This is a genomic window from Stenotrophomonas sp. (assembly GCF_032056425.1).
In the GTDB taxonomy this organism is placed as follows: Bacteria; Pseudomonadota; Gammaproteobacteria; order Xanthomonadales; family Xanthomonadaceae; genus Stenotrophomonas.
This window is the reverse complement of sequence record NZ_DAMBCN010000007.1, coordinates 74038-130825: the sequence shown is the minus strand read 5'-3', so window position 1 is coordinate 130825 and position 56788 is coordinate 74038. Positions and strand designations below refer to the sequence as shown.

General features: G+C 67.2%; 51 protein-coding genes and 1 pseudogene (1 of these 52 cut by a window edge). 32 read left to right on the top strand and 20 right to left on the bottom strand.

The window, feature by feature from the left end; all coding sequences use genetic code 11:
- Both RTY46_RS07525 and RTY46_RS07520 read right to left on the bottom strand, forming a co-directional pair.
- A protein-coding gene (locus tag RTY46_RS07525; protein WP_312707538.1) for a M28 family metallopeptidase crosses the window boundary here: on the bottom strand, positions 1 to 701 show its start. The gene continues 1012 nt to the left of window position 1, outside the view; the window shows 701 of its 1713 coding nt (coding positions 1–701); the start codon lies at positions 699 to 701; the stop codon falls past the left edge of the window.
- A gap of 79 nt (positions 702 to 780) precedes the next feature.
- Positions 781 to 1443 carry a hypothetical protein gene (locus tag RTY46_RS07520; protein WP_312707537.1) on the bottom strand — a complete coding sequence of 221 codons (663 nt, stop codon included), beginning with the start codon at positions 1441 to 1443 and terminating at the stop codon, positions 781 to 783.
- Positions 1444 to 1537: 94 nt separating this feature from the next.
- On the opposite strand from RTY46_RS07520, the gene RTY46_RS07515 reads away from it, so the two are divergent.
- From RTY46_RS07515 to RTY46_RS07505, 3 genes are all read left to right on the top strand, one after another.
- The gene (locus RTY46_RS07515) at positions 1538 to 2839 is read left to right on the top strand and encodes a peptidoglycan DD-metalloendopeptidase family protein (protein WP_312707536.1); all 1302 of its coding nucleotides are present in this window, start codon (positions 1538 to 1540) and stop codon (positions 2837 to 2839) included.
- 107 nt (positions 2840 to 2946) lie between these two features.
- A complete protein-coding gene (locus RTY46_RS07510) occupies positions 2947 to 4383 on the top strand; it encodes a S41 family peptidase (RefSeq protein WP_312707534.1) in 1437 nt (478 codons plus the stop codon).
- 41 nt (positions 4384 to 4424) lie between these two features.
- Positions 4425 to 4862, top strand: coding sequence for a hypothetical protein (locus RTY46_RS07505; RefSeq protein ID WP_312707533.1), 438 nt, complete (start codon positions 4425 to 4427; stop codon positions 4860 to 4862).
- A gap of 80 nt (positions 4863 to 4942) precedes the next feature.
- Here RTY46_RS07505 and RTY46_RS07500 read toward each other — a convergent pair whose 3' ends face one another.
- Positions 4943 to 5635 (bottom strand): rhomboid family intramembrane serine protease, encoded by a 693-nt coding sequence (locus RTY46_RS07500; protein ID WP_108748229.1) that lies wholly within the window; start codon positions 5633 to 5635, stop codon positions 4943 to 4945.
- Between the two features lie 225 nt (positions 5636 to 5860).
- Here RTY46_RS07500 and RTY46_RS07495 point away from each other — a divergent pair, with 225 nt between their 5' ends.
- The 3 genes from RTY46_RS07495 (at position 5861) to RTY46_RS07485 (ending at position 9085) form a co-directional block, all read left to right on the top strand.
- Complete coding sequence (locus RTY46_RS07495; RefSeq protein ID WP_312707531.1) at positions 5861 to 7213, top strand: outer membrane protein transport protein; 1353 nt, start codon at positions 5861 to 5863, stop codon at positions 7211 to 7213.
- Between the two features lie 206 nt (positions 7214 to 7419).
- Positions 7420 to 8028, top strand: a complete 609-nt coding sequence (pnuC, locus tag RTY46_RS07490) for a nicotinamide riboside transporter PnuC (protein ID WP_312707541.1) — start codon at positions 7420 to 7422, stop codon at positions 8026 to 8028.
- A complete protein-coding gene (locus RTY46_RS07485; RefSeq protein WP_312707530.1) occupies positions 8015 to 9085 on the top strand; it encodes an AAA family ATPase in 1071 nt (356 codons plus the stop codon). The genes pnuC and RTY46_RS07485 overlap by 14 nt, the downstream gene beginning before the upstream one ends.
- A gap of 101 nt (positions 9086 to 9186) precedes the next feature.
- Here the strand turns inward: RTY46_RS07485 and putA are convergent, their stop codons facing one another.
- Positions 9187 to 12405: a bifunctional proline dehydrogenase/L-glutamate gamma-semialdehyde dehydrogenase PutA gene (putA, locus tag RTY46_RS07480; RefSeq protein WP_312707529.1), complete on the bottom strand. Its 3219-nt coding sequence runs from the start codon at positions 12403 to 12405 to the stop codon at positions 9187 to 9189.
- Positions 12406 to 12678: 273 nt separating this feature from the next.
- Between putA and RTY46_RS07475 the strand changes: the two genes are divergently transcribed.
- The 6 genes from RTY46_RS07475 to RTY46_RS07450 all read left to right on the top strand — a co-directional run bounded on the left by RTY46_RS07475 (position 12679) and on the right by RTY46_RS07450 (position 17496).
- Positions 12679 to 13155: a DUF2244 domain-containing protein gene (locus RTY46_RS07475; protein ID WP_108748234.1), complete on the top strand. Its 477-nt coding sequence runs from the start codon at positions 12679 to 12681 to the stop codon at positions 13153 to 13155.
- 11 nt (positions 13156 to 13166) lie between these two features.
- A complete protein-coding gene (gene coxB / locus RTY46_RS07470) occupies positions 13167 to 14099 on the top strand; it encodes a cytochrome c oxidase subunit II (protein WP_108751935.1) in 933 nt (310 codons plus the stop codon).
- A 59-nt stretch (positions 14100 to 14158) separates the two neighbouring features.
- Entirely contained in the window at positions 14159 to 15766 is a 1608-nt protein-coding gene (gene ctaD / locus RTY46_RS07465; RefSeq protein ID WP_108751936.1) for a cytochrome c oxidase subunit I, read from the top strand.
- A gap of 98 nt (positions 15767 to 15864) precedes the next feature.
- Positions 15865 to 16020: a hypothetical protein gene (locus RTY46_RS07460; RefSeq protein ID WP_312707527.1), complete on the top strand. Its 156-nt coding sequence runs from the start codon at positions 15865 to 15867 to the stop codon at positions 16018 to 16020.
- A complete protein-coding gene (locus tag RTY46_RS07455) occupies positions 16017 to 16607 on the top strand; it encodes a cytochrome c oxidase assembly protein (RefSeq protein ID WP_312707526.1) in 591 nt (196 codons plus the stop codon). The genes RTY46_RS07460 and RTY46_RS07455 overlap by 4 nt, the downstream gene beginning before the upstream one ends.
- A gap of 13 nt (positions 16608 to 16620) precedes the next feature.
- Positions 16621 to 17496, top strand: a complete 876-nt coding sequence (locus tag RTY46_RS07450) for a cytochrome c oxidase subunit 3 (protein WP_312707525.1) — start codon at positions 16621 to 16623, stop codon at positions 17494 to 17496.
- A 20-nt stretch (positions 17497 to 17516) separates the two neighbouring features.
- Here the strand turns inward: RTY46_RS07450 and RTY46_RS07445 are convergent, their stop codons facing one another.
- A complete protein-coding gene (locus tag RTY46_RS07445; protein WP_108748240.1) occupies positions 17517 to 17735 on the bottom strand; it encodes a twin transmembrane helix small protein in 219 nt (72 codons plus the stop codon).
- Positions 17736 to 17792: 57 nt separating this feature from the next.
- Here RTY46_RS07445 and RTY46_RS07440 point away from each other — a divergent pair, with 57 nt between their 5' ends.
- From RTY46_RS07440 to RTY46_RS07420, 5 genes are all read left to right on the top strand, one after another.
- Positions 17793 to 18500, top strand: a complete 708-nt coding sequence (locus tag RTY46_RS07440) for an SURF1 family protein (protein WP_312707524.1) — start codon at positions 17793 to 17795, stop codon at positions 18498 to 18500.
- A 143-nt stretch (positions 18501 to 18643) separates the two neighbouring features.
- Complete coding sequence (locus RTY46_RS07435; protein ID WP_108751940.1) at positions 18644 to 19213, top strand: hypothetical protein; 570 nt, start codon at positions 18644 to 18646, stop codon at positions 19211 to 19213.
- 10 nt (positions 19214 to 19223) lie between these two features.
- Positions 19224 to 20387, top strand: coding sequence for a COX15/CtaA family protein (locus RTY46_RS07430; protein WP_312707523.1), 1164 nt, complete (start codon positions 19224 to 19226; stop codon positions 20385 to 20387).
- Positions 20388 to 20391: 4 nt separating this feature from the next.
- Positions 20392 to 21285, top strand: coding sequence for a heme o synthase (gene cyoE / locus RTY46_RS07425; protein ID WP_312707521.1), 894 nt, complete (start codon positions 20392 to 20394; stop codon positions 21283 to 21285).
- 138 nt (positions 21286 to 21423) lie between these two features.
- Positions 21424 to 22233: a calcium-binding protein gene (locus RTY46_RS07420; RefSeq protein WP_312707520.1), complete on the top strand. Its 810-nt coding sequence runs from the start codon at positions 21424 to 21426 to the stop codon at positions 22231 to 22233.
- A gap of 73 nt (positions 22234 to 22306) precedes the next feature.
- On the opposite strand, the gene RTY46_RS07415 is transcribed toward RTY46_RS07420, so the two are convergent.
- From RTY46_RS07415 to rpsU, 6 genes are all read right to left on the bottom strand, one after another.
- Positions 22307 to 23278 carry a bile acid:sodium symporter family protein gene (locus tag RTY46_RS07415; RefSeq protein WP_312707519.1) on the bottom strand — a complete coding sequence of 324 codons (972 nt, stop codon included), beginning with the start codon at positions 23276 to 23278 and terminating at the stop codon, positions 22307 to 22309.
- A gap of 28 nt (positions 23279 to 23306) precedes the next feature.
- Entirely contained in the window at positions 23307 to 23807 is a 501-nt protein-coding gene (locus RTY46_RS07410; protein WP_312707518.1) for a sulfur transferase domain-containing protein, read from the bottom strand.
- A 25-nt stretch (positions 23808 to 23832) separates the two neighbouring features.
- Positions 23833 to 25575 carry a DNA primase gene (gene dnaG, locus RTY46_RS07405; protein WP_312707517.1) on the bottom strand — a complete coding sequence of 581 codons (1743 nt, stop codon included), beginning with the start codon at positions 25573 to 25575 and terminating at the stop codon, positions 23833 to 23835.
- Positions 25576 to 25633: 58 nt separating this feature from the next.
- Positions 25634 to 26560, bottom strand: coding sequence for a YihY/virulence factor BrkB family protein (locus RTY46_RS07400; protein WP_312707515.1), 927 nt, complete (start codon positions 26558 to 26560; stop codon positions 25634 to 25636).
- A 115-nt stretch (positions 26561 to 26675) separates the two neighbouring features.
- On the bottom strand, positions 26676 to 27119 hold the full coding sequence (locus tag RTY46_RS07395; RefSeq protein ID WP_312707514.1) for a GatB/YqeY domain-containing protein: 444 nt from the start codon (positions 27117 to 27119) through the stop codon (positions 26676 to 26678).
- Between the two features lie 133 nt (positions 27120 to 27252).
- A complete protein-coding gene (rpsU, locus tag RTY46_RS07390) occupies positions 27253 to 27468 on the bottom strand; it encodes a 30S ribosomal protein S21 (protein WP_002808376.1) in 216 nt (71 codons plus the stop codon).
- Positions 27469 to 27634: 166 nt separating this feature from the next.
- Here rpsU and tsaD point away from each other — a divergent pair, with 166 nt between their 5' ends.
- Positions 27635 to 28660, top strand: a complete 1026-nt coding sequence (gene tsaD / locus RTY46_RS07385; protein WP_312707513.1) for a tRNA (adenosine(37)-N6)-threonylcarbamoyltransferase complex transferase subunit TsaD — start codon at positions 27635 to 27637, stop codon at positions 28658 to 28660.
- A 63-nt stretch (positions 28661 to 28723) separates the two neighbouring features.
- Here the strand turns inward: tsaD and RTY46_RS07380 are convergent, their stop codons facing one another.
- Positions 28724 to 29383: a hypothetical protein gene (locus RTY46_RS07380; protein ID WP_312707512.1), complete on the bottom strand. Its 660-nt coding sequence runs from the start codon at positions 29381 to 29383 to the stop codon at positions 28724 to 28726.
- Between the two features lie 354 nt (positions 29384 to 29737).
- Between RTY46_RS07380 and folB the strand changes: the two genes are divergently transcribed.
- From folB to RTY46_RS07360, 4 genes are all read left to right on the top strand, one after another.
- The gene (folB, locus tag RTY46_RS07375) at positions 29738 to 30091 is read left to right on the top strand and encodes a dihydroneopterin aldolase (protein WP_312707511.1); all 354 of its coding nucleotides are present in this window, start codon (positions 29738 to 29740) and stop codon (positions 30089 to 30091) included.
- A gap of 64 nt (positions 30092 to 30155) precedes the next feature.
- Entirely contained in the window at positions 30156 to 31427 is a 1272-nt protein-coding gene (locus tag RTY46_RS07370; RefSeq protein WP_312707510.1) for a mechanosensitive ion channel domain-containing protein, read from the top strand.
- 138 nt (positions 31428 to 31565) lie between these two features.
- Positions 31566 to 33740: a glycoside hydrolase family 3 N-terminal domain-containing protein gene (locus tag RTY46_RS07365; protein ID WP_312707509.1), complete on the top strand. Its 2175-nt coding sequence runs from the start codon at positions 31566 to 31568 to the stop codon at positions 33738 to 33740.
- Between the two features lie 143 nt (positions 33741 to 33883).
- Positions 33884 to 34432, top strand: coding sequence for a hypothetical protein (locus tag RTY46_RS07360; RefSeq protein ID WP_312707508.1), 549 nt, complete (start codon positions 33884 to 33886; stop codon positions 34430 to 34432).
- A gap of 49 nt (positions 34433 to 34481) precedes the next feature.
- On the opposite strand, the gene RTY46_RS07355 is transcribed toward RTY46_RS07360, so the two are convergent.
- From RTY46_RS07355 to RTY46_RS07325, 7 genes are all read right to left on the bottom strand, one after another.
- A complete protein-coding gene (locus RTY46_RS07355) occupies positions 34482 to 35660 on the bottom strand; it encodes a PQQ-dependent sugar dehydrogenase (RefSeq protein ID WP_312707507.1) in 1179 nt (392 codons plus the stop codon).
- 195 nt (positions 35661 to 35855) lie between these two features.
- On the bottom strand, positions 35856 to 36200 hold the full coding sequence (locus tag RTY46_RS07350; RefSeq protein WP_312707506.1) for a hypothetical protein: 345 nt from the start codon (positions 36198 to 36200) through the stop codon (positions 35856 to 35858).
- 76 nt (positions 36201 to 36276) lie between these two features.
- Entirely contained in the window at positions 36277 to 37575 is a 1299-nt protein-coding gene (locus tag RTY46_RS07345; protein ID WP_312707505.1) for an amino acid permease, read from the bottom strand.
- Positions 37572 to 38351 carry a L,D-transpeptidase family protein gene (locus tag RTY46_RS07340; RefSeq protein WP_312707504.1) on the bottom strand — a complete coding sequence of 260 codons (780 nt, stop codon included), beginning with the start codon at positions 38349 to 38351 and terminating at the stop codon, positions 37572 to 37574. Before RTY46_RS07340 ends, RTY46_RS07345 begins: the two co-directional genes overlap by 4 nt.
- Before the next feature lie 13 nt (positions 38352 to 38364).
- A complete protein-coding gene (locus tag RTY46_RS07335) occupies positions 38365 to 39213 on the bottom strand; it encodes a MurR/RpiR family transcriptional regulator (RefSeq protein WP_312707503.1) in 849 nt (282 codons plus the stop codon).
- A gap of 424 nt (positions 39214 to 39637) precedes the next feature.
- On the bottom strand, positions 39638 to 40732 hold the full coding sequence (locus tag RTY46_RS07330) for a dipeptide epimerase (protein ID WP_312707502.1): 1095 nt from the start codon (positions 40730 to 40732) through the stop codon (positions 39638 to 39640).
- The gene (locus tag RTY46_RS07325; RefSeq protein WP_312707501.1) at positions 40729 to 42168 is read right to left on the bottom strand and encodes an SH3 domain-containing protein; all 1440 of its coding nucleotides are present in this window, start codon (positions 42166 to 42168) and stop codon (positions 40729 to 40731) included. Before RTY46_RS07325 ends, RTY46_RS07330 begins: the two co-directional genes overlap by 4 nt.
- 132 nt (positions 42169 to 42300) lie before the next feature.
- On the opposite strand from RTY46_RS07325, the gene RTY46_RS07320 reads away from it, so the two are divergent.
- From RTY46_RS07320 to RTY46_RS07280, 9 genes are all read left to right on the top strand, one after another.
- On the top strand, positions 42301 to 43776 hold the full coding sequence (locus tag RTY46_RS07320) for a transglutaminase-like domain-containing protein (protein WP_312707500.1): 1476 nt from the start codon (positions 42301 to 42303) through the stop codon (positions 43774 to 43776).
- 42 nt (positions 43777 to 43818) lie between these two features.
- Positions 43819 to 46842, top strand: a complete 3024-nt coding sequence (locus RTY46_RS07315) for a TonB-dependent receptor (RefSeq protein WP_312707499.1) — start codon at positions 43819 to 43821, stop codon at positions 46840 to 46842.
- A 47-nt stretch (positions 46843 to 46889) separates the two neighbouring features.
- A complete protein-coding gene (locus RTY46_RS07310) occupies positions 46890 to 48434 on the top strand; it encodes a serine hydrolase domain-containing protein (protein ID WP_312707539.1) in 1545 nt (514 codons plus the stop codon).
- On the top strand, positions 48364 to 49080 hold the full coding sequence (locus tag RTY46_RS07305; protein ID WP_312707498.1) for a M15 family metallopeptidase: 717 nt from the start codon (positions 48364 to 48366) through the stop codon (positions 49078 to 49080). Before RTY46_RS07310 ends, RTY46_RS07305 begins: the two co-directional genes overlap by 71 nt.
- Before the next feature lie 540 nt (positions 49081 to 49620).
- A complete protein-coding gene (locus RTY46_RS07300) occupies positions 49621 to 49992 on the top strand; it encodes a hypothetical protein (protein WP_312707496.1) in 372 nt (123 codons plus the stop codon).
- Positions 49993 to 50219: 227 nt separating this feature from the next.
- Positions 50220 to 50636, top strand: a complete 417-nt coding sequence (locus RTY46_RS07295) for an EF-hand domain-containing protein (RefSeq protein ID WP_312707494.1) — start codon at positions 50220 to 50222, stop codon at positions 50634 to 50636.
- A gap of 93 nt (positions 50637 to 50729) precedes the next feature.
- The gene (locus RTY46_RS07290; protein WP_312707492.1) at positions 50730 to 51479 is read left to right on the top strand and encodes an HAD family hydrolase; all 750 of its coding nucleotides are present in this window, start codon (positions 50730 to 50732) and stop codon (positions 51477 to 51479) included.
- Positions 51480 to 51510: 31 nt separating this feature from the next.
- A complete protein-coding gene (locus RTY46_RS07285; RefSeq protein ID WP_312707491.1) occupies positions 51511 to 51999 on the top strand; it encodes a hypothetical protein in 489 nt (162 codons plus the stop codon).
- A 162-nt stretch (positions 52000 to 52161) separates the two neighbouring features.
- Positions 52162 to 53523 carry a VOC family protein gene (locus RTY46_RS07280; RefSeq protein WP_312707489.1) on the top strand — a complete coding sequence of 454 codons (1362 nt, stop codon included), beginning with the start codon at positions 52162 to 52164 and terminating at the stop codon, positions 53521 to 53523.
- 68 nt (positions 53524 to 53591) lie between these two features.
- On the opposite strand, the gene RTY46_RS07275 is transcribed toward RTY46_RS07280, so the two are convergent.
- Entirely contained in the window at positions 53592 to 55106 is a 1515-nt protein-coding gene (locus RTY46_RS07275; protein WP_312707488.1) for an acetyl-CoA hydrolase/transferase family protein, read from the bottom strand.
- 411 nt (positions 55107 to 55517) lie between these two features.
- Here RTY46_RS07275 and RTY46_RS07270 point away from each other — a divergent pair.
- Positions 55518 to 56788 (top strand): annotated as a pseudogene (locus RTY46_RS07270) (glutamine-synthetase adenylyltransferase); the annotation flags it as partial.

Here is a 56788-nt window from a genome sequence, read left to right as displayed (position 1 = left end):
TCCCAGCCATAGGAGGCGCCGGCGGTGTCATGCACGATCAGCGCGCCGGCAGCACCCTTGCGCGCGGCCTCTTCGAACTTGTACGTCCAACGGCCGTAGTAAGTCATGCGCTTGCCGTCGAACAGGGTCTGGTCGTCGACGTGGAAGCCCGGGTCATTGACGAACATGACCACCGTCTTGCCCTTCCAGTCCTGGCCCTGGTAGTCATTCCACTTCTGTTCCGGCGCATCCACGCCGTAGCCGACGAACACCAGGTTGCTGGCATCCAGCTTCACCTCGGTCTGGCCGGTACGGGTGCCGACCACCATGTCGGTGCCGAACTTCAGTTCGGTGGTCTTGCCGCCCTGGTCGATCTTCAGCACGGTCGATTCGTCGGCCGTGGTTTCGGTCATCGGCACGTCCTGGAACCAGCTGTCGCCGTTGCCCGGCTGCAGGCCGATGCGCTGCATCTGGTCGCGGATGTAGTTCACCGTCAGTTCTTCGCCCTTGCTGCCGGGGGCGCGGCCTTCGAATTCGTCCGAGGCCAGCGTCTTCACCATCTCGCTGAAGTCTGCGGCGTTGATCTCCGGCGAGAACGCGTGGCTGGCCGGCGTGGCGGCAGCGGCGGTGTCGGCGGCCGGCGCGGCGGCTGGCGTGTCTTCGCCCTTGCAGGCGCTGAGCGCGGCCGCAGCGGCCAGGCACAGGAGGAGTTTACGGGGCATCGTCGGTATCCTGGATACAGAAGGGGGCCGCGCCAGGCACGGCCAAGTAGCGGGGAACAAGCCCCGGTGTGGCACGACGTCAATCCGCCGGAGCGGTATCGGTGTCGAAGGGGATGGCTTCGGCGCCGGTGACCGGGCCGATGCGGGCGCTGCGGTGCACGTACAGCACCACCTCGCGTTCGAACTCCAGCGGGCCGCTGACGACCGCATTGGGGCCGATGATGATGCGCGGCTTGCGGCTGGTGGTCAGCGAGACACTGAAATTCGGCTTGCGCACGTGCACGCCACCGGACACTTGGGAACCGATGCCGACGGTGATATCGCCGTTCACGGTCTCCACGTCCTTGCGCACCTGGCTGCTGACCAGGCCGATGCCGCCGTTGACGGTCTCCACGCCGCCTTCGATCTGGCTGCCGTGGTCGCTGAAGATGCTGCCGTTGACCGTGCTGACATCGCCGTGGGCGATCACCTCGCGACCCAGGCGAACGCCACCGTTCACCGTCTCGATGCTGCCGGTGCGTGCGCGGTCGGCCACGGTCACCCCGCCGTTGACGGTGTCGATGCTGCCGGTTTCCACGCCTTCACCCACGCGGATGCTGCCATTGACGGTGTCCAGCTTGCCGTAGCGCTGGCCCGGATCGGCGCTGATGCTGCCGTTGACCTTGCTGATGTTTTCCTGCGCGGCCAGCGGCGCGGCGGCCAGCAGCAGGCCCAACAGCAGCGGAATGGAGTGGGTTTTCATGGGGACCTCGTTGTTGTGCGGCTGGCAGGCCGCGTGCGGAGATGTCACCATTCCCCGGCACCCCCTGCAACTGCCTGAAGTCACTGGAAAGCCCTTGCGCCACAACGTCTTCCCCTCACGCCAGCATCACACCGCCGCCCGCGGCGCGCGTTGTCTGTTGCTGGGGCTGGCCTTGGCGCTGGCACTGCCGGTCCCCGGCGGCGCGCAGACCGCGTCGACCCGCGAGGCCGAGCGCAAGCTGCAGAAGCTGCGCAGCGAGCTGAAGGACGTGGCGCAGGAGCGCCGGCAGATCGAGGGCCAGCGCGGCCAAGCCTCACGGCAGCTGCGCGAGGCAGACGAGAAAGTGGCCCGCACCAGCCGCACCCTGGCCCAGACCGAATCGGCATTGCGCGAGCAGGCCCAGGCCCTGGCCCAGGCCGAGCAGCGCCGCAATGCACTGCAGGCCACCCTGGCCCAGCAGCATCGCGAGCTTGCCGGTCTGTTGCGCGCGGCCTACCAGCTGGGCAGTCACGCACCGCTGAAGCTGCTGCTGTCGCAGGACACCGTAGCCGATGCGAATCGCGCCCTGGCCTACCACCGCTACCTGCAACGCGAGCGGGCCCAGCGCATGGCCACACTGACGGCCGACCTGAAGGAACTGGAGACGCTGCAGGCCCAGATTGCCGATCGCCACCAGCAGCTGCAGGGGGCCCAGCGCGACCAGAAGCAGCAGGCCGCGACGCTGGCTGCCGACCGCCGCGAACGCGCGCAGACGGTGGCCTCGCTGGAAGAACGCTTCAAGGACCAGCGTGAGAAGGAACAAGCGCTGGGCCAGGATGCCAAGGCGCTGGAAACCCTGCTGGCCAACCTGCGCGCTGCCGCCGCACGCGCCGAGGCCGAGCGTCGCGCCGCCGCGCGCAAGGCCGCAGCGGAAAAGGCAGCTGCCGAAAAGGCCGCACGCCAGGCCAAGGCCGAAGGCCGCCCGGCACCGCCCGCCAAAGTGCCGCCGGCGGTTGCCTCGGCGCCCGCGCCGAAGGTTGGCGGCCTGGGCTGGCCGCTGTCGGGCAATCTGCTGGCCCGCTATGGCGGCAAGCTGCCCGACGGCCGTACCAGCAGCGGCGTGCTGATCGGTGCACCCGCCGGCAGCACCGTAACAGCCGTGGCCGATGGCACCGTGGTGTTCTCCGACTGGATGACCGGTTACGGCATGATCCTGATCGTCGACCATGGCAATGGCTACATGAGTCTCTACGCGCACAACGACACCCTGCTGAAGGATGCCGGCGCGCGCGTCAGCCGCGGTGATGCGGTGGCCAAGGTGGGCAATTCCGGTGGCCAGGGTGTGACCGCGCTTTACTTTGAACTGCGCCGCGGTGGCCAGCCGGTCAATCCGGACAGCTGGCTGCAGCGTCGCTGAATCCTGGCGGCTGCAGGGCCGCGGGATTCAACGGGAATTTAGCCACGCTTCGCGCATAATCGGTGCATGTGCCTTGGGCACGATGCCACCGTCGACAGGAGTGATCCATGCGCGCAGCCCGTACCGCCACCCTCTTGCTGGCTTTGTTGCCAGCGTTGTCCTGGGCGCAGCAGACCGCGCCTGCGGCCGCCGCCGAAACCCCGGGGCAGGCCGCCAGCGCTGAGGAGGCGGTGACATCGAAGGTGCCGCTGGAAGACATCCGGCGCTTCGTAGCGGTCTACAACGCGGTGCGCGCGGCCTACGTGGACCCGGTGGACGACAACAAGCTGATGCAGTCGGCCGTGCGCGGCCTGCTGCTGGATCTGGATCCGCACAGCACCTACTTCAACAAGGAAGATGCCGAGGCCTTCGACGAGCAGGCCAACGGCGCCTATGAAGGCATCGGCGTGGAGCTGCAGCAGCAGCCGGACAACGCCTCGATGAAGGTGATTTCGCCGATTGACGATACACCGGCGGCCAAGGCCGGCATTCTGGCCGGCGACCTGATCATTGCCATCGACGGCAAGCCGATCAGTGCCATCGATGCCAGCGAACCGCTGCGTGGCCCGGCTGGCAGCAAGGTGGTGCTGACCATCGTGCGCGAGGGCAAGCCCAAGCCGTTCGATGTGCCGCTGACCCGGCAGACCATCCGCGTGACCAGCGTGCGCAGCCGCCTGCTGGAGCCCGGCTACGGCTACATCCGCCTGGCCACGTTCCAGGCCGACACCGGTGCCGATTTCCAGAAGCATGTGCAGCAGCTGCAGAAGCAGTCCGGTGGCAGCCTGAAGGGCCTGGTGCTGGATCTGCGCAGCAACCCCGGTGGCCTGCTGACGGCCGCGGTGCAGGTGGCCGATGATCTGCTTGAGAAGGGCAACATCGTCAGCACGCGCGGCCGCATCCGCATCAGCGACGCCCGCTTCGACGCCACCCCGGGCGACCTGCTGAAGGGGGCGCCGGTGGTCGTGCTGGTGGATGCAGGCTCGGCCAGTGCGTCCGAAGTGCTGGCCGGTGCGCTGCGTGACAACCAGCGCGCACGCGTGGTGGGCAGCCGTACCTTCGGCAAGGGCTCGGTGCAGACCGTGCTGCCGCTGGACAATGGCGATTCGGTGAAGCTGACCACGGCGCGGTACTACACGCCCAGCGGCAGATCGATCCAGGCCACCGGCATCGTGCCGGAGGTGGAACTGAAGCCGGCCCCGACGCCGGAGGAAGAAGCACTGCCGGCCAGCCTGAGCGACTACAGCGAAGCGACCCTGCCGGGTCACCTGCGCGGCGACGACGAAGGTACCGAGGGCTATCACGCCGGTGCCGTGCTGCCGGGCGATGGCCCGATTGACGATGCCCTGGCCGAGCTGAAGCACCCCGGTTCGGTGGCTGCACGCTTGAAGGCCGAAGCAGCGAAGGCGGATGCGGCCAAGGCGGCGAAGGCCGCTGCGGCCAAGCCGGAAGCCAAGGCCGAACCGAAGCCGGAACCGAAGCCTGCCCCGGCCCCGGCAAAACCCTGACGGTAGCGCCGGGCCCTGCCCGGCGTGGTTCCACCCCGCCCATGGATGACACTGCGCTCAGCACCCGTATCGGCGAACTGCTGGCCCGCGCGCCCTGGCCGCCCGGCGCCGCCGGCCCGTGGCTCGACGCGCTGGCGCATCGGCACGGCATCGACCCCGATCGGATTCTGTGGTGGGACGGTGCCCCCGCAGCACAGGTACATGCACGCTACGACGATGGCACGCAGGGGCTTGCCCGCCTGGCGGAACTTCTGGGGCCTGCGCAGGGTGAGATCCAGTTGATCGTTTCCGACGAACGCGCGACACCTTGGCCGGTATGGTCCCTGCAGGCGGCCGAGCTGGTGCCTCTGCTGGGCGAGCTGCACTTCTTCGAATATGCAGTGGTGCTGGAGGGGGGCGCCGCGCTGGTGTTCGACACCCACCACAACACGTTGCTGGTCAGCCGCGCGCCGTCGGTAGAGTCGAGCTTGCTCGACTGATTCATGGAAAGGCAGTCGAGCAAGCTCGACTCTACGGAGAAGCCAAGGCAGTCGAGCAAGCTCGACGCTACGATGCGCGGCTAGAAGCCGTGGCGCTTGCGCAGCTTGCGGGCGATCGCGGCGCGCACGTATACGCCGTACAGCAGGCCGAACAGGAAGCCGCCGATGTGTGCCCACCAGGCCACCATGCCGAAGGTCGGGCCGATGTAGGCGAACACCACCTGCAACGCGGCCCACACGCCGATCAGCAGATACGCGGGGGCGCGCACGAACTCCAGGAACAGGCCCAGCGGAATGACCACGCCCAGCCGTGCACCGGGGAACAGGGCCAGATAGGCGCCGATCAGCGCCGACACCGCGCCGCTGGCGCCGATGATGATCTGGTCGGGGCTGCCCATGGTGTAGATCGCCACCAGGTTCGATACGGCACCGCCCAGCAGGAACAGCAGCAGCAGCCGCCACGGGCCCAGCACGCGCTCGGCCGGCAGGCCGAAGATCAGCAGGAACACCAGGTTGCCCAGCAGGTGCGACCAGTCGGCGTGCAGGAACAGCGCGGTGAACAGGCGCAGCACGCTGCCGTCCTGCAGGGTGGCCCAGTAGTCCAGCGGGTGGGTCAGGCCGGTGGACAGGGCACCCCAGTCCAGCCACAGGCTGCGCCGGGCATCATCCGGGCGCGAGATCGACCACAGGAACGCCAGCCACACTGACGCAAACAGCACGGGGGTGGCCCAGCGCAGGGCCGCCTTTTTGCGTGAGGGGAGCGAGACGAACATGGGCGCTAGCCTAGCGTGCGCAGGCATTCTGCGGTGAGGTGCCTGTTCATGTTTTACGCGGCTAAAACCCTTGCTGCTGTTATTGTTTCATTAACGGCTCTGAGTGATACTCGCATACGGCGTCGTATGTCGGGAGGGGAATCCGGCGCGTTCTGGCGGGCCTTCGGGTCCGGTAGGCGCAGGCGCACTCAGAGCACCATCACCGCTTACCGGAGAGAGAACACGATGCAAACTGCTTCCACCATTGCCCGACTGACGCTGCTGGCCGTCGGCGTTGCCGGTGCGCTGGCCGCCGCCGATGCCAATGCCGCCGCCTTCCAGCTGAAGGAAAACAGCGCCAAGGGCCTCGGCCGCGCGTTCGCCGGTTCTGGCAGCGCCGAGGGCGACGCCTCCATCATCGCCGTCAACCCGGCCGGCATGCGCCAGCTGGACGGCACCATGGTCCAGGGTGACCTCAGCGCGATCAGCTTCAAGGCCGAGTTCAAGGGCCAGGGTCGTAAGCCGACCGGCGCCGCACAGACCGGCAGCGACGGTGGCGATGCCGGCATGATCGCTCCGGTGCCGGCCGCGTACTTCCATATGCCGATCGGCGAGAAGGCGCACTTCGGTGTCTCGCTGACCGCTCCGTTCGGCTTCAAGACCGAATACGACAACGGCTGGGTGGGTCGCTACAGCGGCCTGAAGACTGACCTGAAGGCGATCGACCTCGGCTTTGCTGCGTCCTATGACGTGAATCCGTATGTGTCGTTCGGTGCGTCGGTGTTCGTCGAACACCTGACCATCGAGCTCAGCAACAACATCGACTTCGGCACTGCGCTGGCCCAGGCGCGCGTTCCGGGCTACGCCCCGGGCAACGCCGACGGCAAGCTGACCGTAGAAGGCGACAACAACGCCGTGGGTTGGACCGTCGGTGGTCTGTTCAGCATCGATGAAAACACCCACATCGGCATCAGCTACCGGTCCAAGGTCGAGCACAAGATCACCGGCGGCGACGCTACCTTCGACATGCCCAACGACAACGGTCGTACCGCGACCGTGCTGGCTGCAGCCCAGCCGGGCCGCTTTGTCACCACCAGCGGCAAGGCTACGGTGACCCTGCCGGCGTCGGCCACCCTGAGCGTGACCCACAAGGTCAACGACCGCTGGACGGTGATGGGTGACGTCACCCGTACCGCCTGGTCGACCGCCTTCGACCAGGTCACCATCGACTACGCCTCGGCGCAGCCGGACTCGGTGCTGGAATTTGGCTACCGCGATACCACCTTCGTCTCGCTGGGTACCGACTTCAAGCTGAGCGACACCGTCACCCTGCGTGGCGGCGTTGCGCTGGACCAGACCCCGACCACCGATGCCCACCGCGACGTGCGCGTGCCGGATACCAGCCGCAAGTGGCTGTCGCTGGGCGTGGGCTGGACGCCGTCGGCCAACACCGAATACAACTTCGGTTACACCCACCTGTTCACCAGCGACCCGAACGTGAACGTGCCGGCGACCACCAACAACCAAGGCAACTCGCTGTCGGGCAAGTACAAGGTCCGTGGCGACGTGCTGGCTGCGTCGTTCCAGTACAAGTTCTGATCCAGGCCACGGCCTGAAGCAGTGCGAAGGAGGCCCCGCGCAAGCGGGGCTTTCTTTTTGCGGAGCCATCCACGCATGGCGTGGATCTACTGAGGGGCGGCCATCCACGCATGGCGTGGATCTACCGTGGTGTGACGGGGTCGGATCCCTCTCCACAGGAAAGGGCTCTGACTCCAGTGCGTATGCAGATCAACGACAATGGCGGCATGAACCTGTCCGATCCGAATTTCCAGCTGGAGCTGGCCGCCAACATCGCCGTCGCGGGCTCGATCCTGTTGGCTGGGCGCAACAACGTGCACACCTGGTGGCTGGGCATCGTCGGCTGCGCGCTGTTTGCCGCAGTGTTCGAGCGTTCCCACCTGTACGCCGACATGGTGCTGCAGGGCTTCTTCATCGTCATCAGCGTGCTGGGCTGGTGGCAGTGGCTGCGGGGTGACCACGGCGCGCCGTTGCCGATCACCTCCCTGCGCCCACGCGCCTGGGCGTGGCTGCTGCCGTTGGCGGTGGTGGGCACGCTGGGCTACGGCTGGATGCTGACCCGGCTGACCCAGGCGTACGCGCCCTACATCGATTCAGCCGTGCTGGTGTTCAGCGTGATCGCGCAGATCCTGATGATGCGGCGCAAGCTGGAATCGTGGTGGGTGTGGCTGCTGGTCAACACCATTGCGGTGCCGCTGTACTACAGCCGCGGCCTGCACCTGACCTCGATCCTGTACATCGGTTTCTGGATCAATGCGCTGGTGGCGCTGCGCCACTGGCGCACGCTGATGCGCGCCGACCGCGCGGCGGCGGGCGCGGCCGATGCCGCTGCCTGACCCGGTGCCGCGTGGCCTGGTGGTGGGCAAGTTCTGCCCGCTGCACCGTGGCCACGAGCGGCTGATCGAATTCGCGGCCGCGCGCTGCCAGCAGCTGCTGGTGATCGGCTGGTCGCAGCCGGGCTTCGCCGGCTACAGCGCCGAGAGGCGCGAGCGCTGGCTGCGGGCGCGGTTCCCGCAGGCGTCCGTCGCGGTGCTGGACGATGCGCGCCTGGCCACGCTGTGCCGCACGCATGGTGTGGCGGTGCGCGCGCTGCCGCAGGACAGCGAAAGCGAGCAGGTGCAGCGCGACTTCACCGCATGGCTGTGCCTGGCGCTGTTCGGTGGTCCGGTGCAGGCGGTGTTCACCGGCGAAGACTACGGCGATGGTTTTGCTGCAGCCCTGGCCCAGCACTTCGCTGCACCGGTGCAGCATCATCGGCTGGAACGTTCGACCGACATCGGCCAGGCCAGTGGGACTGAGCTGCGTGCCGATCCCCATACACACCGCAGCAGCCTTTCAGCGGAGGTGTACGCCGACTACGTGCAGCGCGTGGCCTTCATCGGTGGCGAATCCACGGGCAAGAGCACGCTGGCGCGGATGCTGGCCGAACGCCTGGGCAGCCGCTGGGTGCCCGAGTATGGGCGCACCTTGTGGGAACAGCAGGGCGGGACGTTGCAGGCCGAGGACCTGCTGCGTATCGCGGCCACCCAGGCCCGGCATGAAGATGACGCGGCTGCCGACGCGGTGCGCTGGCTGTTCTGCGATACCACGCCGCTGGTGACCCTGGGCTACAGCGGCTGGATGTTCGGGACGGCGCCACCAGCGCTGCAGCAGGCGGCGATGCGGCCCTACGATCTGCTGTTCCTGTGCGCGCCGGATATTCCGTTCGTGCAGGACGGCACGCGCGTGGGCGTGGAATTCCGCGCGCGGCAGCACGCGTGGTACCTGCAGCAACTGCAGGCGCGTGGGGTGCCGTATGTGCTGCTGGAAGGCGATCTGGAAACGCGTATTGCGACGGTGCAGGGCGAGCTGGGCAAACGCGCGGACAAACGCTTCAGCGTGGCGGCTGGGTAAGCGCGGCCGGGCATCGCCTGGCGCCACCGGAAGCACACAAAAAACCCCGCTTTCGCGGGGTTTTCCGTGCATCCATCACACCCGTGGAAGGGAGGGGTGTCTTAGTCGCCCAGGGTCAGCAGCGAGGCATTGCCACCGGCGGCGGTGGTGTTCACGGTCACCGTCTTTTCGGTGGCGAAGCGCAGCAGGTAGTGCGGGCCGCCGGCCTTGGGGCCGGTGCCGGACAGGCCCTGGCCGCCGAACGGCTGCACGCCCACCACTGCACCGATCTGGTTGCGGTTGACGTAGACGTTGCCGACGTGGACGCCGTTGCTGATGCGGTCCACGGTTTCGTCGATGCGCGAATGCACGCCCAGGGTCAGGCCGTAGCCGGTGGCGTTGATCTGGTCGATCACCGCATCCAGCTGCTCGCCCTTCCAGCGGATCACGTGCAGCACCGGGCCGAACACTTCCTTCTGCAGCTGGCCCAGATCCTTCAGTTCGTACGCACGCGGCGCGAAGAAGGTGCCGTGGGCGGCCTCGGCGGACAGTTCGGCTGCGGCGATCAGGCGCGCTTCGCGGTCCATGCGCGCGGCGTGGTCCTGCAGGATCTTCAGTGCGTCGGCGTCGATCACCGGACCGACGTCGGTGGACAGCAGGCCGGGGTTGCCGACCTTCAGTTCCTTCATTGCGCCGGCCAGCATGGTCATCACCTTGTCGGCGATGTCGTCCTGCACGAACAGCACGCGCGCAGCCGAGCAGCGCTGGCCGGCGGAGGTGAAGGCCGAACCGATGGCGTCCTTGACCAGCTGTTCCGGCAGCGCCGAAGAGTCGGCGATGAAGGCGTTCTGGCCGCCGGTTTCGGCAATCAGCACACCGATGGCAGCATCACGCGCAGCCATGGCGCGGTTGATCGCGCGGGCGGTTTCGGTGGAGCCGGTGAAGGCCACGCCCGCTACACGCGGATCGGCGGTCAGCGCGGCGCCGACGGTGGCACCGTCGCCCGGCAGGAACTGCACCACCTCGGCCGGTACGCCGGCGTCGTGCAGCAGCTTCACCGCGTAGTAGCCGATCAGGTTGGTCTGCTCGGCCGGCTTGGCGATCACGCTGTTGCCGGCGGCCAGGGCAGCGGCCACCTGGCCCAGGAAGATCGCCAGCGGGAAGTTCCACGGGCTGATGCAGACGAACACGCCGCGGCCGTGCAGCTGCAGCTCGTTGGATTCACCGGTCGGGCTGGGCAGCTTTTCGGCGTGGCTGAACTGTTCGCGGGCCTGCTTGGCGTAGTAGCGCAGGAAATCCACCGCTTCGCGCACTTCGGCGATGCCATCGGGCAGGCTCTTGCCGGCTTCCTTCACGCACAGCGCCATGAACTCGGGCATGCGCGCTTCCAGCTGGTCGGCGGCATGTTCCAGGATGGCGGCGCGGCTGGCGGCCGGGGTGCGGTTCCAGGCCGGCTGCGCGGCCACGGCATTGGCCAGCGCCTTCTGCACGGTGGCGGCGTCGGCGGCCTGCCACTGGCCCACCACGTCACGGCTGTCGGCCGGGTTGGTGACCGGCAGCGAGGCACCGGTGGTGACCGCGCCCGGCACCAGCGGCGCAGCCTGCCAAGGCTTCACAGCCGCGTTGATCTGCTCGGCCAGGGCGCGCAGTTCGTTGTCGTTGGCGAGGTTGGCGCCCATGGAGTTCTTCCTGTCGTGGTTCTGGCTGCGCAGCAGGTCAACCGGCAGCGGGATCTTGGGGTGCGGAATCGATTCGAACGAGGCGACCATCTCGACCGGGTCACGGATCAGGTCGGCAATCGGCACGCGCTCGTCGGTGATGCGGTTGACGAAGCTGGAGTTGGCGCCGTTTTCCAGCAGGCGGCGCACCAGGTACGGCAGCAGGTCTTCGTGCGAACCGACCGGGGCATACACGCGGCAGGGCAGGCCCAGGCGATCGGCCGGCACCACTTCGGCGTACAGGTCGTCGCCCATGCCGTGCAGCTTCTGGTGCTCGTACACGCCACCGTTGGCGATGCTGCGCACCGCGGCGATGGTGTGCGCATTGTGCGTGGCGAACATCGGGTAGATCGCGTCGGCATGGGTGAACAGACGCTTGGCGCACGCCAGGTAGGACACGTCGGTGTTCTGCTTGCGGGTGAACACCGGGTAGCCCGGATAGCCTTCGATCTGCGCGCGCTTGATCTCGGCATCCCAGTAGGCGCCCTTCACCAGGCGCACCTGCAGGCGGCGACCGGCGCGGCGCGCCATGTCGGCCAGGTGGTCGATGGTGTACGGGGTACGCTTCTGGTAGGCCTGCACGACCACGCCGAAGCCATCCCAGCCAGCCAGCGATGCGTCGCAGAACACCTGTTCGATGATGTCCAGCGACAGTTCCAGGCGGTCGGATTCTTCGGCATCGACCGTGCAGCCAATGCCGTAGCTCTTGGCCAGCTGCGCCAGTTCCAGCACGCCCGGCACCAGGTCGGTCAGCACGCGCTCGCGCTTGGCATGCTCGTAGCGCGGATACAGCGCGGACAGCTTGATCGAGATGCCCGGTGCGTTGTTGACGTCGCCATCCGGGCGGCCGCCGCGCGCCTTGTGATCACCGCCGATGGCGTGGATCGCACGACGGTAGTCTTCCAGGTAGCGCAGCGCATCCTTCATGGTCAGCGCGCCTTCGCCCAGCATGTCGAACGAATAGCGGTAGCTGGCGTTGTCGCCCTTGTGCGAGCGCGCCAGCGCTTCGCTGATGGTGCGGCCCATCACGAACTGGTGGCCCATGATCTTCATCGCCTGGCGCACGGCCAGGCGCACCACCGGTTCACCCACGCGACCGACCAGGCGCTTGAACGCGCTGGGCGCATCGGCGCGGGTGGCGTCGTTCATCTGCACCAGCTTGCCGGTCAGCATCAGGCCCCAGGTGGAGGCGTTGACCAGCACCGAATCGCTGCCGCCCAGATGCTTTTCCCAGTCGGCATCGGCCAGCTTGTCGCGGATCAGCTTGTCGGCGGTGTCCTGGTCGGGAATGCGCAGCAGCGCCTCGGCCACGCACATCAGCAACACGCCTTCCTCGCTGCCCAGATCGTACTGGCGCATGAAGGCTTCGATGGCGCCCTGGTCCTTGGCGCGCACGCGCACCCGGCCCACCAGGTCGGCGGCCAGCGCCTGCACCTTGGCCCGTTCCTCGGCCGGCAGGCGCGCCTGCGCCAGCAGGTCACGCACGTGGCTGGCCTCGTCCTTCAACCAGGCATCGGTGATGGCCTGGCGGAACGGGGAGGGGGGCGCCGGCAGTTCCGGCGACAGCAGCGCGCCCGGACGCGGGGCGTCGCTGGCGGCAGGGGAGGAGGAGGGTGCGTTCATGCCGGTCCGGCCAGTGGAAAACTTGGCGATTTTAATCATTTTTTGGCCGCCGGGAAGTGCCCATCTGCGTCCTTGATGAACGCCGATAGCCCCTGATGGCGGTGGATTCAGCCTGTTCAGCACGTGCGTGCAGATTTATGCCGAATTCGTCATTCGCGCTGCCGGGGTCATGCTGTATTGCAACATCGGAAAAAGTGTGAATGCACCCTTGCTACCGGCGAGAGGGCAGGGCTACCATCGAGACGTTTCCCGCGGCAGGAACGCGGTTGCGACATGATCGAGGTGCTTCCAGCTCCGGATGGGTCAGGTACGCAGCTGCGGCTGCGTCCCCCACGGGCGCTCGATGCCCGGCAGTTCATCCTGTTGTTCACCGTGTTGGGCGGGGCCATGTGGCTGGTTTCGGCCGTGGGTTGGCTGGCTGGCAATGTGTTCGCCCCCCTGTTCGCGCTGCTGTACAGCCTGTTGCTGGCAGCCGCCCTGCGTGCCCTGTGGCGCAGCGGTGAACGGCAGGAGGAGATCCGGGTAGTACCGGCGTGTGTGGAAGTCATCCCCACGCCCGGTGGTTCGCCGGTGTTCCGGGCACACCCGCATTGGGTACGCCTGGTGACCGGTGATGAGAGGGTCCGGCTGGCATCCAGCGGACGGCAGGTGGAGGTAGGCAGTTTCCTCGCACCGGCCGAACGCCAGACGCTTGCTGAAATGCTTGAAGGCTTGCTCGCCGCCAGCGATGGCGGCAACCGACGACGCTAAGGGTCTAGGCAATGAAGCAAAGCAGCAGGTGGGGCACGAAGTGCGTTGCAGCGGCCGCCGCGGTGGTGGCCGGGGGACTGGTACCGGCGCTGGCCTGGGCACAGGCGGCCGATCCCAAGCCGTGGCAGCTGAACATGGGCAAGGGGGTTACCCAGACCTCGCGCTTGGCCTGGGAGTCGAACAATCTGTCGCTGATCATCTGCACGGTGATCGGGGTCATCGTGTTCGGCGCGATGGGCTATGCGATGTTCAAGTTCCGCAAGTCCAAGGGCGCGGTGGCGGCCACCTTCAGCCACAACACCAAGGCCGAGATCATCTGGACCGTCATTCCGGTGATCATCCTGGTGGTGATGGCCTGGCCGGCCACGGCCAACCTGATCAAGATGTACGACACCCGCGATGCCGAGATGACGGTGAAGATCACCGGCTACCAGTGGATGTGGAAGTACGAATACCTGGGCGAGAACGTGACCTTCACCAGCCGCCTGGACCGCGAATCGGACCGGGTACGGCAGAGCGGCATCGTGCCCGACCGTGAAAGCCACCCGCATTACCTGCTGGACGTGGACAACCGGCTGGTGCTGCCGGTCGATACCAAGGTGCGCTTCGTCATCACCTCCGACGATGTGATCCACGCCTGGTGGGTGCCGGCGCTGGGCTGGAAGCAGGACGCCATTCCCGGCTTCATCAATGAAGCGTGGACCAGCATCGAGCAGCCCGGCGTCTACCGTGGCCAGTGCGCCGAACTGTGCGGCAAGGACCACGGTTTCATGCCGATCGTGGTCGAGGCGGTGTCCAAGGAAGACTTCAGGCAGTGGCTGGCCCAGCGCAAGCCGGCGCCGCCTGCCGAGCCGGCGGCACCGGCCACACCTGCAGCAGCGGAAGCCGCACCTGATGCCGCCGCGCCCGCTGCGGCGCCGGCAGCGCCGGCCGACGGGGCCTGATCCAACACCCGTGGCCGCCTGCGGCCGCGGTGACAACCGATTCTGAGAGGTGTTTTGCAATGGCGCACTCGGCAGTTGGGCACGACGATCACCATCACCACCAGAGCTTCTTCGAGCGTTGGTTCTTCTCGACCAACCACAAGGACATCGGCACGCTGTACCTGGGTTTCAGCTTCATCATGTTCATCATCGGCGCGGCGATGAGCGTGGTGATCCGTGCCGAACTGGCGCAGCCGGGCCTGCAGTTCGTCAAACCCGAATTCTTCAACCAGATGACCACCGTGCACGCACTGGTGATGATCTTCGGTGGCGTGATGCCGGCCTTCGTGGGCCTGGCCAACTGGATGATTCCGCTGCAGATCGGCGCGCCGGACATGGCTCTCCCGCGCATGAACAACTGGTCGTTCTGGCTGTTGCCGGTGGCCTTCAGCCTGCTGCTGCTGACCCTGTTCCTGCCCGGCGGCGCACCGGCCGGTGGCTGGACGCTGTACCCGCCGCTGTCGCTGCAGGGCGGCTACAACGTGGCCTTCAGCGTGTTCGCCATCCACGTGGCCGGCATCAGCTCCATCATGGGCGCGATCAACATCATCGCCACCGTGCTGAACATGCGTGCGCCGGGCATCGACCTGCTGAAGATGCCGATCTTCTGCTGGGCCTGGCTGATCACCGCGTTCCTGCTGATTGCGGTGATGCCGGTGCTGGCCGGCGCGGTGACCATGCTGCTGACCGACAAGTTCTTCGGTACCAGCTTCTTCAATGCCGCCGGTGGCGGTGACCCGGTGATGTACCAGCACATCTTCTGGTTCTTCGGGCACCCGGAGGTCTACATCATGATCCTGCCCGCCTTCGGCGTGGTCAGCGAGATCATCCCGACCTTCAGCCGCAAGCCGCTGTTCGGCTACCAGGCCATGGTCTACGCCACCGCGGCGATCGCCTTCCTGTCGTTCATCGTCTGGGCCCACCACATGTTCACCGTGGGCATGCCGCTGGGGGGCGAGATCTACTTCATGTTCGCCACCATGCTGATTTCGATCCCGACCGGGGTGAAGGTGTTCAACTGGGTCAGCACCATGTGGCGCGGCTCGCTTACCTTCGAAGCGCCGATGCTGTGGTCGGTGGCCTTCGTCATCCTGTTCACCATCGGCGGGTTCTCCGGCCTGATGCTGGCCATCGTGGCCGCCGACTTCCAGTACCACGACACCTACTTCGTGGTGGCCCACTTCCACTACGTGCTGGTGACCGGTGCGGTGTTCGCGCTGATCGCCGCGGTGTATTACTGGTGGCCGAAGTGGACCGGACGCATGTACAGCGAAAAGTGGGCCAAGGTGCACTTCTGGTGGTCGATCGTGTTCGTGAACCTGCTGTTCTTCCCGCAGCACTTCCTGGGCCTGGCCGGCATGCCGCGTCGCATTCCCGATTACAGCGTGGCCTTCGCCGACTGGAACCTGATCAGCTCGATCGGTGCGTTCGGCATGTTCGCCACGCCGTTCATGATGGCGGCGATCCTGCTGTCGTCGCTGCGCAATGGCGAAAAGGCCGCCGACCGTTCCTGGGAAGGCGCACGCGGGCTGGAGTGGACCTTGCCCTCACCGGCACCGGCGCACACCTTCACCACGCCGCCGACCCTGCGCCCGGGCGACCTGGCCCACGATGACATCACGCATTGAGGTGGGCCATGCATAACGAGAACCCGTTTCCGATTGGTAGAGTCGAGCCATGCTCGACTGACGCCTTGGGTAGAGTCGACGGTCAGTCGACTCGCGAAATGCAGCCGACCAACGGTCGGCTCTACCAAAGCCAAAGCCAAAGCCACAGCATCGACCTGCAACGCCAGCGCGCCCGCCGCACCGCGCTGTGGGTGGGTGCCATTGCCGTGCTGGTCTACGTGGGCTTCATCCTGAGCGGGGTGGTCGGCCGATGAGCGAGGCACCGGCCACCGCGACCTCGCGCAGCGCCGGCCTGCCGCGCCTGATCGGCGTGGCGGTGGCGGTGTTCCTGCTGACGTTCTCGCTGGTGCCGCTGTACCGCATCGCCTGCGAGAAAGTGTTCGGCGTGCGCCTGGAACGCGGCCCCGGCAGTGAAGCCAGCACCGGTGCGGCCACCGGCAAGCGCACCGTGCGCGTGGAGTTCGACGGTGGGGTGAATTCGCGCCTGCCGTGGTCGTTCCACCCCGAGCAGCTGACCATGGACGTGGTGCCGGGCGAACTCAACGAGGCCCTGTACTTCGCCCGCAACGACAGTGCCGGGGCCGTGGTCGGCAGCGCCGTGCCTTCGGTGGCGCCGGCACGCGCGTCGGGGTTCTTCAGCAAGACCGAATGCTTCTGCTTCACCGCCCAGACCCTGCAGGCCGGTGAGAAGCGCGATATGCCGGTGCGTTTCATCGTCGACCCGGACCTGCCCCCGGAAATCAAGACGATCACCCTCTCCTACACCTTCTATCGCAACGATGCGCTGTCCGACCGGCTGGCTGCGGCCGCCACATCGGAAGGCGCGCACGCCGCTCCCTGACCCGGAAACCGACATGGCCCAGACCCCGCACGACGCCAATGTGTATTTCGTCCCGGCCCAGAGCCGCTGGCCGTTCGTGGGCTCCATCGCGATGATGGTGACCATGGTGGGCGTGGCCAGCTGGTTGAACGATGCCGGTTGGGGCCGCTGGACCTTCTATGCCGGCCTGGCCATGCTGGTGCTGACCCTGTTCTGGTGGTTCAGCGATGTGGTGCGCGAATCGCAGGCCGGGCACTACAACCGCCAGGTCGATGGCTCATTCCGCATGGGCATGGTCTGGTTCATCTTCTCCGAAGTGATGTTCTTCGGTGCCTTCTTCGGCGCGCTGTTCTACACCCGCAACCTGGGCCTGCCGTGGCTGAGCGGCGAAGGCGATGGGGTGATGACCAACGAGCTGCTGTGGCAGGGCTATTCGGCTGGCTGGCCGACCAATGGACCGGCGGCGATCGGTGGCGCGTTCCAGACCATTCCCGCCTGGGGCCTGCCGCTGATCAACACGCTGATCCTGCTCACCTCCGGTGTGACCCTGACCATCGCCCACCACGCACTGAAGGGCGGCCACCGCCGCCAGCTGCTGGTGTGGCTGGGCCTGACCGTGCTGCTGGGTGCGTTCTTCCTGACCCTGCAGGCCGAGGAGTACATCCACGCCTACAAGGAACTGAACCTGACCCTGGGCTCGGGCATCTACGGCTCGACGTTCTTCATGCTGACCGGCTTCCACGGTGCGCATGTGCTGCTGGGCACGATCATGCTGATCGTGATGTGGCTGCGCTCGGCCAAGGGCCACTTCACCCGCGACAACCACTTCGGTTTCGAAGCCGCCGCGTGGTACTGGCACTTCGTGGACGTGGTGTGGCTGATGCTGTTCCTGTTCGTCTACGTCCTTTGAGTGCGCAGCGGCGGGTACCGTCAGCCGCCGACGCCGTGTGGCTTGATCCAGCCCATGTAGATGCTGACGATCACCAGCGCGATCAGGGCCACCGACACGGCGATGCGGCGGGTGAGCGCATTGACCGTGCGCTTGGTCTGGCCGCGGTCGACCAGCAGGTAGTACAGGCCGGCGCCCAGATTCCAGACGATGACGATCAGGAACGCGATCACCAGCAGGGTCTTCAGCGAATCACTCATGCGCGGCTCGGGGGCAGGGTGGATGCGCCTATCTGACCGCGTTTGCGTGGACTTGTCATGATGCGCCAGCACACGCGCTGGATCGGCTGGCTGTTGGCACTGCTGGCGACGGCCGGCTTCACCGCCTTGGGCCTGTGGCAGTTGCAGCGCATGCACGCCAAGCAGGCACTGCTGGATGCACAGGGGCCGGCCGTGGCGCAGGCCCTGCCACTGGCGCAGGCGCTGGCGGCGCCCGGCGCGCTGCATGGGGTGGCCGACCATGGCCGCTTCCTGCCGGGCGTGGTGCTGCTGGACAACCAGATGCGCCATGGTCGCGCCGGCGTGAAGGTGTACCGGCCGTTGCGCAGTGACAGTGGCAGCGTGGTGCTGGTCGACCTGGGCTGGCGCGCGCTGCCGCCGGATCGCACCTTGCCGGTGCTGGACACGCTGCCGGCGCCGCTGGCCGTGCGCGGGTTGCTGGCGCCGCCGCCGTCGGCCGGCCTGGCGCTGGGCCCGGCGTTCAGTGAAACCGGCCAGCCCGGGCGCTGGCTGGCCAGCCGCCTGCCCGCCGACGGCCTGGCCCGCGCGCTGGGCCTGGCCGCGCTGCCCGACCGCGTACTGCGGCTGGACCCGGCGCTGCCGATCGGCGACGAGCGCGATCTGGACCTGCTGCCCAACACCCTGCCGCCGCAGCGCCACCTGGGCTACGCCGTGCAGTGGTTCGGCCTGGCGCTGACCGTGCTGGTGGTGGCGCTGGTGCTGGAATGGCGCCGGCGGCGGCGTTGATCGGCGCCGGTGGGTGCCGACCTTGGCCGGCACTCTTTCCCCCGACCAAGGCCGGGGGCTACCAGAGCGCCGACCGCTTCCTTTCCCCCCGACCACCAGAGCGCCGGCCGTTTCCTTCCACCCAACCATGAGAAAATGCCCGCATGAACACCGCCACCACCCCGCAGGCACGCGGTTCCGGCCGCCGCACCCTGCTGCTGCTGTTCGCCGTGTTCTTCGGGGCGATGGCGCTGGCCGCCGTGCTGCGCTTCACCGGCTGGCAGCCCACCGGGCACCGCAATGCCGGGCAACTGCTGCAGCCGCCGGTGGACCTGCGTCAGCAGCCGCCAACCCTGGCCAACGGCCAGCCCTACCCGTGGAACCCCGAGGCGCGCACTTGGCGGTTGCTGGTAGCGCCGGCCGGTGCCTGCGACGCGCAGTGCGTCACTTTGTCGCAGGGACTGGGCAAGGTGTGGCAGCTGTTCGGCCATAACGCCGATAATGTGGAGATTCTGTGGCTGGGCACGCCACCGGCGCCGATCGCCGCACTGCCCGCGCTGCGGCCACTGGCGCCGTCGCCCGCCCTGCGCGCGGCGTTGCCCGGTGCCGACGATCCGGCCGGATTGCCGGTCTATGTGATCGATCCGAACGGCTTCGTGATCATGCGCCATGCCCCCGGCAGTGATCTGGGCGGCCTGCGCAAGGACATGGCCACGTTGCTGAAACTGAAGTGAGTCCCGTTTGATGAGCCTTTCCGCGCGTCCGGCGCTGCACCGTAATTTCCACCGCCTGGCGTGGTTTGCCATGATCATGACCGCCAGCACGATCATGTTCGGCGCCTTCGTGCGCCTGTCCGATGCTGGCCTGAGCTGCCCGGACTGGCCGACCTGCTATGGCCAGGCCACCTGGCCGCAGCACGTGGAAGAAACCATCGGCCATCCGGCTGCCGAGATCCGCCCGCTGGAAACGCACAAGGCCTGGCGCGAGCAGGTGCACCGTTTCCTGGCCGGCGCGCTGGGCATCGAGATCCTGACCCTGGCCCTGCTGGCCACCCGCAAGCGGCGCTTCGGCAGCACGGCGGTGGTGACCGCCTGCGTGCTGGTGGCCGCCGGCATACCCCTGTACATGATGGGCTGGCATGGCACGGCCAGTGCCCTGGCCCTGACAGGTGAGGCGATCCTGCTGATCGCCGCGCTGCGTTGGGGCAACATCGACCTGGCGCGGGCGGCCCTGCTGACCCTGGCGGTGGTGATCTTCCAGGCCCTGCTGGGCATGTGGACCGTCACCCTGCTGCTGAAGCCGATCGTGGTGATGGGCCACCTGCTGGGCGGCATGCTGATGTTCGGCCTGCTGGTGTGGATGGCCTGGCGGGCAACGCACCTGCCGATCACTCTGGCCGAAGCACCGAAGCTGAAGTGGCTGCTGCGCATCGGCGTGGCGGTGCTGGTCACCCAGATCGCCCTGGGCGGCTGGGTCAGCGCCAACTACGCTGCGCTGGCCTGCGGTGGCGGCAGCGCGTCGCTGGACAATTTCCCGCGCTGTGCCAACCAGTGGTGGCCGCAGCACAACTTCGTGGAAGGTTTCACCCTGTGGCGCGGCATCGGCGTGGATTACGAAGGGGGCGTGCTGGATGGCGCTTCTCGCATCGCCATCCAGATGGCGCACCGCCTGTTCGCCCTGGTGGTGGCCGGCTACCTGCTGTGGCTCGGCCTGCGCCTGTTCCGCCTGCCCAGCATGCGCGGCTGGGCCAGTGCACTGGTCGCGCTGCTGGTGCTGCAGGTCACCCTGGGCATCCTGAACGTGAAGCTGGCCCTGCCGCTGGCGGTGGCCGTGGCCCACAACGGCGTGGCCGTTGCCCTGTTGTTCGTGCTGGTGAGCCTGCTGGCCCGCCTGCGCGCGCCGGACTGATCGCATGTTTTCCAACTATCGCCAGTACTGGGACCTGACCAAGCCCAAGGTCGTGGCCCTGATCGTCTTCACCGCCCTGGTCGGCATGGTCCTGGCCATTCCGGGCGTGCCCAGCTGGGAGCAGGTACGCGCCGGTGCGCTGGGCTTCCTGGGCATCTGGCTGGCCGCTTCGGCCGCCGCCGCCATCAACCAGCTGCTGGATGCGCATATCGACGCGCAGATGGCGCGCACCTCGTGGCGCCCGCTGGTGGTGGGCAAGGTCAAGCCGTGGCAGGTGCTGGTGTTCGCCGGCGTGCTGATCGTGCTGTCGATGGCGATCCTGCTGCTGTGGGTGAACTGGATCACCGCGGTGCTGACCTTCGCCTCGCTGATCGGTTATGCGGTGATCTACACCGTGTACCTGAAGCGGGCGACCTCGCAGAACATCGTCATCGGCGGCCTGGCCGGCGCGATGCCGCCGATGCTGGGCTGGGCGGCGATCACCGGCATGCAGGGTTCGTCGGACTGGGCGTATTCGTCGCTGCTGGTACTGATCATCTTCATCTGGACCCCGCCGCACTTCTGGGCGCTGGCGATCTTCCGCCGCGAGGACTACGCCAAGGCGAAGATCCCGATGCTGCCGGTCACCCACGGCGTGGTGCACACGCGCAAGCAGATCCTGGCCTACTCGGTGGTGCTGGCGCTGGTGTGCGTGGTGCCCTACCTGGCGGGCATGAGCGGGCCGTTCTACCTGGGCGGGGCGATCGTGCTCAATGGCGTGTTCCTCTGGTACGCCTGGCGCATGCAGAGCCCGCCGGATGAGTTCTTCTCGATGAAGATGTTCCAGTACTCCATCGTGTACCTGATGGCGCTGTTCGCCTTCCTGCTGGTGGACCACTGGATCCTGCCCTGGATGTAACCCTCGGGGATCCCCGAAGGGGCTCTGACCGCGTCCTGGCGGTGGTGCATCCCTCCACGCAGGGCGTGGATCGACCTTGAACGCGGGTCGTCGCGTCGCCATTGCTGTTCCTGACCCCAGGGAAAGGAAAGAGCAGGGATGCATTCGATCTTCCGTTGGACCACCGCGCTGATGCTGGCGCTGGGCATGGCCGTGACCGCGCATGCCGATGACACTGCCTCGCAGATCCGCCAGCACATCGCCGACCACCGCATGCTGGTGCTGGGCGAATTCCATGGAACCCGCGAGACGCCGCTGCTGGTGCGGCAGCTGGTGGACGACTACAGCCGCGACGGCGCGCCGGTACTGTTGGCGTTGGAGCTGCCACGCGGCGAAACCCCCACGCTGCGCGGATACCTGGCTTCCGATGGCGGCCCGGCCGAACGCCAGCGTCTGCGGGAGCGGGCGTACTGGACTGTGCGCGATGACCAGCATGATGGCCGTCGCAGCCGTGACATGCTGGCGATGATCGAAGAACTGCGCGCGCTGAAGGCACAGGGTCGCGTCATCGACGTGGTCGGCTATGACGTCGACAAGAGCGATGGCGGCAATCAGACACGCGATGACCGAATGGCGGCCGAGCTGCGGCGGCTGTACCAACGCCTGCCGGCTGGCGCACGCATGCTGGTGCTGACCGGCAACGTACACGCCATGCTGCAGCGGCCGGCTGATGCGCCGCCGGAGATGCAGACTCAGCCAATGGCCTCGCTGCTGCGGGATCTGGATCTGTACAGCGTGCGCCTGGAAGCGCAGCGCGGCCATTTCTGGGCCTGCCTGGATCGCTGCAAGGCGTTGCCGATACGCGAACAGCCGGAGCGCGCGCCTGAGGTCGATACCGATGCCGGGCGCCAGTACGACCTGTGGCTGTGGATGCCGACGCTGAGCATCGGCACCTTGGTTGACCCGTGAACCCGGGGTCAGATCCCCAAAGGGGCTCTGACCCCGTCCACGTTCCGCCGGGCATGGCCCGGCGCTACCGGACTCAGGGGGCGCGCTTGGCATACCGCTGCGCGATCACACCGCAGACGATCAGCTGGATCTGGTGGTAGATCATCACCGGCAGCACGATGGCGCCCAGGCTGCCGCCGGCGAACAACACCTTGGCGATCGGCACGCCGGTGGCCAGGCTCTTCTTCGACCCGCAGAACACGATGGCAATCTCGTCTTCGCGGTTGAAGTGCAGGCGGCGGGCCAGGAAGGTGATGAGCGGCATGGCGATGCCCAGCAGCACGGCGGCGACAACGGCCACCGCGAACAGCGACAGCAGCGGCGTCTTGCTCCACAGTCCTTCGGTCACCGCTTCGCCGAACGCCGAATACACCACCAGCAGGATGGTGGCCTGGTCGGTGTAGCGCAGCAGGGCGCGCTGCTTTTCCACCCAGCCGGCAATCCACGGCCGCAGCAGGTGGCCGGCTACGAACGGCACCAGCAGCTGCAGCATGATGCCGCCGATGGCATGCAGCGGGTCATGCACCCCGCCGGAGGTGCCGGCCAGCGCGGTCAGCAGCAGCGGGGTGAGGAACACGCCGAGGATGCTGGACAGCGAGGCACTGCAGACCGCCGCCGGCACATTGCCGCGCGCCATCGAGGTGAAGGCGATGGACGACTGCACGGTGGACGGCAGCGTGCACAGGAACAGCACCCCCATGTACAGCTCGGGCGTCAGCAGCCAGCCCGACAGCGGCTTGAACAGCAGCCCCAGCAGCGGGAACAGGATGAAGGTGCAGGCCAGGATGGTCAGGTGCAGGCGCCAGTGCAGCATGCCGCCGATGATCGATTCGCGTGGCAGGCGCGCGCCATGCAGGAAGAACAGGGCGGCGATGGCCACGGTGGTGACATCGTCCAGCACCATCGCAGCGGCGCCCTTCATCGGCAGCAGCGAGGCCAGGGCCACGGTGCACAGCAGGGCGAGGGTGAAGTTGTCCGGTCGCAGGCGCGACCACCAGCGGGTCATGGTGGGCAGGCTCCTTGGTACGTGGGGTTCAGGGGGAGGTGACCGGTTCCGCCAGGCGCTGGCGGGTGGCGGCTTCCAGGGATTTCAGGCCGGCCCGTTGGCCCAGCGGCAGGGCCTGGTCCGGGCTGGCATGTTCGTAGCGCGCAGTGACCAGGGCCAGTACCGCACCGGCGCGGTTGCCGGAGGCGCAATGCAGCAGCACCGGCCCCTGGCTCTGCTGCAACGCTTGGTGCACGGCGCGCACGTTGGCCGCATCCAGACCGTCGGCGCCGGCCACCGGAATGCGCACGTAACGCAGGCCCAGCGCTTCGGCCTGTGCGGTTTCGTCGAAGCCGCGGTCTTCCTCGGGCAGGCGCAGATCGATGACCGTGCGCACGCCCTGCGCGGCCAGCGCCTGCAGCTGCGCGGCACTGGGCTGGCCGCCGGCATGCAGGCCGGGGCGCACCTCGCTGATCGGATTCTCCCCGGCCAGCGCGGCCAGGGGCGTGCAGAGCGACAGCAACAGCAGGCAGGTCAGGCGCAGCAGCATGCTCTCTCCGTGTGTGGGGCTGCCGCTACAGGCGCAGGGTGGCGCGGGCCTTCAGCAGTTCGCGCAGTTCGTACTTGTCAGTATCGTCCAGGCCCTGCTGGCGCTGCTTTGCCAACAGCTCGTCCAGACGTTGCACCAGCAGTTGTTTCTCCAGCTGGGCTACCGCGTCGTGCAGTTCCTGGGTCCACACCGCCTCATTGCCGGGCAGGGTCTGCGCGGCCAGTGTGTGCAGCGAGGCCTGCTCTTCGCGGCCGTCGAAATGTTCCAGCAGGGCGCCGGTGCTGATGTCCGGGCGCTGTTCGACCAGGCCCAGCAGTTCCAGCAGCAGTTCCACCCCAGGCAGGCGCAGGCCCTGGAAGTGGTGCTTGCCGCCCAGCGTCAGCGCCAGCGATGGCTGCTGCAGCAGTACGGCAATGGCGCCGCGCACCAAGCTGCGCTTGGCGATGGGCTGGATCTGCCGGGCCGGCGCGCGCTGCGGCATCGGCGCGCGCGCGGCCGCCGCGTTGCCGCCGCCCAGACCGGTCAGCTGCGCCAGCTGCTGCTTCATCAGGTCGCCAAAGGCGCCGTCGGGAATCTGCGCCAGCATCGGCTTGGCGCGTTCGGCCAGGCGGGCCTTGCCGTCCAGCGTGCCCAGGTTGATCTCGCGGGTCAGCTCATCGAAGAAGAACTGCGACAGCGGCGTGGCCTGCTTCAGGCGCTCGTTGAAGACCTCGGCGCCTTCCTTGCGCACGATGGTGTCCGGGTCCTCGCCATCGGGCAGGAACAGGAAGAAGGCCTGGCGGCCATCCTTCATGCGCGGCAGCACCGATTCCAGCGCCTTCCAGCCGGCACGGCGGCCGGCGGCGTCGCCGTCGAAGCAGAAGAACACGTCCGGCGCGTTGCGGAACAGCAGCTCGGCATGGTCGGGCGTGGTGGCCGTGCCCAGCGTGGCCACCGCCTGGGTGACCCCGAACTGGAACAGCGAGACCACGTCCATGTAGCCCTCGACCACGATCAACCGTTCGATCTTCTGGTTGGCCTGGCGCACCTGCCACAGGCCGTACAGTTCGCGGCCCTTGTGGAACAGCGCGGTTTCCGGCGAGTTGAGGTACTTGGGGCCGTCGTCCTTCTCGAACACACGGCCACCGAAGGCGATCACCCGGCCACGGCGGTCGAAGATCGGGAACATCACCCGGTCGCGGAACTTGTCGTAGACGTGGCCGCGGTCGTTCTTGGAAAACAGACCGGCGCGGTCGAGCAGCTTCATCTTGCGCTCGTCCTTGCCCAGCGCATCGCGCAGCCCGCTGTAGCCGTCCGGCGCGTAGCCGATCTGGAAGCGGGTGCGGTTCTCTTCGTCCACGCCGCGGCCGTCCAGGTAGGCGCGGGCCTTGTCGCTGCCCTCCAGGTTCTTCTGGAAGAACTTCATGGCCGCATCCAGCGCGGCGTACAGTTCACGACCTTCGTCCTGCTGCTGCGCGCTGCGCGGGTTCTCGCTGCGCGGCACTTCCATGCCGGCACGCTTGGCCAGCTCGTCCACCGCGTCGAGGAACTCGAGGCGGTCGTAGTTCATCAGGAAGCTGATGGCGGTACCGTGCGCGCCGCAGCCGAAGCAGTGATAGAACTGCTTGGTGGGCGAAACGGTAAACGAGGCCGAACGTTCATCGTGGAACGGGCAGCGGGCGGCGTATTCCTTGCCCTGGCGCTTCAGCGGCACGCGGCTGCCCACCACCTCGACGATGTCGGAGCGGGCCAGCAGGTCGTCGATGAATGCGTCGGGGATACGGGCCATGGGCAACAGGGCAGGGGCGCGACCGGCAGGGCCACGCGCAGGGGAACAGACAGTGCCCCTAGTTTACCCCTTGCTGGGCATCTGCCTGCGCCGTGGTCGGATCGATGCCGGCCCGCGCCAGATGGTTGCGGGCGCGTAGGCGTTCGTCGATCACCGCGGTCATCAAGGCACCGACGAAGAACACCACCGTGGCGTAGTAGATCCAGACCAGCGAAATGACCAGCGCACCCATTGAACCGTAGGCGCTGCCCGGCGCCACGGTGGCGATGTAGACGCCGATGCCGTAGCGCCCCAGCGCGAACAACGCCGAGGTGATGACGCCGCCGATGAATGCCTGGCGCCAGGCCACGCGGCGGTCCGGCAGGTAGTGGTACATGAAGGCGAAGCCGGCGGCGTACAGCAGCAGGCTAGTCAGGTAGCCGATGGCCGGCAGCACCGACGGAAGTTGCGCGAAGGCCACCTGGAGCATGGTGGTGGCGGTCATCGACAGGATCAGCAGGAAGCCCAGCGCCAGCACCACGCCGAAGGAAAACACGCGCTTGCGCAGCCAGGCCTTGATACCGTCCAGACGTTCGCCGCTGGTGCGGAAGATCAGGTTCAGTGCGTTCTGCAGCTGGGCGAACACCGCCGTGGCACCGATGAACAGCAACAGGGTGCTCCACAACCCGGCCAGCGAGCCCACGTCGGGCTGGTTGTCGGCGTTCTTCAGCACGGTCTCGGCCACCGTGGCGGCACTGCTGCCGGCCACCGAACTGATCTGTTCGACCAGGGCCTGCTGCGCGGGTGGGTACAGCGAGGCGGTCAGCCACAGCAGCAGCACCAGCAGCGGTGCCATCGACAGCAGGGCGTAGAAGGAGACCGAGGCGGCCTGGGTAAGCACGTCGATGTCGACGAAGCGCTTGGCAACCGCCATCGGGAAACTGTCCTGCAGGCGCTGGACGTACTTTTGCAGATTCACGGGGACGCGGGGTGCCGGTTCGACCATGGGGCTGTTGTAGCAGCCGGGGGTCGAAGGCGTGGTGAAGCGCCGGGGGCCGCGATGGGGTCAGAGCCCTTTCGCATGGCGAAAGGGATCCGACCCCGGGAATGCTGCGATGGGGTCAGGACAGCTGCTGCTTGACCAGCTTGGACACCAGGCCCATGTCGGCCTGGCCGGCCAGCTTCGGCTTCAGCGCGCCCATCAGCTTGCCGATGTCGGCCGGGCTGCTGGCGCCGGTTTCGGCCATGGCGGCCTGGATGGCGGCCACGATCTCGGCTTCGCCCATCTTGGCCGGCAGGTAGGCTTCGATCACCACGATCTCGGCGCGCTCGATCTCGGCCAGGTCTTCGCGGTTGGCCGCTTCGTACTGGCTGACCGAGTCCTTGCGCTGCTTGACCATCTTGTCCAGCACGGCGATCACGGCGGTGTCATCCAGCTCGACGCGCTCGTCCACTTCCTTCTGCTTGATGGCGGCGTTGATCAGGCGGATCACGCCCAGCTTGTGCTTCTCGCCGCCCTTCATGGCGGCCTTCATGTCGTCGGTGAGCTGCTGCTTCATGCTCATGAGGAACCTCGTGGTGGTGGTGGGGCGGGGCGGATGCCCGGGCCCGGAAACGCAAAAAGCCGGCAACGCTCGCGCGTGCCGGCTTCGACTCCACTGCGGAAGGGCGAGCCCGCCGCAATGAAGATGCGTCCGATCAGTACAGGCGCTGACGCTTGGTGACGTCGCGCGACGAGCGGCGCAGCTGACGCTTCACAGCAGCGGCGGCCTTGCGCTTGCGCTCCTGGGTCGGCTTTTCGTAGAACTCGCGCTTGCGGGTTTCGGCCAGCACACCGGCCTTTTCGCAAGTGCGCTTGAAGCGGCGAAGAGCAAACTCGAAGGGCTCGTTCTCGCGGACTTTGACGCTGGGCATGGAATCTCCGGGACACAGTAGAACCGGGTCACGCCCGGCGAGCCGCACATTATAGCGGCGAAAAGACAAACTGCAAGCGGCCAACCCTGAATACGGGCCGGTAGTTCGATTGCAGAGGGTTCTGCACTGCCCCCGAGGGAGCGGCAGGGGCGTCATAATAGCAGGCATGCGAGTCCTTGGCATCGAATCTTCCTGTGATGAGACCGGCGTGGCGGTGTATGACACCGACCAGACCGGCAGCGCGGCCCTGCGCGCCCATGCGGTCTACAGCCAGATCGCCCTGCACGCCGAATACGGTGGTGTAGTGCCTGAGCTGGCCAGCCGTGACCACGTGCGCAAATTGCTGCCGTTGATCCGCCAGACCCTGGGCGAGGCCGGGCTGGGCGTGGACGACATCGACGGCGTTGCCTATACGGCCGGCCCTGGCCTGGTCGGTGCGCTGCTGGTGGGGGCGGGCGTGGCCCGTTCGCTGGCCTGGGCGCTGGAGGTGCCGGCGGTGGGCGTACACCATATGGAAGGCCACCTGCTGGCCCCGTTGATGGAAGACGACCCGCCGCAGGCCCCGTTCGTGGCCCTGCTGGTGTCCGGCGGCCATACCCAGCTGGTGGCGGTGGATGCGATCGGCCAGTACCGCCTGCTGGGCGAAACCCTGGACGACGCGGCCGGCGAGGCCTTCGACAAGACCGCCAAGATGATGGGCCTGCCGTACCCGGGCGGCCCGCAGCTGGCCAGACTTGCCGAGCAGGGCACGCCGGGCGTGTACCGCTTCGCGCGGCCGATGACCGACCGGCCGGGGCTGGATTTCAGCTTCTCCGGTCTGAAGACCCAGGTCCTGATGGCCTGGCGCGACAGTGACCAGAGCGAACAGACCCGCGCCGACATTGCCCGTGGCTTTGAAGATGCGGTGGTGGAAACGCTGAGCATCAAGTGCGAGCGCGCGCTGGAAGCGGCCGGCACCAACGTGATCGTGGTGGCCGGTGGCGTGGGCGCGAACAAGCGCCTGCGTGCCCGCCTGCAGCAGATGGCCGAGCGCTTGGGCGGCCGCGCCTGCTTCCCGCGCCCGGCGCTGTGCACCGACAACGGCGCGATGATCGCCTTCGCCGGCGCACTGCGCCTGCAGGCCGGGCAGCACAACCCGCCGAAGGTGGAAGTCACCCCGCGCTGGGACATGGCGACCCTGCCGGCGGTGTGAACCTCTGTCTGTAGAGTCGAGCCATGCTCGACTGCTGTTGATGCAGTCGAGCATGGCTCGACGCTACCGGTAGCCACCCAACGGCGATGCCGCCAGTACCGTCGTCGCCTGCTCATGGCGCTGCAGCCACCCCAGGGTGTGCGGACAGCGCGCATGGATCAGCCGCCCGATCGCGGCCAGGTCGGCACCGATGTCGCGCTCGAGGATGGGTTCGTGGTGGGCGATGCGGTTGCGCAGGTGGCGGATGCGGCCAATATCCGCGTGGATGGCTTTCCGTATGACACTAGGGTGGGCGGAAGGCGCATGGCGCAGGATCCCGCTGAGTGCCGGTATCCACAGTGTGGAGTCGAAGCGACATGTGAATAGCTGCTGCCAGAACACCATTGGCAGGTTGGCGACGATCTCAGGTGTATCGCTTGCACGACTGGCAAGTTGTTCCAGTGCCGTGCGTGGAGAAGTACCGGACGAAGTTGGCAGTCTGCGTCGGAAGGCATCATTCCAGGGCCAACGTGGGCCGTGCTGCTGAACGAGAACGGTTGCCGCGGCGTTGCGGGTGACCACTTCGCACAGATGGACCGGCATCATCAGCGCGCCGCACAGCCGCATGTTCCACAGGTAGAGGGATTCGGCTGTGACGCCGGGGCCGCAGGTCGATGCAATTCTCTCGTAAGTAGACAGACGCTCCGCTGACAACGCGCGCCGCAGTGCATCGTATGAAACCATCGTGATGTGCGGTGGTGAAGAATGGATCGATGTTGGCTAGTCACGCGGGCAACAGCCATCAGGGAACGTCGTTGTCCGGGTGGCCGATTCTCTGCGTTTGGCCTCGGACGAACCCCCGACCTTGCCTGTCGGAATTGGCCTTGACCGACGATCTGGACCTTGCCTACTCTGCGTGCCTGCGCCACCGGGACTCGCGGCTGTTCAACAGCTCCCCCCGGGGACAAACGGTAGTACCAAAGGGCCCTGCTAGCGGGGCCCTTTGTTTTTTCCGCCGCATCCACCGCCAACCCCCGTTCCGGGCAGGCTCACCGCCGTGCCGGTACCATGGCTGTCTGTATCCGGCTGGTAACCGCAATGGACAAGGTTTTCATCGAAGGGCTGACCATCGACGCCCTGATCGGTATCTACGACTGGGAACGGCGCATCCGCCAGGACCTGGTGTTCGATCTGGAAATGGGCTTTGACAACCGTCGCCCGGCCGCCAGCGATGACATCGCCCATACCCTGAACTACAAGGCGGTCAGCAAGCGCCTGGAGCAGTTCGTGCGCGAATCGGAGTTCGGTCTGGTGGAAACCCTGGCCGAGCGCTGCGCGCAGATCGTGCTGGACGAGTTCGAAGTGAAGTGGCTGCGGCTGAAGCTGAGCAAGCCCGGCGCGGTGCGCGGCGCGCGCGCGGTGGGTGTGGTCATCGAGCGCTCGCGCGACTGACCGGTCGTGCCGGCCGCTGGCCGGCAACCTCAATCTCAACAAAAAGCAAAGAAGGAGACAACGGATGGTGGACGCGGTGGTGGCGGTACAGTGGCTGGACCAGCTGCAGAACACACTGGAACCCTATCCCGGCGCCTACCTGGCGTTGATGATTTCGGCGCTGCTGATTGCCGCCGGGCTGGCCAACTGGGTGACCAAGCGCATTCTTGTGCGCGGCCTGCGGCGCCTGCTGCAGCGCCTGCCGGGCGCCGAATCCGGGCGCGGCAGCCACCTGATGCGGGTGATCGCGCGCCTGTCCAACGTGGTGCCCAGCCAGGTGATCGCCTCGGGCATCGCCCTCATTCCCGACCTGCCGCCCGGCCTGGTCAACGTCATCATCAAGCTGTGCATCGTGTGGGCGGTGCTGACCATCGCCATGGCGTTCTCGCACGCGCTGGACGCGATCAACAGCCTGTACGAGCGCAAGCCCGACGCGCGCAACAAGCCGATCAAGGGCTACCTGCAGGTGGTCAAGATCGTGGTGTACGTGGCGGCGGGCCTGTCCATCATCGCGACCCTGCTGGGGGTGAAGATCGGCCCGCTGGTGACCGGCCTGGGCGCGGCTACCGCGGTGCTGATGCTGATCTTCCAGGACACCATCCTGTCGCTGGTGGCCAGCGTGCAGATCAGTGGCGATGGCCGCGTGCGCATTGGCGACTGGATCGAGATGCCCAGCCAGAACGCCGACGGCGATGTTATCGACATTGCGCTGCACACCATCACCGTGCAGAACTTCGACAAGACCATCACCACCATCCCGACCAAGAAGCTGGTGACCGAGTCGTTCAAGAACTGGCGTGGCATGCAGGAGGCCGGCGGCCGCCGGATCAAGCGCGCGCTGTATCTGGACCAGCACAGCGTCGGTTTCCTGGATGAGGGGGACCTGCAGTTCCTGGGCCAGTTCGCCCTGCTGGGTGACTACCTGCAGCAGAAGGAACAGGAGCTGGGGCAGTGGAACGGGCGCCTGCGCGAGCAGGGCATGGCTGATGTGAACAGCCGCCGGGTGACCAACCTGGGCACCTTCCGCGTGTACGTGGAGCGCTACCTGCGCAACCACCCCGGCATCCACCAGGACATGACCCTGCTGGTGCGCCAGCTGCAGCCGACCACCGAAGGCCTGCCGCTGGAGCTGTACTGCTTCACCCGCAGCACCGCCTGGGCCGAGTACGAGGCGGTGCAGTCGGACATCTTCGACCACCTGCTGGCCATCCTGCCGGCCTTCGGGCTGCGGGTGTTCCAGGCCTCCAGCGATGCCATGTTGATGGCCGGGCAGCGCCAGCAGGCCGGCTCGGAGTAAGCTGCACCCTCGCGTCCGCACCCGTATGGAACGCCTGGACTGTGGGCGGGCGCACGAAACTGAACGCAGAAACCTCTCGCCAAACCGCCCGGGAACGCTAGAATGCCGGGCTTGTAAACGTTTTCATAAGGACAGCTGGTGGCCTCCGATCGCATCGAATCCCTCATTGCCCAGATGACCGTCGAGGAAAAGGTCGGCCAGCTGGGTGTCTTCGCCGACATGGTGCGTCCGTTCGCGCCGGACGTGAACCCGGAAGCCAACGTGCGCAATGCCGACCAGGTGCTGCAGCAGGTGCGCGAGGGCAAGGTCGGCTCGTTGTTCAATGGTGTGGGCGCCGAACTGGGCCGCCGCATCCAGCAGGTGGCCACCGAGGAAAGCCGGCTGGGCATTCCGGTGATCCTGGCCGCCGACGTGATCCACGGCATGCGCACCGTGTTCCCCATCCCGCTGGGCGAAGCGGCCAGCTTCGAACCGGACCTGGCCGAGCGCACCGCCCGTGCCACCGCCATCGAGGCGACCGCAGCCGGTCTGCACTGGACCTACGCACCGGCGGTGGATATCGCCCGCGACCAGCGCTGGGGCCGTGGCGCCGAAGGTGCCGGTGAAGATGTGGTGCTGGGCTGTGCCTTTGCCGCCGCCCGCGTGCGCGGCTTCCAGGGCAGCGACCTGCGCGCCGCCGATTCGCTGCTGGCCACGCCCAAGCATTTCGCCGCCTACGGCGCGGTAATGGCCGGCATGGAATACAACATGGTGGACATCTCGCCGCAGACCCTGCGCGACGTGCACCTGCCGCCGTTCAAGGCCGCCTTCGATGCCGGCGCGATCACCGTGATGTCCTCGTTCAACGACATCAACGGCGTGCCGGCCAGTGCCAACGCCGAACTGCTGACCGACATCCTGCGCGGTGAGTGGAAGTTCCCGGGCGTGGTCATTTCCGATTACACCGCCGACATGGAACTGGTCGCCCACGGCTATGCCGCCGACGACCGCGATGCCACTGCCAAGGCGTTCACCGCCGGCCTGGACCTGAGCATGCAGAGCGGCTTCTATGCCGAACACCTGCCGGGCCTGGTGGAGAGCGGCGAAGTGCCGGTGGCCGTGCTGGATGAAGGCGTGCGCCGCATGCTGTGGCTGAAGGAAGCCATCGGCCTGTTCGACGACCCGTACCGTTCGCTGGACCCGGCACGCGAAGCGGATTCCTCGCACATCGACGCGCATGACGCACTGTCGCGTGATGCCGCGCGTCGTTCCATCGTGCTGCTGAACAACCGCGACAACGTGCTGCCGCTGCAGAAGACCGGGCAGAAGATCGCGCTGATCGGCCCGTTCGTGCAGGACCGCGAGAACATTGAAGGCTGCTGGACGCTGTTCGGCGACAAGCAGCGCTATGTGGACCTGGAAACCGGGGTGCGCGCGGCCATCGGTGATCAGGCGCTGCTGGAAATCGTGCCGGGCTGTGAACTGGAAGCGGCCATTCCGGGCGGCACCGAAGCCGCCGTGGCCGCTGCGCTGCGCGCCGACGTGGTGGTGCTGGCACTGGGCGAACCGCAGCGTTACAGCGGTGAAGCGCAGTCGCGCGTGGAAATCACCCTGCCGCCGGCACAGCAGGCGCTGGCCGAGGCCGTGGCGATGACCGGCAAGCCGCTGGTGGTGCTGCTGCGCAATGGTCGCGCGCTGGCCCTGCAGGGCGCGGTGCGCAATGCGCACGCCGTGGCGGTTACCTGGTACCTGGGCACGCAGACCGGCCATGCCGTGGCCGATGTGCTGTTCGGCGATTACAGCCCGTCCGGCCGCCTGCCGGTCAGCTTCCCGCAGGTGTCCGGCCAGCAGCCGTACTTCTACAACCACCCGCGCACCGGCCGCCCGGAACTGCCGACCATGTCGGAGTTCAAGGCCCGCTGGCGCGAGATTCCGAACGAGCCGCTGTACCCGTTCGGCCACGGCATCGGTTACACCACCTTCGCCTACGGCGTGCCGCAGCTCAGCGCCGCGCAGCTGGGCTGGGATGACACCCTCACCGTGACCACCACGCTGACCAACAGCGGCCGCGTGGCCGGCGAAGAAGTGGTGCAGCTGTACATCCACGATCGCGTGGCCAGCCGCGTGCGCCCGGTGCGTGAACTGAAGGACTTCCGCAAGGTCGCCCTGCAGCCGGGTGAGTCGGCCGAGGTGACGTTCACCCTGACCCGTGAGCAGCTGGCGTTCACCGGCCGCGACGGTGTGCTGCGTGCCGAGCCGGGGCAGTTCGACGTGTGGGTGTGTGCTTCGTCGGCTGCCGGCGAAGCGGTGCAGTTCGAGTTGTTGAAGGGCTGATTGCGCCCTCATCCACGCATGGCGTGGATCTACGGCAAGCGGTAGCGCCGGGCCATGCCCGGCGTTGCCATGCTCACGATGCACGAACACGCCGGGCGTGGCCCGGCGCTACCATCGGGCTTTCGATCCGATGGAGTCCGCGCATGCGCAAGATTGCTTTCCTGATGCCGGCCCTGCTGCTGGCGGCCTGTTCGCAGCCGCCCGCGCCGGCTGAACCTGCGGCCGACGCACCGCCGCCGATGACCGGCGCTACGCCTGCAGAAGCCGCGGCCAGTACCACGCCCGATGCCGCCGCCGCGCCGCAGGCGGCCGCAGAGCAGGCAGAGGCCGATGGCAGTAACGCGCGCGCGCGCATTGACAGTGTGCTGGGCGACGCCGCGCAGTACGAGAAGGTATTCAACGCGTTCAAGACCGCCGTGGTCGGTGGCGATCGCGCGGCGGTGGTGGAAGAAGTGCATTTCCCGCTGAACATCGCCGGCGGCAGGAAGATCACCGGTCCCGGTGAGTTCCAGCGCAACTACGAATCCATCATCACCCCGGCGGTGGTCAAGGCCGTGTCCGAACAGGACTTCGGCAAGGTCTTCGTGAACCAGCAGGGCGTGATGATCGGCGATGGCCAGGTCTGGTTGAACGGGCAGTGCCTGGATGCGGCGTGCACGCGCACCGACGTGAAGGTGGTCACCATCCAGTAAACGGAAACGGCCCCGCATGCGGGGCCGTTCCAGCTGCGCCTGCGGCGGGTCAGGCCTTCGGCGTGAGCTTCAGCAGGCGCGCCTTGCTGCCATCTTCCAGCAGCCACAGTGCGCCATCGGGGCCCTGTTCCACTTCGCGGATGCGCTCACCCATGTTGAAGCGTTCGGCCTCGCGGGCGGTGTCGCCGTCGAAGGCTACGCGCACCAGCGAGGTGGACGACAGGCCGCCGATGAAGGCGCTGCCCTTCCACTGCGGGAACAGCGTACCGCTGTAGAAGATCAGCCCGGCCGGCGAGATCACCGGGTTCCAGGTGACCTTCGGTGCGGCAAATTCCGGCCGCGTGTCGTGGTCGGGAATCGGGCGGCCATCGTAGTGGTCGCCATTGGACACGATGGGATAGCCGTAGTTGGAACCCCGCTGGATCAGGTTCAGTTCGTCGCCGCCGGCCGGGCCCATCTCCTGCGCCCACAGCTTGCCGTTGCCATCGAAGGCGATGCCCAGGATGTTGCGGTGGCCCAGCGACCACACCTGCGCTGCCACGCCGCCCTGCGATGCGAAGGGATTGTCGGCCGGCAGCGAGCCATCGTCGTTCAGGCGCACGATCTTGCCCAGGTTGCTGCCCATGTCCTGCGCCGGATCGAACTTCTGCCGTTCGCTGGACCCGATCCACAGCTTGCCATCCGGGCCGAACACCAGGCGGTGGCCGTAGTGGCCCTGGCCGCTGACCTTCGGCGTCTGCCGCCAGATCACCTGCAGGTCCTTCAGCTCGCCGCCGCCCTGTGCATCCAGTGCCAGGGTGGCACGGGCCACGGCCGCGCCACGGGTGTCCAGGGTGCCTTCTTCGGCATAGCTGACGTAGACCACGTTGTTGCGCGCGAAGTCGGGATGCAGGATCACATCGCCGAAGCCGCCCTGGCCACCGTAGGCCACCTTGGGCACGCCGCGGATCTCATGCTTGGCACCGCTGGCGATATCGAAGTGCTGCAGCTTGCCGCGTTTTTCGGTCACCAGCAGGCTGCCGTCGGGCAGGAAGGTCATGGCCCAGGGCTGGTCGAAGCGGCTTACTTCGGTGGCGGTGAACGGGCGCTCGCCGGTGCTGGCAGGCGCTGCGGCCGTTGCTGCGGTGGCCGCCGTATCCGGGCCGGCGGCGCTGCAGGCGGTGGTGGCAAGGATGGGCAACAGGCCCATGGCGAGCAGCAGGGGCGCACGTTTGCAAGGACGGGTCATGGGTATCTCCAGGTGGGGATGCGGATGGCCAAGCCCCGTTGTACACCACGGCGGTGTACGGTCGCGTGGTCCAAAGGTCCTGTCGCGCAGAATCACCCGAGCGTGGGGGCCGGCTCCCCGGCAGCGGTGTGGCCGTGCCGCATACAAAAAGAGCCGAGCATGGGCTCGGCTCTACATGATCAGCGGCGGAGCCGATCAGCGGCTGCGCACAAGACGGGGATCGGCCACATGGGCTTCATCCCAGCCGCGGCGTACTGCCGCGCGGGCCTGTTCCCATTCCAGCCGGCTGGTGCCGCGCTCAGTAGCCCAACGGCCCTGCAGCTCCGCTTCAACCTGTTCATAGGCGCGGATGATCGCGTCAGCCCGCGTCTCATGCACGCGTGCGGCATGCCCGATCCGGTAGGCCGGCTCGTAGTCGTCGAACAGCAGGCTATCGTCGTAATACGGTTCGGCCGTGTAACGGTCGCGCCAGTAATCGAACACGGCCTGGCGCGGGGTGCTGTCATCCGGCACGCGGCCGGGAATCTGGTAATCGGGCATCGGTCAGGCTCCGTGTGGGGATGAAGCCTGATCGTGCCCGGGCAGCGGTTAACAGCCCGGGCCGGTTGCGTGAAGATCAGGTCGCGTCGGGTTTGCGCGGCAGCGTGTAGATCACCGCGCCGATGGCGAAGGCGATCAGCGCCGCGGCGATGTTCTGCCAGCTGGCGCTGACGAACAGGGCCAGGCACAGCAGCAGCGCCAGTACCGGAATCAGCGGGCCACCGGGCAGCTTCAAGGCGCCGGGCCGGTCGGCAAAGCGCTTGGCCAGCACCAGCACTGCAGCCGCCGTGCCCATGTAGGCGAACAGGCGCGTGGTCATCGACAGCAGGGCCAGCTGCACGAACGAACCGGACAGCGCCAGGCCCAGTGCGATCACGCCCTGGCACAGGATGGCGGCCGCCGGCGTGCGGAAGCGCGGATGCACCTGCGCCAGCACCTTCGGCCCGTAGCCATCGCGGGCCAGGGCGAACAGGAAGCGCGGGCCCATCATCATGGTGTTGCTGTTGGTGCCGAGGATGGAAATGGTGGCGCCCACGGTGAGGATCAGGGCCAGTGCCTCGCCACCGAAGCCGGCGGCCGCATCAGCCAGCGGCGTGGCCGAGCTGGCCAGGCCGGCCAGTGTGCCCTGCGCGACCAGCTGCACCGCGCCATAGATCACGGTGACGGTGACGATCATGGTGATCAGCGCGAACGGGATATCGCGGCGCGGATTGCGGTATTCACCGGCGGCGGCCGGAATGTTCTCGAACCCGGCGTAGGCGTACAGCAGCAGCAGGGCCGCTTCGCCCATGCGCTGCAGATCGTGCGGATCGGGGCGCTGGCCGGAGAACGCCAGCTGCGGATCGATGTAGAACGCGCCGATGGCCACGAACAGCAGCAGCGGCAGCATCTTGCCGATCACCAGCACGATGCCGGTGCGTGCCGCCGAGCGCACGCCGATGATGTTCACCCCGGTCAGGAAGCCCAGCGACAGCACGATGACCGCAAGGCGGCCACCGCCGGCGCCGGCCCAGGGCCAGAAGCGCGCCACCGCATCGGCCAGCGCATTGCTGAGCGCCGCGGCGGAGCTGATGCGGGTCAGCCAGATCATCCAGCCGATCTCGAAGCCGGCGAAACGGCCGAAGGCCTCGCGCGCGTACAGGTAGCTGCCACCGGGTTCATCGAAGTAGCTGGCGGCCTGCGCGTAGCACAGCACCAGCAGGGCCACCACGATGCCGGCGGCGACCACGCCCCACAGGCTGAAGGGGCCGAGCAGGGCGACCGTGGCGGCCGGCAGCAGGTAGATGCCGCTGCCGATCACATCGTTGATCGACAGCCCGACGATCTGCCAGCGGCTGACCGCGCGCTGCAGCTGCGGTTCGTCCTGTGCGCTCAACGCAGTGCCCCCGTCAGTGCGGGCAGTTGCCAGCGATCCTGGTAGTGCAGGTACTGCGCGCGCGGCAGCAGCACGAAGCGCGGCTGCGCGTCCTCCTGCAGCCAAGCCAGCAGGCCGCGCATGTGTTCAGCGGTCATGGCCGTGCAGCCGGCGGTAGCCTCGGCGGGCTGGCGCCACAGATGGGCGAAGATGCAGCTGCCACGACCGGGTTCGTTGCCGGGGTTGTGGGCAATGATGAAGCCCTGTCGATAGCGCACATCGCCCTGGTTGTGCAGGTCCAGCCGCATCGGCTCGGTGGAATCCTTCACCGCCTCGGCACCCACCTCGCGCGCATCCACCACTTGGTTGTAGTACGGCGATGCCGGTACATCCATGCAGTAGCTGCTTTGCTGCATCGGCAGATAGGTCAGCCCGGTGCTGGCCTTGGTCGCGTAGCCGAAGGCATTGCCGATGGCGAAGATGCCGGCCGGGCTGCGGCCGTCGCCTTCCTGCTTCTGCGGGCCGTCCATCGGCGCGGCGGCAAGACCCAGGCCCCAGGCGCTGCCCGTGCGCCCGATCGCCACGTCGAATGCCGGGCCCTGCGGCTGCCAGCCCTTGGCGCCGCGCGTGTAGGCCTGCAGCTTGCCCTGCGTGGCATCCCAGCCGTCCGTGACCACCACCACCAGCTGGTTGCTGTGCAGCAGGGGCGGCGGCAGCGGGCTGAGGGCGGCGGCGGGCAACTGCGGCAGCAGGATCAACAGACCCACGCTGACAGCACGACGGAACAAGCGTTTCATGCGGGCACTCCGGTCAGGAATCCAACAGGTGGTCAATCCGCTCCAGGTTCACCGCCAGCTGGCGCTGGCGATCCGGATTGGCATGGCACAGCAGCACGAACAGGAAATCCAGCAGCGCGTGCATGGCACTACGGTACAGCAGCTGCGCGACCTGCGGTGCGCGGTCGTGCGCGCATACCACCAGCGATGCGGCGGCATGCGCGCGCAGCGGGTTGGCGGTGTGGCGGGTGATCGAAACGACCTTGCCGCCCATGTCCTGGAACTGCCGCGACAGATGCGAAAGCTGCGGCAGGTGGCCGAACTCGGAGAACACCAGCAGCACATCGCCGGGCCGCGCGGCGGACAGGTTGGCCAGCAGCAGCACCGGGTCGGTGTGGGGCACCACCAGCAGGCCCAGCAGCGAAAGGCGCATGGCGAACTCGCGCGCGTACAGGCCGTCGTCGCCCAGCCCATAGACGAACAGCTTGGGTGCGCCATCGAGCATCTGCACGATGCGTTCGATGTCTGCGCGGGGATTGGCCGCGCGGGTTTCTTCCTCGGCCTGCGCCTTGCTGCGCTGCAGGGCGTCGTCCAGCCGCTGGTAGTCGTCGCCGCCTTCGGGTTCATGAGGGGCCTGCGGCGCGGTGCTGCCGGCGCGGGCCACGTCCTGGCCGATGGAATACTTCAGGTCCGGGTAGCCCTTGAAGCCCAGCTTCTGGCTGAACTTCACCACGCTGGACTGGCTGATGCCCAGCGCGCTGGCCAGCTGCTGCGAAGAGTAATCGCGCAGCAGGTGGGCGTTGTCCAGGATGAAATCGGCGATGCGGCGTTCGATCGCCGACATCTGCCCACGCTCGGCGCGGATTTTCAGCAGGGGCGGCATGGGGGGCGTCCGGGTGTCGTGCGTTGGAGCATAGGGGAACGCGTTGCGGTTGGCAGCGTAGAGCGGGTCATGGGGTGGGTCGGGCGCGTGCCAGCCGCGAAGGAAATATGGGGTGGGGCAAAGGCAAAGGCCAAGGCATCCACGCGTGGCGTGGATCTACCGGCGGCTGTTGCCTTGGATTTTGAATCGGCCTTGTAGCGAGCCGAGCACCGCAGGTCCGGCGAGGGCGAAGAGGCGCGGGTGTCTGAGCGCAGCGAGCTCCGCGCCGTCCCTCGGCGGACCGGGGAGCGCAGGGCACCGGCGTGCGCAGCACGTCGGCTCGCGGATGGCGGAGCGTTTCTTTTGGTTACTTTTCTTTGCGCGCAAAGAAAAGTAACGCCCGATCCAGCGTCAGTTGTACGCCAATCCCGCCGCAAGGCATGAATCAACCCAGCATCTCCAACCCGCGCACTTCGGTGATGCCCAGCCCGGGTACATCGGCAATGCTGATTTCCGATTCGTTGAAGTGCACACCGCCGCTGACCGGGTCGAACTGCCCCAGCGACGGGCCGTCCAGGTCCACCTTGGTGATCACATCGCTCTTGGCCACGGCCAGGTGCACGGCGGCAGCCACGCTGATGCTCGATTCGATCATGCAGCCGATCATGCACGGCACGCCGTAGATGCCGGCAATGTCGGCAATGCGGATCGCGTTGGACAGGCCGCCGGTCTTCATCAGCTTGATGTTGATGATGTCCGCCGCGCGCTGCTGGATCAGGTCCATCACCTGGCTCGGGCTGAACACGCTTTCGTCGGCCATCACCGGGGTGTTCACCCGGTCGGTCACGTACTTCAGGCCGTTGATGTCGGCGGCCTTCACTGGCTGCTCCAGCAGTTCCAGCACCACCCCAGCGTCTTCCAGCGTGCGCATGGCATGCACCGCCTGCTTGGCGGTCCAGCCCTGGTTGGCATCCAGTCGCAGCAGGGCGCGGCCCTGTACGGCGGTGTGGATCGCCTTTACCCGTTCGATGTCCAGGCCGATGTCCTTGCCGACCTTGATCTTCAGCGATTCGAAGCCGCGATCGATGGCCGACAGCGAATCGGCCACCATCTTGTCGATGTAGTCCACGCTGATGGTGATGTCGGTGGTGATGACCGGATCGCCACCGCCCAGCATCTGGTACAGCGGTGCGCCGTGCAGCTGCGCCCACAGGTCGTACAGGGCGATTTCCACTGCGGCTTTGGCGCTGGTGTTGCGTTCCATGGCGGTCTGCACCAGGCCGCACAGCCGATTGAGGTTGACCACGTCCTGGCCGATCAGGCGCGGGGCGATGAAGTGGCGTATCGCTTCGATGATCGAGCCATGGGTATCGCCGGTGATCACCGCCGTGGCCGGCGCTTCACCGTAGCCGGTGTGGCCGCTGTCGGTGCGCACCAGCACCACCACGTCCTCCACGGTTTCCACCGTGCGCAGGGCGGTCTTGAACGGCGTTTTCAGCGGCACGCGCAGCATGCCCAGTTCGATGGCGGTGATCTTCATTCAGGGGTCTTGGTGCGCAGGCGTTGGATGTTGGTGATGCGGTCGATGTAGCGGACGGTGTCGCTGGCCATCATCGGCTCCAGCGGGGTGACCGAGACACCATTGAGGTGGGCCTGCACGCGCGTGCCGTCGGCACCGAACCAGCTGCCGCCGGCCGTATCGTGGATGACCCAGGTGCGGCCGTCGACGTGGCCGATGGCCATCATCACGTGGCCGGGAATGTAGACCAGGTCGCCCACCTGCAGGTTGGCCACGGCGCGGTCGCGCACGGCCTTGCTGTCCTTGTCGGTGAACGGCAGGCGGTCCAGCGCCGGGCTGACCGCCTGCGCGCTGGTATTGCGCGGCAGCAGCACGCCGAAGCTGCGGTAAATCTCGGAGACGAAGCCGCTGCAGTCGCGGGTGTCGTAGTCGTGGCCCCAGCCGTAGCGTTCGCCCAGGAACTTGAAGGCCTGCTGCAGCAGCAGGCGCGGGGTCAGCGGCAGGTAGTCGGCGGCGGTGTCCTGCGAGCGCGGCAGCAGGGCAGGCACCAGTTTCAGGCTCCCGTCGGCTTCACGCACCGGCAGCTGCACCACCCACGCGGCATGCGCCTGCTGGCCGTTCACCGCGGTGGCGGCCGGCCAGTCGGCCAGCACCGGCAGGCGCACGCCCATGTCCAGCTGCAGGCGCGATACGCGCGGTTCTTCGGGGGTGTAGGCGGTATGAGCGACCGCGCCGGTCACGATGCGGTACGGGCCCTGCGTGGCGTAGCCGAGCACGCTGGCCTTCTCGCCGGTCGCCACGGCTTCGGCTTCGATCCAGGCGCTGTAGCGCTCGCTGTGCACGAACAGCCAGCGGCCATCGGCACTGCGGTGCACGACGGCCACCTTGTCACCGGGGAACAGCGCCGATTCCTGGAAGCGATCGATATCGGTATCGCCGCGGCTGCTGAAAACGCGCTGACGGGTGGGGAAGGTACGCAGTGCGGCGCGCTTCACCACCAGACCATAGGCCGGGCTGACCTGCGCCGGCACGCCCTGCAGGCCCAGGTTGGCTTCGATCGCGCTGCGCTGGGCCGGGGCGATGTCCTGCCCGGCGTCGTTGTACAGCGCACGCGTCGGCCACTGCGACAGGGCGGTGATGCTGGCGCGCACCTGCTGCGCCGAAAGCTGCGCGGGCAGCGCGGCGATATCCTGGATGTGGGCATCCTGCGCACGCATGCGCGCGTTCTGCGTCTGGATCTGCGCGCGGTCCAGGATCGGTGTATCGGCGTTGTCCAGCCGCGCGGCCCAGTAGTCCGGGGTCAGGTAGGCCTCGTGCAGACCGATCACATACGGCAGCGCTGCGCCGGGATCGGGTGCGGGGGCGGCCTGTGCGAAGACCGGCGTGGCCAGCAGGCACAGGGTCAGGGACCAGCGGCGCCAGGTGCCACGGCGCGGTTTGCGGGAAGCCAGGATCATGCGCTGCACACCCTCCTCGAATGCCTGTAGGAATATTTATTCCTTTCGGTGGCGAAAGCAAGAATAAATTATTGACCACCCCTGCCGCCCGTGTTACACAGCCGTTACCACCCGCGCTGGGGAAGTGTCGCTGTGGAATCCGTCGTTCGCAAACCGCGTCTGCCTGTTGCCGCCGGCCTGGGTGCCGCGCTGCTGCTGTGGGCGTGCGCGGCGGCGGCGGCACCATCGTCTGGCGTGCGCCTGCTGCAGGCGATCGATGCCGTCGACGCCGGCCACTTCGCGCAGGCGCAGGCGTTGATCGCACAAGCGCCCGGCACCGCCGAACTGCAGTTCCAGGGCGAGCGCATGCGCCGCATCCGTCTGGATTTCAGCCTGGACCGCGCCGCAGCACAGGCGGCCGTGCGCCGTTGGATTCCTGACCTGACCGACGATGAATTCGCGCGCTGGGACCTGCTCGGGCTGATTGAACATCTGGATATAGACGGCACCCGCTGGTACTTCAAGCGCGCGCCGTCGAACCTGTTCCTGCTCAGTGATGAAGCGCGTGCGCGCCGCCGTGCCGATGCGCCGCTGCCCGCGCCCGGCCCCAATGAAGTGCTGAACGCGCATCACCAGCAGGTACTGGCCGCGGCCGCGCGTACCGGCAACGCCTCGGTGCTGCCGCAGCGCATCGAGTTCACCCAATCGCTGACGGTGAAAGCCGATGCGGTGCCGGCCGGCGAAACCGTGCGCGCGTGGATTCCATACCCGCGCGAGATTGCCGGCCAGCAGGAACAGGTGCAATGGCTGGGCAGCACGCCGGGCAACGCGCAGTTGGCGCCGCCCAGCACTCTGCAGCGTACGGCGTACATGGAAGCCAAGGCCGTGGCCGGGCAACCCACCCGCTTCGAGATCCGCTATGCGCTGACGATCTTCGCGCGGCATACCGCCATCGATCCGGCGCGCGTGCAGGCCACGCCTGCCGACCCCGCGTTGCAGCCGTACCTGGCCGAGCAGGTGCCGCATGTGCAGTTCACCCCGGCGCTGAAACTGTTCTCCGACCAGGTGCTGCAGGGCGAATCGCGGCCGTATGAAGTGGTACGCAGGCTGTTCGCCGCGGTTGATCGCATTCCCTGGGCCGGTGCCCGCGAATACTCCACGCTCAGCAACATCAGCGATTACGCGCTGCGCGCCGGCCATGCCGACTGCGGCCAGCAGACGCTGCTGCTGATCGCCCTGCTGCGCATGAACGGCATTCCCGCGCGCTGGCAGTCGGGCATGGTGTTTTCAGACGATGGCAGTGGCTACAACAACCTGCACGATTGGGGGCAGGTGTACCTGGCGCCGTATGGCTGGCTGCCGATGGACGTGACCACCGGCGCGCTGGCCAGCGATGTGCCTGCGCTGCGCGATTTCTACCTGGGTGGCCAGGACGGCTACCGCATCGCTTTCAACGATGATTTCGGCCAGCCCCTGGTGCCGGCCAAACAGCACTACCGCTCGGAAACGGTCGACTCGCAGCGCGGCGAGGCCGAGTGGGCAGGCGGCAACCTGTACTTCGACCAGTGGAGCTATGACCTCCAGTGGCAGGTACTGCCCGCCAGGCAACCCCAGCGCGACATCCGCTAGATCCATTCCACACCATTCAATTCTTGCAGGAGAGAGCAGGGGATGAAGGCTTACAGCATCAAGCGGGCGGCGTTGAGCGTCGCCCTGGGCGCGTGTCTGGGCGTGATCGCGCCGGGCATTGCATTCGCACAGAACGTGACCGGCGCGGTGGCCGGCCGGGCCACGGCCGGTGACCAGATCACCGTGGTCAGCAGCAGCACCGGCCTGACCCGCACGGTGACCGTGGGCGCCGACGGCAGCTACCGCCTGGGCCAGCTGCCGGTGGGTGACTACCAGCTGCAGTTGAGCCGCGATGGGCAGACGTTGGGCGAGCAGGTGGCGGTGAGCGTGGCGGTGGGCGGCACCACCACAGTGAACCTGGCCAGCGGTGGCGGCGTGACCAACCTGGACGCGCTGCAGGTGCGCGGCACGCGCGTGGTCAACCGCGTCGATGTCTATTCCACCGAAACCTCGTTCAACATCAACCGCCAGGAAATCTCGCGCCTGCCGGTGGCCCAGGATCTTTCCGCGGTGGCACTGATGGCGCCGGGCGTGGTGGGTGGTAATTCCTCGTTTGGTGGCCTGTCCTTCGCCGGTTCGTCGGTGGCCGAGAACGCGGTGTTCATCAACGGCCTGAACGTGACCGACATGTACACCCGACGCGGCTTCAGCACGGCGCCGTTCGCGTTCTTCAACGAATTCCAGGTCAAGACCGGTGGCTATTCGGTGGAGTTCGGCCGTTCTACCGGCGGTGTCATCAACGCCGTCACCCGTTCGGGTAGCAATGAATTCAAGGGCGGCGTGGAAGTGACCGCCGAACCCAGCGCCTGGCGATCCAGTGCGGGCGATCATTTCCACCGCGATGGCAGCGCCCATTCCTATGGCAGCCGTGACAACAATTCGTTCCTGAAGACCAACGTCTGGGGTTCCGGGCCGATCATCAAGGACAAGCTGTTCCTGTTTGCCATGTACGAAGACCGCAGCGACAAGGGCCACAACACCTTGTCCGACGGCAGTACCTGGTTCAAGAACGATTCCGGCAATGGCTTCTGGGGCGCCAAGCTGGACTGGAACATCAACGACGACCACAGCCTGGCCCTGCTGGCGTTCTCCGACGAAGGCGATGTGACCAACGCGTCGTATGGCTACGACTGGGACGAGGATGAGATCGGCGCCTGGGGCGGCGATTCGGTGACCGAGACCGGCGGCAAGAACTGGTCGGCCACCTATACCGGCCACTTCGGCCAGAACTTCACCGCCCGCGCCATGGTGGGCCAGAACAACCAGCGTGCGTTCACCAACTCGTCGCTGGACCAGGCCTGCAGCCCGGTGTTCACCGACAGCACTTACGGAACGCGCCTGTACAAGCTGCAGGGCCTGCGCGCCGGCTGCCATCCCACCGGTACCGCGGTGGCCGAGCGTGATGACACCCGCGACGTGGCACGCTTGGATTTCGAGTGGCAGCTGGGCGACCACCTGCTGCGCTTCGGCGTGGACCGCGAACTGATGACCACCGATCAGTCCACCCGCTACCCCGGCCCCACCGCGCTGAGCTATACCGCCTACGTGGCGCGCCCCGGTGATGAAGTGTGGGACGGCGCCAATGCTTACGTGCCGGCCGGCGTGACCGAAATGCTGCGCGCACGCAACCGGCAGTCCGGTGGCAAGTTCGAAACCGAAGCCAATGCCTTCTACCTGGAAGACATCTGGAACGTCACCCCGAACCTGATGCTGAACCTGGGCGTGCGCTGGGACCGCTTCGAAAACCGCACCGCGCAGGGCAACGCCTTCATCAAGATGGATGATCTGGTGGCGCCGCGCGTGGGCTTCTCGTGGGACATGCGCGGTGATGGCAGCACCAAGCTATTCGGCAACGCCGGCCGCTACTACCTGCCGGTCACCAACAACATCAACGTCAACTTCGCCGGCGGCCTGACCGACGAATACAGCTACTACGTGCTGGAAGGCTGGCAGCAGCAGACCTCGCCCACCGGCTCGGCGTACATGGCGCCGATCATCGGCCAGCAGATCGGCCCGACCGACACGCGCATGAACACCGGCGGCGCCGACCTGCGGCAGAGCGTGGACAAGGATCTGAAGGCGGTCTACCAGGACGAGTACATCCTGGGCTTCCAGAGCATGATCAACCAGGCGTGGTCGTGGGGCGTGAATGCCACCTATCGGCGCATGACCCGCGCGCTGGATGACATCCGCATCAACTACACCCCGTGCGGCCCGACCCCCAGCACCCTGTGGCCGATCGCCAACCCCGGCGAATCGTTGACGATCTGGGGCGATTCCAGCATTGGCTGCGCGCAGGAAGGCTGGATCACCATCGATACCGCCAACAGCGGCTACCGCAAGGGCGGCAGTGGCGAAGTGATCGGTTATTCCAAGCCCAAGCGCACCTACAAGGCGCTGGAATTCCAGATCGACCGCGCCTGGGACGAGAAGTGGCTGTTCAATGCGTCGTACCTGTGGTCCAAGAGCGAAGGCAACTTCGAAGGCCCGGTGAACTCGGACACCAACTACGGCGACACCGGCATGGTGCAGTTCTGGGACCACCCGGCCACCAATGAACGCTACGGCGTGCTGTTCAACGATTTCCGCCACCAGTTCAAGCTGCGCGCGGCGTATGCGCTGAACAAGCAGTGGTCGTTCGGCACCACGCTGCAGGTGCAGTCCGGTGGCCCGATCACCGCCTATGGCGTGATGTGGCCCAACGACAGCATCGCCGGCGGCAGCACCTCCAGCGAGGGCAGTGGCGGCGGCACCGGCTGGCTGTGCGTGGCCAACTGTTCAGGCCCTTATGACCAGCGTCAGTTCGAATACAGCCCGCGCGGTGCCTTCGGTCGCCTGCCGTGGACCTGGACCTTGGGTGCCAACGTCACCTGGCGCTTGCCGGTGGAGGGCATCGACCTGAGCGCGCGGCTGTCGGTGTACAACCTGTTCAACAACCAGGAAACCATCAACGTGCACCAGCGCTACGAAGCGCAGCCAGGCGTGTACCGCGAAGCCACCTTCGGCACGGGTACGCGCTGGCAGGCCCCGCGCTATACCCAGCTGGTGGTGACGTGGAACTTCTGAGCCGCACCGCCTGCGCCGTGCGGGGCCGTTGCCGGCGCTACGCCGGCATGGCGCTGCTGGCGCTGGCGCCGGCGGTGCACGCACAGGCCATCAGCACCGCACACATCGATGCCGATGTGGCCGCGGTGGTGCAGCACGAGCACCTGCCGGGCATTGCCATGGCGGTGGTCGAAGACGGCCGTGTGGTCTACCGCTACGCACAGGGTGCGCGCGGCGATGGCGGACGCATCGACGAGCACACGCTGTTCAAGATCGCCTCCAACAGCAAGGCCATGACCGCAGCCCTGCTGGCCCGCCTGGTGGAACAGGACAGGCTGCGCTGGGACGACCCCGTGCAGAAGCATCTGCCCACGTTCCGCATGCATGACCCCTGGGTGAGCCAGCACATGCAGGTGCGCGACCTGCTGATCCACAACAGCGGCCTTGGCCTGGGGGCAGGCGACCTGATGCTGTGGCCCGAGCCCAACACCTATACCCGCGCCGACATCATCGCCGGACTGGCCCACCTCAAACCGGTCAGCAGCTTCCGCAGCGGCTATGCCTACGACAACCTAATGTATGTGGTGGCCGGCGAAGTGGCCGCTGCGGCCGGCGGCAAACCCTATGACCAGCTGATGCGCGAACAGGTGTTCCAGCCACTGGGCCTGCAGCGCTGCCAGGTGGGTGCGTGGTCGGTGAAGCGCGTGGGCAACGTGGCCCAGCCGCACACCGTCCGCGATGGCCAGCCAGCGGTGGTCAATGCCGACGGCGCGCAGAGTCCCGACCTGACCTCGATGGCCGCCGGTGGCATCCGCTGTTCGCTGCATGATCTGACCCGCTGGATGCAGGTGCTGCTGGACCCGGCGCTGGTGCCGGGTTGGCTGGGCAGCGAGCAGCGCCGCACCCTGTGGACCCTGCACATGCCCATGCCACTGGGCGACCGCCAGCGCCGTTGGGACAACGCCCACTTCTACGGCTATGGCTACGGCTGGCGCGTTTCAGACATGGACGGGCAGTGGAAGGTGGCGCACACCGGCACGCTGTCGGGCATGTATTCCTCGCTGGCGCTGCTGCCCGACCGCAAGGTGGGTGTGGTGATACTGATCAATGGCGAAGGCGAGGATGCACGCACCGCGCTGATGCAGTCGATGTTGAAGGGCTACACCGCGCCAGAGCAGGCCGCCTCTGCCATGAGCTATCTGGCCGAACTGGCCGCCGACCGCGCCGTTCGTGCGGCCAGCGATGGCGGGCGGCCGTCCACCGCCGGCGCGCGCGTGGCCACCGGTGCCGATCTACCGCGCTGGCAGGGGCGCTATCGCGATCCCTGGCTGGGCAATGCATCACTGTGCCCGGGGCCGCAGGGGCTGCGCTTCGCCGTGGAAAAATCACCGAAGCTGCAGGCCAGCGTGCAGCAGGTGCAGGGGCGCTGGCTGCTGCACTGGGATACGCTGGGCGAGCAGGCGCAGGCATGGCTGCAGCCAGGCGACGGCGCGGTGCCAACGCTGGACCTGCGCGCTATCGACCCGGAGATCGACTTCAGCTATGACTTCCAGGATCTGCATTTCACTCGCACTGGTGATTGCACTGACAGCGGCGACGGCTCGCGCCGCTGAGCCACCGCGGGTCTCCACGGCCACCGATGCGGCAGCGGCCGGGCTGGTGGAGATCCGCACGCTGTCGCCGCAGATCCAGCTCGACATCCGCTACGCCGGCGCCGACAACTTCACCGGCGCTGCGGTGCCGGGCTATCAAGCCGCGGCCTGCTATCTGCTGGCACCGGCGGCGCAGGCACTGGCCCAGGTGGAAGCCGACCTGCGCCGCGCCGGCTATGGGCTGCGGGTGTACGACTGCTACCGGCCCGTGCGCGCCGTGCAGGCCTTCATGGCCTGGGTACACGACCCGCGCGAGCAATCGCGCAAGGCCCTGCAGTATCCAGACCTGAACAAGCCGCAGCTGCTGGCCGACGGCTACATCGCCGAGCGCTCCGGCCACAGCCGTGGCGCCACCGTCGACCTGGGGTTGCTGGATTGCCGCACGGGCACGTGCGTGGTGATGGACATGGGCACGGATTTCGATTTCTTCGGCGTGCGCGCGCATACCGAAACACCGGAACTGACCCCGGCACAGCGCGGCAACCGCCAGCAGCTGCTGCAGGCCATGGCCCGGCGCGGGTTCGCCAACTACCCGCAGGAATGGTGGCACTACACCCTGCAGCCCGAACCGGACCCCGGCACCGCCTACGACGTGCCCGTGCAGTAGATCCACGCCACGCGTGGATGGTTTTTCATGGCCGCCCAGGATGTCATCCACGCATGGCGTGGATCTACCGTGTCGACCAAGGTCGACACCCACCAACAGCCCCGTGAAGTAGATCCACGCCACGCGTGGATGGTTTTCGCTTTATCCCAGGATTTCATCCACGCATGGCGTGGATCTACCGTGTCGACCAAGGTCGACACCTACCAACGGCAGAGTGAACCTGTCAGAGGTGGGGCGGTGTGGGTGGGCAGGACCGCAGGCGCCATGGATGGCGCCTACGAGCCCCCATGGGTGAGGGCGCTTTGCTTGCGAAGCACTGCTTCGCAAGCGCCCGAACGCACAGCCGCCAGCGGCTGGGCCGGACTGGGGGTTAACGGCGTGTCCTGCACACCCAGACCGTCCCGCCATCCCACGCAATGCACGCTTTTGCCGTTGCCGTTGCCGTTGCTTCAGTCGAGCATGGCTCGACTCTACAGGGGTGCAGGGCGCAGCCCTGCCGATGGAATTACACTGGCCGCCTTTCCCCGCACGCGCGCCCGCATGAACCTTCCGCTGCACTTCGGCCTGCTTGGCACCCTGGAAGCCGGCGGCATCGCCCTGCTGGTGGGCCTGCTGATGTACCTGCTGATGCTGCGCGTGGTGCGCGGCCTGGGTGGTTCGGTGAACCAGGCCATCGGTGCTGCGTGCGTGCTGGCGGTGATCATCGGCGCCGGCGTCGATATCTGGAAGCTGTTCTACATGGGCATCGTGCGACTGGAATCACCGCTGTACGCGCGCATCTTCCTGTCCACCATCCACGATCCCAACGAACTGGGCAGCCGCGTCGTGCTGGAAATCGCCGGCGCACTCGCCGGCGTGGCGCTGGGATGGATCGTGTTCAGTTCGCGGTCATCTGCGCAGAACGTCGACTGACGCAGGTTTTTCGTTGCGTGCAGGTTAAATGCGCGCGGGCTGAATGCGTGCCTTATGAGCCGCTCACTGCGCCCTAACCATCGCGCTAAAGCATGTACACCGCCGTGTGGTTAATGCCGCGTGGTGGCGCCGGTCGCGGCGCAAAATCGATTCAGAAACGGGGTGGCAGGGTAGGTGCCGTGCGGAAACAACAGGCCGCGCAACACCACCCAAAGGAGACATTCCCTATGACGATTCGCAACCGTAAGCCCCTGATCGCCCTGGTCGTTGCTGCTGGCAGCCTGCTCACCCTTCCGGCCATGGCGCAGTCCGCACAGCAGCAGGCCGCGCAGGCGCAGAACCAGGCCGCGCAGGCGCAGCAGTCGGCGGCACAGGCCGGCCAGGCTGCTGACCAGGCCAGCAGCGCGGCCGCAGCGGCGTCGGCACAGGCCAGTGGTGGCGGTGGCCAGACCTGGGCTAGCATCGACACCGATGGCAACGGCACCATCAGCAAGGCCGAGGCACAGGTGAACGCGGGTCTGGCGCAGGTCTTCGACCAGGCCGACACCAACAAGGACGGGGAACTGAGCCCCGACGAGTACAAGGCCTACGTGGCGGCCCAGCAGGGCGCTGCCGCCGGCGGCAACGCCGCGCCGGGCCGCTGATCCACCACCGTCGGGACAACCGGTGCATGGGGACCCGGGCGGCTTCGGCCGCCCGGGTTTTTTCTGCCCGCCGGGGCCCTGTATCCTTGTGCGATGAACACCTCCATGCCCGCGCCGTCGCGCGCCATCGGCCTGGTCGGTTTTGACGGTGACGATACGCTGTGGAAGAGCGAGGACTACTACCGCAAGGCCGAGCAGGATTACCTGGACCTGCTGTCGCGCTACATCGACGTGCACGACACCCGCACCGCGCGCCATCTGCTGGAAGTGCAGCAGCGCAACCTGGGCGTGTTCGGCTACGGGGTGAAGGGCATGGCGCTGTCGATGATCGAAGCGGCCATCGACATCACCGGCCAGCGCATCGAAGCCAAGGACATCCAGCGCATCCTGGACATCGGCCACGACACCCTGCGCCACCCGGTTGAGCTGATCGACGGCGTGCGCGAATCGGTGGCGGCCATCGCCGAGCATTACCCGGTGGTGCTGATCACCAAGGGCGATCTGTTCCACCAGGAAGCGAAGATCGACGTCGCCCGCCTGCACGACCTGTTCCCGCGCATCGAGATCGTGTCCGAGAAGGACCCGCAGACCTACGCGCGCGTGCTGGCCGAATTCGAGCTGCCGATCTCGCAGTTCGTGATGGTGGGCAACTCGTTGCGCTCGGATATCGAGCCGGTGGTCACCCTGGGTGGGTGGGGCATCCACACCCCGTATGCGGTGACCTGGGCGCACGAAACCGAACATGGCGTGGCCGACGATGAACCGCGCATGGTCACCGCCGATACGGCCTGGGGCTGGCCGGCCGCGCTGGCCGCCATCGAAGCCAAGGCCGCGGCGGCCTGACACGGCGCAGCGGCTGCGGCAGAATCGGCGCATGAACCTGATTCTGCGCGCGCTGCTGTCGACCCTGCTGCTGGTGCCGGCCACCGTGCTGGCCCAGCAGACCGCCGAACGCTCGGCGGCCTATGAAGTAAACAGCGGCGATGGCTGGCTGGATGCCCAGCTGCAGGACATCAATCACTACGCCGAGCGCTACCCCGACGCGTTCCTGGATGAAGTCTCGCGCTATGCCGACGTGCCGCGCGCCTACGTCAGTGCGCTGTTCAGCACCCACGGCTGGCAGGCCGCCGATATCTACTTCGCCTGCTTCTGGGCCAAGGCCAGCGGCCAGACCTGCCGCGACAGCGTGCGCGCTTTCAGCCAGAACCCGGAAGGCGGCTGGGAAGCGGTAGTCGAACGCATGCCGGTGAAGCCGGACAACCTGCATGTCCGCGCCGTGCGCCACGCCATCGTGGCAAGTTACGAGCACTGGGACCGGCCGATCACACTCGACGCCACCCTGAAGCGCCAGCTGAAGCGGTAGCGCCGGGCCATGCCCGGCGGGCGCGACGCGCGGCCAGGGAGCCCGCCGCGCATGATCCGGCGCTACCGATGCTCTTCATGCTGCTGTGCGTCTCGCCGCCGCCGCGCGCTGCGGCGACAATAGGCATTCGCGTTGTTCCCCGTTCCCGTGATCGAGTAACCGATGAGCGCCTCTTTCGTTTCGCCTGATCTGATCCGCCGCCTGTTCGCCCAGGCCATGTCGCGCATGTATCGCACCGAAGTGCCGTTGTATGGCGCGCTGGTGGACCTGGTGGAGCGCATCAACACGCAGGTTCTGGAAAGCGACCCGGCCCTGGCCGCACAGCTGCAGCGCAACGACGAGCGTGCGCGCCTGGATGAAGAACGCCATGGCGCCATCCGCGTCGGCACGGTGCAGGAACTGGCCACGCTGCGCCGCCTGTTCGCGGTGATGGGCATGTACCCGGTGGGTTACTACGATCTGTCGGTGGCCGGCGTGCCGGTGCATTCCACCGCCTTCCGCCCGCTGACCGCCGCCGCGCTGGCGCAGAACCCGTTCCGTGTGTTCACTTCGCTGCTGCGGCTGGAACTGATCGAAGACGAAGCGCTGCGCGCCCAGTCCGCGCGCATCCTCGAACGCCGCCGCATCTTCACCGAGGGCGCGCTGGCGCTGATCGACCAGGCCGAGCGTGACGGTGGCCTGTCGCAGGCCGATGCCGAGCGCTTCGTGGCCGAGGCGCTGGAAACCTTCCGCTGGCACGGTGATGCCACCGTGGATCTGCCCACTTACCACGCCCTGCACAACGCGCACCGGTTGGTGGCCGACGTGGTCAGCTTCCGTGGCCCGCATATCAACCACCTGACCCCGCGCACGCTGGATATCGATGCAGCGCAGGGCGCGATGATCGAACAGGGCATGGCCGCCAAGGCGGTGATCGAGGGCCCGCCGCGCCGCGCCTGCCCGATCCTGCTGCGGCAGACCAGCTTCAAGGCACTGGAAGAGGCCGTGCACTTCCCGGATGCGGAAGGCGGCGACGCCGGCACCCACACCGCGCGCTTCGGCGAGATCGAACAGCGCGGCCTGGCGCTGACCCCGAAGGGCCGCGCGCTGTACGACCAGCTGCTGGCGCAGGCGCGCGACGCCGGTGGTGCCGGCAGTACCGGCGGCGACTACGGCCAGCGCCTGCAGGCGGTGTTCGCCAGCTTCCCCGATGACCATGACACGCTGCGCCAGGAAGGCCTGGGCTATTACCGTTACCAGCTGACCGAGGCCGGCCGCGCCGCGCCGGAGCGCGTGGCCGATCTGCCGGCCGAAGTGCTGGTGGCAGCGGGCCTGGCCACGGCCGACCCGATCGTCTATGAGGATTTCCTGCCGGTCAGCGCCGCGGGCATCTTCCAGTCCAACCTGGGCGGCGAAGAGCAGCGCGCCTATGCTGCGCACGCCAACCGCGAAGCCTTCGAACAGGCGCTGGGCGTGGCGGTGAATGACGAATTCGAGATCTACGAGCGGCTGCAGGCTGAATCGCTGGCGGCGCTGCGCGGTTGATGCAGGGGTGGGGTCAGAGCCCTTTCCGTTGGAAAGGGATCCGACCCCAACGCGGGCCATGACCGGGGTCAGCCCTTCATCGTGCCGGTATCCAGCCACCGCTGGTGCCACGACAGCGCTTCGGGCAACAGGTGCGGGGTGTGCTTGCCGTAGCTTTCGCGGCTGGCACGATCGAAGTAGTCCTGCAGCTGCGGGCGGAAATCCGGGTGCGCGCAGTTGTCGATCAGCACCTGCGCACGCTTGCGCGGGGTCAGCCCACGCAGGTCGGCCAGGCCCTGTTCGGTCACGATCACCGACACGTCGTGCTCGGTGTGGTCCACGTGGCTGGCCATCGGCACGATGGCCGAGATGGTGCCATTCTTCGCCGTGGACGGGCTCAGGAACGCCGACAGGAAGCCGTTGCGCGCGAAGTCGCCCGAACCGCCGATGCCGTTCATGATGCGCGTGCCCATCACGTGGGTGGAATTCACGTTGCCGTAAATATCCACCTCGATCATGCCGTTCATGCCGATGCAGCCCAGGCGGCGCACCAGTTCGGGGTGGTTGGAGATTTCCTGCGTGCGCATGATGATGCGCTCGCGGTAGAAATCGATGTGTTCCTTGAAGGTCTCGTTGGCCTGCGGGCTCAGCGCGAAGCCGGTGCACGAGGCATAGCTCAGCACGCCGTCGCGCAGCAGGTCCAGCATGCCGTCCTGGATCACCTCGGTGAACGCGGCCAGGTCGCGGAAACCGCTCTTGGCCAGGCCGGCCAGCACCGCGTTGGGAATATTGCCCACGCCCGACTGCAGCGGCAGCAGGTTCGGCGGCAGGCGGCCCTTCTTCACTTCGTGCTTCAGGAATTCGATCAGATGCGAGGCGATCTGTTCGCTGGTGGCATCGATCGGGCTGAACGGGCTGTTGCGGTCCGGGCCGTTGGTGCGCACCACCGCCACGATCTTGTCCGGGTCGCAGCGCAGCGCGGTATCGCCGATACGGTCGTTGGCGTTCACCAGCGGAATCGGCTTGCGGTGCGGCGGCAGGGCGGTGCCGTAGTAGATGTCATGCATGCCATCCACGCCGGCCGGCTGCCACTCGTTCACCTCGACGATCACTTTCTTCGCCAGGTCCAGCCAGGTCTTGTTGTTGCCCACCGAGGTGGACGGCACCAGCGAACCGTCTTCGCGGATGGCCGACACTTCGATCACCGCGGTATCGATCTCGCCGTAGAAACCGAACCACACGTGCTGGGCCACGTGGCTCAGGTGGATGTCGATGTAATCCAGCTTGCCCTCGTTGATGCGGTTGCGCGCATCCGGGTCGCTCTGGAACGGCATGCGCATGGCGATGCCATCGGCCTTGGCCAGCGCGCCATCCAGCTCCGGCGCGGTGGAGGCGCCGGTCATCAGCTTGATCTGGAAGGGATTGCCCTGGGCGTGTACCGCTTCGATGCGGCGGGCCAGTTCCACAGGAACGGCCTTGGGGTAACCGGAGCCGGTGAAGCCGCTCATGGCCACGGTTTCACCGGGCTGGATCAGCGCGGCTGCGGCCTCGGCAGAGACCACGCGGTCACGAAGACGCGCGTTGGCGATGCGATCAACAGACATGACGACAGTGTTTCTGGGGGGAAAGCTCGATTATCGGCCATCCCCCCCGGTACGGGGCGTTCTACCTTCGTGGAATGGCTTTTCCGGGGGCGGGGCTACCATACCCAGCAGTTTTGTTTTGCAGTGCAGCGTGCATTGTCCGTCCGCAGCCCGCACGATGGCCCTGCATCCCGACGTGGGGGAGGGAGCAGAGCCCGCTGGCAGTTCGCTGCAAGCGGGCTTTTTTATTGCCCTGCGCCCAAGCTGAATACGCAGGAGCAGGGGTCGGATCCTTTTGCCAACGGCAAACGGCTCTGACCCCGGGGGCGAGGGTTGCGGTGGGGTCAGAGCCCTTTGCCGCGGGCAAAGGGATCCGACCCCGCTGCCCTGCCAGCCGTTGGCAAAGACATCCGACCCCGCGAGAATCGGGGCATGACCGTTGCCCCTGTCGAAGTGCCCGCTTCCCTGCAGCCCTTGGTAGACCGCGCGCTGGCGCGCCTGGCCCAGGCCGTGCCCGAGCCCATCGCCGCCGAACGGCTGCCGTTCCTGGCGCAACTGGCGGTGGCCAGCGATTTCGCCCTGGACACCCTGGTGCGCCAACCCGGCCTGCTGGCCCAGCTGTCCGCGCCGGGCTGCCCGCCGGTGCCGGCGCCGGTGCTCGACCCGCTGCAGCCCAGCGACTGGCCGGCGCAGCTGCGGCGCTGGCGCACCGCCATGTCCACCCGGCTGATCTGGCGTGACCTGGCCGGCCTGGACGACGTGCCGCAGACCCTGGCCGGCGCCACCGTGCTGGCCGAAGACTGCCTGCGCCTGGCCCTGCAGGCGCTGCAGCAGGAATTCGCCCAGCGCCACGGCGTCATCCGCGGTGCCGACGGGCAGCCGCTGCAGCTGGTGGTGTTCGGTCTGGGCAAGCTGGGCGGCGGCGAACTCAACTTCAGTTCCGATATCGACCTGGTCTACGCCTACCCGCACGGCGGCGAATCGGACGGCCCGCGCCCGCTGGCCGCCGAGGAGTACTTCGCCCGTCTCGGCCAGCGCCTGGCCAAGCTGTTGGACGACACCACCGTCGATGGTTTCAGCCACCGCGTGGATCTGCGCCTGCGCCCGTTCGGCAGCGCCGGTCGGGTCGCGCTGTCCTTCGCTGCCATGGACCAGTATTTCCAGCGCGAAGGTCGCGACTGGGAACGCTATGCCTGGCTGAAGGCGCGCACCGTGGCCGGCGATATCGCCGCCGGCGAGGCCTGGCTGCAGAGCCTGCGCCCGTTCGTGTACCGGCGTTACCTGGATTTCACCGCGCTGGACGGCCTGCGCGAGATGAAGGCGGCGATTACCGCCGAAGTCGCGCGGCGCGAGCTGCACGAAGACATCAAGCGCGGCGCCGGTGGCATCCGCGAAATCGAATTCCTGTGCCAGGCGCTGCAGTTGATCCGCGGCGGCCGCGAACCGGTGCTGCGCGAGCGTCGCCTGCTGGTGGCGCTGCAGGCGCTGGTGAACGCCGGGCAGATCGCCGCGGACGATGGCGCGGCACTGCGCGAGGCCTACCTGTTCCTGCGCCGGCTGGAAAACCGCCTGCAGATGCTGCGCGATGCCCAGACCCACGTGCTGCCCAGCGACCCGCTGGATCGCCAGCGCATCGCCAGCGGGCTGGGTTACCCGCACTGGGATGCACTGCGCGCCGCGCTGGCCGAACAGCAGCAGCGGGT

Bases quoted from the DNA above. Each gene is read 5' to 3' on its own strand.
- RTY46_RS07300 (WP_312707496.1), top strand. From the start codon at position 49,621: ATGAACCTTCCGCTGCACTTCGGCCTGCTTGGCACCCTGGAAGCCGGC.
- RTY46_RS07430 (WP_312707523.1), top strand. From the start codon at position 19,224: ATGAGCCTTTCCGCGCGTCCGGCGCTGCACCGTAATTTCCACCGCCTG.
- RTY46_RS07330 (WP_312707502.1), bottom strand. From the start codon at position 40,732: ATGAAGATCACCGCCATCGAACTGGGCATGCTGCGCGTGCCGCTGAAA.
- RTY46_RS07460 (WP_312707527.1), top strand. From the start codon at position 15,865: ATGCAGCCGACCAACGGTCGGCTCTACCAAAGCCAAAGCCAAAGCCAC.
- tsaD (WP_312707513.1), top strand. From the start codon at position 27,635: ATGCGAGTCCTTGGCATCGAATCTTCCTGTGATGAGACCGGCGTGGCG.
- cyoE (WP_312707521.1), top strand. From the start codon at position 20,392: ATGTTTTCCAACTATCGCCAGTACTGGGACCTGACCAAGCCCAAGGTC.
- RTY46_RS07305 (WP_312707498.1), top strand. From the start codon at position 48,364: ATGACTTCCAGGATCTGCATTTCACTCGCACTGGTGATTGCACTGACA.
- RTY46_RS07450 (WP_312707525.1), top strand. From the start codon at position 16,621: ATGGCCCAGACCCCGCACGACGCCAATGTGTATTTCGTCCCGGCCCAG.
- RTY46_RS07455 (WP_312707526.1), top strand. From the start codon at position 16,017: ATGAGCGAGGCACCGGCCACCGCGACCTCGCGCAGCGCCGGCCTGCCG.
- RTY46_RS07380 (WP_312707512.1), bottom strand. From the start codon at position 29,383: ATGGTTTCATACGATGCACTGCGGCGCGCGTTGTCAGCGGAGCGTCTG.
- RTY46_RS07370 (WP_312707510.1), top strand. From the start codon at position 30,156: ATGGTGGACGCGGTGGTGGCGGTACAGTGGCTGGACCAGCTGCAGAAC.
- rpsU (WP_002808376.1), bottom strand. From the start codon at position 27,468: ATGCCCAGCGTCAAAGTCCGCGAGAACGAGCCCTTCGAGTTTGCTCTT.
- RTY46_RS07510 (WP_312707534.1), top strand. From the start codon at position 2,947: ATGCGCGCAGCCCGTACCGCCACCCTCTTGCTGGCTTTGTTGCCAGCG.
- RTY46_RS07285 (WP_312707491.1), top strand. From the start codon at position 51,511: ATGAACCTGATTCTGCGCGCGCTGCTGTCGACCCTGCTGCTGGTGCCG.
- RTY46_RS07275 (WP_312707488.1), bottom strand. From the start codon at position 55,106: ATGTCTGTTGATCGCATCGCCAACGCGCGTCTTCGTGACCGCGTGGTC.
- RTY46_RS07410 (WP_312707518.1), bottom strand. From the start codon at position 23,807: ATGCTGCTGCGCCTGACCTGCCTGCTGTTGCTGTCGCTCTGCACGCCC.
- RTY46_RS07360 (WP_312707508.1), top strand. From the start codon at position 33,884: ATGCGCAAGATTGCTTTCCTGATGCCGGCCCTGCTGCTGGCGGCCTGT.
- RTY46_RS07325 (WP_312707501.1), bottom strand. From the start codon at position 42,168: ATGATCCTGGCTTCCCGCAAACCGCGCCGTGGCACCTGGCGCCGCTGG.
- RTY46_RS07400 (WP_312707515.1), bottom strand. From the start codon at position 26,560: ATGGTCGAACCGGCACCCCGCGTCCCCGTGAATCTGCAAAAGTACGTC.
- RTY46_RS07350 (WP_312707506.1), bottom strand. From the start codon at position 36,200: ATGCCCGATTACCAGATTCCCGGCCGCGTGCCGGATGACAGCACCCCG.
- RTY46_RS07340 (WP_312707504.1), bottom strand. From the start codon at position 38,351: ATGAAACGCTTGTTCCGTCGTGCTGTCAGCGTGGGTCTGTTGATCCTG.
- RTY46_RS07495 (WP_312707531.1), top strand. From the start codon at position 5,861: ATGCAAACTGCTTCCACCATTGCCCGACTGACGCTGCTGGCCGTCGGC.
- pnuC (WP_312707541.1), top strand. From the start codon at position 7,420: ATGAACCTGTCCGATCCGAATTTCCAGCTGGAGCTGGCCGCCAACATC.
- RTY46_RS07445 (WP_108748240.1), bottom strand. From the start codon at position 17,735: ATGAGTGATTCGCTGAAGACCCTGCTGGTGATCGCGTTCCTGATCGTC.
- RTY46_RS07505 (WP_312707533.1), top strand. From the start codon at position 4,425: ATGGATGACACTGCGCTCAGCACCCGTATCGGCGAACTGCTGGCCCGC.
- coxB (WP_108751935.1), top strand. From the start codon at position 13,167: ATGAAGCAAAGCAGCAGGTGGGGCACGAAGTGCGTTGCAGCGGCCGCC.
- RTY46_RS07420 (WP_312707520.1), top strand. From the start codon at position 21,424: ATGCATTCGATCTTCCGTTGGACCACCGCGCTGATGCTGGCGCTGGGC.
- RTY46_RS07485 (WP_312707530.1), top strand. From the start codon at position 8,015: ATGCCGCTGCCTGACCCGGTGCCGCGTGGCCTGGTGGTGGGCAAGTTC.
- RTY46_RS07475 (WP_108748234.1), top strand. From the start codon at position 12,679: ATGATCGAGGTGCTTCCAGCTCCGGATGGGTCAGGTACGCAGCTGCGG.
- RTY46_RS07500 (WP_108748229.1), bottom strand. From the start codon at position 5,635: ATGTTCGTCTCGCTCCCCTCACGCAAAAAGGCGGCCCTGCGCTGGGCC.
- RTY46_RS07295 (WP_312707494.1), top strand. From the start codon at position 50,220: ATGACGATTCGCAACCGTAAGCCCCTGATCGCCCTGGTCGTTGCTGCT.
- RTY46_RS07290 (WP_312707492.1), top strand. From the start codon at position 50,730: ATGAACACCTCCATGCCCGCGCCGTCGCGCGCCATCGGCCTGGTCGGT.
- RTY46_RS07520 (WP_312707537.1), bottom strand. From the start codon at position 1,443: ATGAAAACCCACTCCATTCCGCTGCTGTTGGGCCTGCTGCTGGCCGCC.
- ctaD (WP_108751936.1), top strand. From the start codon at position 14,159: ATGGCGCACTCGGCAGTTGGGCACGACGATCACCATCACCACCAGAGC.
- RTY46_RS07435 (WP_108751940.1), top strand. From the start codon at position 18,644: ATGAACACCGCCACCACCCCGCAGGCACGCGGTTCCGGCCGCCGCACC.
- RTY46_RS07310 (WP_312707539.1), top strand. From the start codon at position 46,890: ATGGCGCTGCTGGCGCTGGCGCCGGCGGTGCACGCACAGGCCATCAGC.
- RTY46_RS07335 (WP_312707503.1), bottom strand. From the start codon at position 39,213: ATGCCGCCCCTGCTGAAAATCCGCGCCGAGCGTGGGCAGATGTCGGCG.
- RTY46_RS07280 (WP_312707489.1), top strand. From the start codon at position 52,162: ATGAGCGCCTCTTTCGTTTCGCCTGATCTGATCCGCCGCCTGTTCGCC.
- RTY46_RS07355 (WP_312707507.1), bottom strand. From the start codon at position 35,660: ATGACCCGTCCTTGCAAACGTGCGCCCCTGCTGCTCGCCATGGGCCTG.
- RTY46_RS07315 (WP_312707499.1), top strand. From the start codon at position 43,819: ATGAAGGCTTACAGCATCAAGCGGGCGGCGTTGAGCGTCGCCCTGGGC.
- RTY46_RS07395 (WP_312707514.1), bottom strand. From the start codon at position 27,119: ATGAGCATGAAGCAGCAGCTCACCGACGACATGAAGGCCGCCATGAAG.
- dnaG (WP_312707517.1), bottom strand. From the start codon at position 25,575: ATGGCCCGTATCCCCGACGCATTCATCGACGACCTGCTGGCCCGCTCC.
- folB (WP_312707511.1), top strand. From the start codon at position 29,738: ATGGACAAGGTTTTCATCGAAGGGCTGACCATCGACGCCCTGATCGGT.
- putA (WP_312707529.1), bottom strand. From the start codon at position 12,405: ATGAACGCACCCTCCTCCTCCCCTGCCGCCAGCGACGCCCCGCGTCCG.
- RTY46_RS07440 (WP_312707524.1), top strand. From the start codon at position 17,793: ATGATGCGCCAGCACACGCGCTGGATCGGCTGGCTGTTGGCACTGCTG.
- RTY46_RS07415 (WP_312707519.1), bottom strand. From the start codon at position 23,278: ATGACCCGCTGGTGGTCGCGCCTGCGACCGGACAACTTCACCCTCGCC.